The organism is Agromyces sp. NPDC056389 (assembly GCF_042262385.1).
Taxonomy (GTDB): domain Bacteria; phylum Actinomycetota; class Actinomycetes; order Actinomycetales; family Microbacteriaceae; genus Agromyces.
This window is the reverse complement of sequence record NZ_JBHJPN010000001.1, coordinates 1,415,845-1,469,725: the sequence shown is the minus strand read 5'-3', so window position 1 is coordinate 1,469,725 and position 53,881 is coordinate 1,415,845. Positions and strand designations below refer to the sequence as shown.

Below are 53,881 nucleotides of genomic sequence, written 5' to 3'. Positions count from 1 at the left end.
GCACGCCCTCACCGGCATCTCGGCGGTCTCCGACGCGAGCCGTGAGCGCGCGGCGACGATGCTGCCGTCGGTGCCGGTGCTGCCGATCCCCGAGATCATCGAGCGCAGCGAGCTCGTGCTGCTCGCCGTGCCCGAGGCCGAACTCGGCCCGCTCGTCGCCGGGCTCGCCGAGGCCGGCGCGTGGCAGCCGGGCCAGCTCGTGCTGCACACCGTCGCCCGGTTCGGCACCGGCGTCCTCGAGCCCGCACGCCGAGCGGGAGCCATCCCGCTCGCGGTGCATCCCGCGATGAGCTTCACCGGCACGAGCATCGACCTCGCCCGGCTGCCGGGCACGTGGTTCGCCGTCACGGCGCCGGCACCCGTGCTGCCGATCGGCCAGGCGCTCGTCGTCGAGATGGGCGGCGAGCCCGTCATCGTGGCGGAGCGCGATCGCGCCGCCTACGGCGAGGCGATCGACACGGCCGTCTCGTTCTCGAGCGCGATCGTCGACCAGGCCAGCGACATCCTCGACGGCATCGGGGTGGGCCGGCCCGGTGCGGTGCTCGCCCCGCTGGTGCGCAGCGCCGTCGAGAACGCGCTCGCGCGGCATGACCGCGGTGCGTACGTCGAGGGTGCCGATACGATCGACGAGGCCGATTCCGACTGGCCGCTGGGGGGTGGCGCGTGACCGGGTCCGCATCGGGCGTGCATGTCGTGCCCACCATCGCCGAACTGCGCGCGCGGCTCGCCGAGCGGCGCGCGGCCGGGGCATCCGTCGCCCTCGTGCCCACCATGGGCGCCCTGCACGCCGGTCACCTGGCACTCGTCGCGCACGCCCGCGAACTCGCCGACGTCGTCGTCGTGTCGATCTTCGTGAACCCGCTGCAGTTCGGCCCCGGCGAAGACCTCGACCGCTACCCGCGCACCCTCGACGCCGACGTCGAGGCGCTCGACGGCCTCGGAGTCGAGTTCGTCTTCGCCCCGACGGTCGCCGAGATGTACCCGCACGGCGCCATCGGCACGACGCTCGCGGCCGGTCGGGTCGGCTCCCTCTACGAGGGCGCCTCCCGTCCCGGACACTTCGACGGCATGCTGACCGTCGTCGGCAAGCTCCTCAACATCGTGCGCCCCGACGTCGCGGTCTTCGGCCAGAAGGACGCGCAGCAGGTCTTCCTCGTGCGCCGCATGGTCGACGACCTCGACGTGCCCACCTCGATCGAGGTCGTGCCGACCGTGCGCGAGGCCGACGGTCTCGCGCTCTCGAGCCGCAATCGATTCCTCGCCCCCGACCACCGCGCAGCGGCGCTCACGTTGAGCGAAGCACTCAGGGCAGCGGATGCCGCGGCGTCCGACGGCCTCGCCGAGGTGCTCGCCGAGGGTGCCGCCGCCTTCGGCGACCACGACGACGTGACCCTCGACTACCTCGTGGTCGTCGACCCCGAGACGTTCCTCCCGGTCGCCGACGAGGCGCGCGGCCCGGCCGTCGTGCTCGTCGCCGCCCGAGTCGGCGAGACCCGCCTCATCGACAACGCCGCCATCACGCTCGGCTGACTCGTCAGGTGCGCCCAAGTAGGCTGGTGCACGCACCCACGCAGTACAGACGGTACTGCCGCACGACGAGAGAGAACGATGGCCGAGAACCAGACGGATGCCACGCCCGAGCCCACTGCCGAGGAGATCTCCGAGCAGAAGGCCGTGCGGCTCGCCAAGCGTGAGCGGCTGAACGCGGCATCCGACGACCGTGCCTTCGGCGCCTACCCCGTGCGCCTGCCGATCACGGCGACCATCCCCGAGGTGCGCGACCGCTTCGTCGGGCTCGGCGTCGACGAGGCGAGCGGCGAGCAGGTCGGCGTCGCCGGTCGAGTCGTGCACTCGCGCAACACCGGCAAGCTCTGCTTCGCCACGCTGCAGGCGGGCGACGGCAGCCGCATCCAGGCCATGGTCTCGCTCGCCGAGGTCGGCGAGGAGTCGCTCGCGGAGTGGAAGGAGCTCGTCGACCTGGGCGACCACGTCTTCGTGGCCGGCGAGGTCATCACGAGCCGCCGCGGCGAGCTCTCGATCATGGTGAAGGAGTGGCGCATCGCCTCGAAGGCGATCCTGCCGCTGCCGAACCTGCACAACGAGCTCTCCGAGGAGATGCGCGTGCGCAGCCGCTACCTCGACCTGATCTCGCGCGAGCAGGCCCGCAAGAACGTGATCGACCGTGCGAAGGTCAACGCGAGCCTGCGGCGCACCTTCGACTCGCTCGGCTTCATCGAGGTCGAGACGCCGATGCTGCAGGTCATGCACGGCGGCGCCTCGGCTCGCCCGTTCGTCACGCAGTCGAACGCGTTCGACACCGAGCTCTACCTGCGCATCGCTCCCGAGCTCTACCTCAAGCGCGCCGTCGTCGGCGGCATCGAGCGCGTCTACGAGATCAACCGCAACTTCCGCAACGAGGGCGCCGACTCGACGCACTCGCCCGAGTTCGCGATGCTCGAGGCGTACGAGGCGTATGGCGACTACAACACCATCGCCGACCTCACGCAGCAGCTCATCCAAGACGCCGCGCTCGCCACGTCGGGCTCGCATGTCGTCACCTGGGCCGACGGCACCGACTTCGACCTCGGCGGCGACTGGGCCCGGATCTCGATGTACGACTCGCTCTCCGAGGCGATCGGCGAGACGATCACCTCGTCGACCCCGGTCGAGCGGCTGAAGCAGCTCGCCGACGACGCCGGCGTCGAGGTCGACCACCCGCTGCCCGGCAAGTACGTCGAAGAGCTGTGGGAGCACCATGTGAAGTCGGGCCTCGTGCGGCCCACGTTCGTCATGGACTTCCCGCTCGACACCTCGCCCCTCGTGCGCGAGCATCGCTCCATCCCCGGCGTCGTCGAGAAGTGGGACCTCTACATCCGCGGCTTCGAGCTCGCGACCGGCTACTCCGAGCTCGTCGACCCCGTCGTGCAGCGGGAGCGCTTCGTCGAGCAGGCGAAGCTCGCCGCCGGCGGCGACCCCGAGGCGATGCGCCTCGACGAGGAGTTCCTGCGGGCGCTCGAGTTCGGCATGCCGCCGTCGGGCGGCATGGGCATGGGCATCGATCGCCTGCTGATGGCCCTCACCGGCCTCGGCATCCGCGAGACGATCCTGTTCCCGCTGGTCAAGTAGGTCGACGAGAGAGCGGATACCGCGATGAACGACTACCTGCCGAAAGACGAGCTCGAACCCGAGAAGGACCCGAAGCGCCCGTCGAACACGCGGCTCGGCATCTGGCTCGTCGTCGGCGCGATCGGCCTCTACCTCGTGGTCTCGGGCATCTGGGGCCTCGTCACCGGCGGGTGACGAAGACCACTCCGCGGTAGCCCGCCTCGCCCCAGGCGACCATGCGGTCGAGATCGGACGCCGCGACGGGAAGGTCGTGGGTGTCGACCCACGTCTCTCCGTCGTCGGAGCTGATCCAGGGGTCCTGGATCAGGAAGACGCCGTCCTGGAACGCATGTGCCAGCACCCAGTGCGGGCCGGTCTCGCCGTGCATGGGCTGTTCGTCGATGAGGAGCAGCGCGAGTCGGCCGCTCGCGACCCGGCGCCCGATCTCGTCGATCGAAAGCCGCTCACCGCTCACCGTCACGCCCAGTTCGCCGGCCTGACGGCGCGAGTCTCCCTGCAGCTCGGCGCGGAAGGCGCGTTCGAACCCCTCGTAGCCCTCGATCAGCACCGGCCCCTCGGAGTCGAGGAACACCTCGACCCCGATCGAGTCGGGGAGGGTCTCGCGCATCACCACCGCGAGGCCGATCGGCTCGATCGCCGGGTAGTTGCTCGCCTGCCGCCAGAAGGCGAGCTCGAGGTCGTGGTCGGTGGCACGGTCGGCGACGAAGCCCTCGGCGCCGACCGCCTCGGCAGCGAGCAGGCCGGTCACCGCACCGCAGGTGAAGAGGGTGGTCTGCCCGTAGTACGACGGTTCGACATGGGGGAAGGCGCGGTGCCAGTGCACGAGGCCCCGTGTGCCGATCGTGCCGGGCGCCGATGGGTGGGGAGCGCGCAGATCGATGAATCCTCGCCTGCGCGCGGGCTCGGGTGCCTCGGCGTGCCCGGGCAGTTCCCACTTCAGTGCGGCGTCGCCGCGCGCCTCCGACGCAGCGATCAGCTCATCGAGCAGCGTGGCGGCAGCGGCGTCGTCGATCGCCCACAGGTCGACGATCTTCGTGGCCGCGGTGGAGGGCCGCCGTGTCGTGAGCGCCGCCGCGATCGGGCGCTCCCCGTCGCGCAGCACCCGGACGGTCGGGTCGTAGGGATGGCGCGGTCTCTCCCATGCTGCTGCGGCGTCGGCGCCGATCGCGTCGCGAAGGGCGCCCTCGAGCAGAGGCCCCCGCACTGCGGTGGAAGCGGTGTCGGTCATGGTCGTCCTCTCGGGCTGCGAAGCCGGGATCGGTGGGTGCGCCGGGTCATGCACGCGGGTTCTCGCGGTTCGCGGCGGCGACGAGGAGCTTCGTGTACTCCTCGGCGGGATTGCCGAGCACCTGTGCGCTCGGTCCGTGCTCGACGACCCGCCCCTGCCACAGCACCGTCACGGAGTCGGCGATCTGGCGCACCACGGCGAGGTCGTGGGAGATGAACAGGATGGCGAGCCCGAGCTCGTCGCGGAGCGTGCCGAGCAGTTCGAGGATCTGCGACTGCACCGAGACGTCGAGCGCGGAGACCGACTCGTCGCAGATCAGCAGCCTCGGGCGCGGGGCGAGCGCGCGTGCGATCGCGACCCGCTGCCGTTGGCCGCCTGAAAGCTCGGCAGGACGCTTCTGCGCGTGCTCCGCCGGGAGGCCGACGGTGGCGAGCAGGGCCGGCACCTCGTCGGCACCGCGGTGGGCGACGTGCAGCGCTTCGCGCAGGATCGACCCGACCGACATCATCGGGTTGAGCGACGAATACGGATCCTGGAAGACGATCTGCATCTGCTGCGGCGTGCGCGAGCGGCGCCCGGGCGCGAGGTCGGCGCCGTCGAAGGAGACGCGGCCGCCGTCCTCGCGCTCGAGGCCCGCGATGCAGCGGGCGAGCGTGGACTTGCCCGAGCCCGACTCCCCGACGATCCCGGCGATCTCGCCCGGGCGGATGGAGAGGTCGACCTCGTCGAGCACGACGCGCTCGCCGAATCGCTTCACGATCCCGAACGCGGCCACGAGCGGAGGTACGGGGGAGGAGCCGTCGTGGTCGACGCTGTCGGCGTCGATTCGCTGCACCGCCGCGAGCGCAGGGTCGGCCGCGATGAGGGCCCGGGTGTACGGATGATCCGGCGCGGACAGCACCCGGGCCGTGACACCACGCTCGACGACCTCGCCGTGCCGCATCACGAGCACCTCATCGGTGCGCCCGCGCACGAGGCCGAGGTCGTGGGAGATCAGCAGCAACGACATGCCGCGCGCTGCCTGCAGCGAGCGCAGCAGGTCGAGGATCTCGGCCTGGTTCGATGCGTCGAGCGCGGTCGTGGGCTCGTCGGCGATGAGCAGCTGCGGGTCGCTCGCGAGCGCCGCGGCGATCGCGACGCGCTGGCGCATCCCGCCAGAGAGCTCGTGCGGGAAGGCGCGGGCCACCCGGTCGGGCAGGTTCACCTCGGCGAGGCGGGCTGCGACCGCCGCGGCGAGTTCTCGCCGCTGCATGCGTCGCCCCGCCGCGGACTCGATGGTCCACTCGATCTGCGGACCGCAGCGGTGCACCGGCGAGAGGCTCGTGAACGGATCCTGCAACAGGAGCGACACGTCGCGGCCGCGGAGTGGGCGCCACGCGGCATCCGGTGCCGACAGCTCGTGCACGCGTTCGCCGAGCCGCAGCTCGCCCTCGGCGCGGAAGCCCGCCGGCAGCAGTCCGATGAGGCTCTTCGCCGTGAGCGTCTTGCCGGAGCCCGACTCGCCGATGACGGCGAGGGTCGAGCCCGGCTCGATCTCGAATGCGAGCGGGTGCACCATCGTTCCCGCCGGCCCGATCACCTGCAGCGCCCGGACTGCGATGCCGCTCATGAGGCGCCTCCCGCCCGGGTGAGACGTTGACCGAGCCAATCGCCCACGAGGTTCGCGGCGCATGCCACGGCGATGATCAGCGTCGCGGGCACGATCACCGCGGCGGGGTTGTCGAACATGATCGCCCTGCTGTCGGTGAGCTGGCGGCCCCAATCGGCGGTGCCGGGCGGCACCCCGACACCGAGGAACGACAGCGACGAGAAGGCCACCAGTGCGAAGGCGACGTTCAGCATGGCGTTCGTGATGACGAGCGACGAGACGTTCGGCAGGATGTGCCGGTACATGATGCGCCACCGCGACAGCGAGAGCATCTGCGCCGCTTCGATGTACGGACGGGCGGACTGCTCGAGCACGCCTGCGCGCACGATGCGGATGTCGGAGGGAGAGAAGAGCACGATGAGCAGCAGCACCGTCGTCCAGTAGCCGCCACCGAACACGCCCGACACGACGATCGCCGCGAGCAGCACCGGCAGCGCGAGCAGGAGGTCGGTCCATCGGCTGATGACGAAGTCGAGCCAGCCGCGTTCGAAGCCGGCGAGGGTGCCGAGCAGGATGCCGAGCAGCATCGAGCCGACGGCGACGCAGATCGGGCCGACGAGCGCGGAGGCGGCGCCCGCGACCGTGAGTGCGAGGATGTCGCGACCGAGTTCGTCGGTGCCGAGCGGGTGGCCGTCGCTGCCGGCGGGCATGAGGCTTCCGAGGATGTCCTGCTTCGTGGCGTCGGGGAAGAGGACGGGACCGGCGAGCACGGCGACGAGCGCCAGCGCGAGCACGCCGAGCGAGATGGCCACGGCGACCGGAACGCGGCGGCGGGATCGGAACTCCACGCCGACCGGGCCGAGCATGGTCGTCATGCCGGCACTCCCTTCGCGCGAACGCGGGGATCGAGCGCCAGGTAGGCCAGATCGGCGAGGAGGGCGATCACGGCGATGACGAGCGCGACCAGGAGCGTCAGCGCCTGCACCACGGCGAGGTCCTTGAAGAGCACGGAGTCCTGCAGGAGCGTGCCGAGACCCGGCAACGCGTAGGTGGTCTCGGCGAGCACGGTGCCGCCGACCAGGAAGGTGAGCACGAGGCTCGCCCCCGTCACGATCGGGATCGCCGCGTTGCGCAGGGCGATCGAGCGGGTCGTGCGCTCGGAGAGCCCGCGGGCGCGCGCCGAGACGACGTAGTCGGCGTCGAGTTCGCGCAGCATGGCGGTGCGGGTGAGCTTCAGGATGATCGCTCCGAGACCGAGGGCGAGGGTGATCGCGGGCAGCACCAGGTGGTACAGCATGTCGATGGGGCCACGTCCGCCGCCGTACACGGGGAAGATCGGCAGGTAGAACGCGAAGACGTAGAGCAGCAGGAGGCCGACGGCGAAGGTCGGCGCACTGAGTCCCACGATGCCCAGCGCACTGCCGGCCCGGTCGATCCAACCGCCCGCGTGCACCGCGCTCCGGATGCCGATCGGAATCGCCACGACGAGCGCGATCACGAACGCCAGCCCGCAGAGCGCGAGGGTGATGCCGAGCCGCGAGCCGATGGCGTCGGCGACCGGGGTCTGCAGGCGGATCGACTCGCCGAGGTCGCCCGTGAGCACGCCGCCGAGCCAGGTGAGGTACTGCAGCGGCAGTGGGTCGTCGAGGTGGTACTGCTCACGGATCGCTGCGACCGCTTCGGGTGATGCCGGGCGCGTGCCGAGCAGCGTCTTCACCAGGTCGCCGGGTGCGAGGTGCAGCATCGAGAAGACCACGATGGACAGGACGAAGAGGATCGCGAGGGTGCCGAGCACGCGCACCGCGAGCATCCGGCCGAGTGGCCGGAGTCGCGATGCGCGTGCCCCGCGGGTGTCGTTCGTCACGGCGCGGTGCGGTACAGCTGCGTCGGCCATGCGGAGATGAAGGCGAAGGAGCTGTAGTCGTCGAACCCGAGGTCCTTCGAGAACGCCGTCGCCGACTGTCCCCACCACAGCGGAACGTTCACGGCGTCGTCGGCCTGCAGCGTCTCGGCCTGCACGAGCAGGTCGATGCGCGCCGCCGGGTCGGACTCGGCGCCGGCCTGCGCCAGGAGGTCGTTGACCTCGGCGTTGTCGTACGCAGCGGGGTTGCCGGGGCCGAGCAGGTAGCTCGGCACCTCGGCCGGGTCGCCGAGCGTCGAGAAGTACCACATCATGCCGACGCCGTAACTCGACGACACGTCGAGGCTCGCGAGCCACTCCTCGATCGGCACCTCGCGCACGTTCAGCGTGACGCCGATCGTGGCGAGGTTCTCGGCGAGCGACTGCGCGGCGGTGCCGAGCTGGGGACCCGTCGAGGGGGTGAGGAGGTCGGTCTCGAAGCCGTCGGGGTGGCTCGAGGCCTTGAGGGCCTTCTCAGCGGCTTCGAGGTCGAAGTCGTACTGCGGGATGCCGGCGAGCACGTCGCGTGCCTCTTCGGCCGAGTAGGCGCTCCCGAGCGACTCGGGGGTCATGATGGCCGTCGCGGCTTCACCGTGGCCGCGGAGGAGCTTGTCGACCACGGCATCGCGGTCGACGGCGTGCGCGAAGGCCTCGCGCACCTTGGGGTCGTCGAAGGGCGCGAGTGTCGTGTTGAAGTAGAGGCCGACGTATGAGAGGTCGTTGACGTACTCGACCCGCATCGTGTCGAGCTTCTCCCACTGGCTCGACTGGGCGAGCGGCACGTTGAAGGCGACGTCGACATCGCCGGACTGGGCGGCGAGGAGACGGGTCGACTCATCGGGGATGAACTCGACGGAGATGTTCTTCACGGTGGGGGCCTCGCCCCACCAGGTGTCGACGCGTTCGAAGTTCACATGCGAATCCGGCACGAACTCGGTGACCCGGTACGGGCCGGAGCCGAGCAGCAGCGAGTCGGAGGTGCCGACCTCTCCGCCGTTGGCCTCCCAGAACGCCTTCGAGGTGATGAACGCTGCCCCGCCGGTCGACATGTTCGCAGCGAATGCGGCATCGGGCGTCGCGAGGGTGATCGTGACCTCCTGCTCACCGGTCTTCTCGATCGAGTCGACGTTGGTGAGGTAGTAGGCCAATCCCGGTGACGCGGTCTCATCGCGGGCCTGCTCGAGACTGAAGACGACGTCGTCGGCCGTCACCGGGGTGCCGTCCTGGAACGATGCGTCGTCGCGCAGCTCATAGGTGTAGGTGACGTCGTCGGTCTGCTCCCACGATTCGGCGAGCCCGGGCTGGATCCGGCCCTGGGCGTCGACCGAGACGAGGCCCTCCTGCGTGATCGAGGCGATGTAGTAGTTCAGGATGCCGGCCTCCTGGCCGACGTAGAGACTCGAGAGCGAACCGGGCAGCGCCACGGTGATGCTGTCGATCTCCTCCCCGGTGTCGGTGCCGCCGCCGGATTCGGGGCTGCCTGCGGCGCACGCGGCGAGCAGCAGCACACCGGCCGCGGCTGCGCTTGCACGCGCCGTTCTCGTGAGAGAGGAACTGACCATCTGCGAAGACTCCTGACTGGTTGGGGACGAAGGGAGCTGGCTCGAATAGGTGATGCGGAACGGCGCGGCCTGGAAGGGTGCCCGCTGCCCGCGCTGGTGCAGGCGGGTGCGCGTGCCCAGAATGCGGTCGACGGCGTCGGATGCCTCGCTGCGCGCGAGTTCTCGCAGCACGGCGTGGACCGCGGGGATGGCGGCCGCCTCCGGCAGGGTCGTCGCGTGCACTCGTCGGGTGAGGCGTGGACTGAGGGCGTGCACCTCGACCGTCGGGGGCAGGGTGACCGCTTCGAGCGCGCTCGCCGCGAGGAAGGTGATTCCGCTACCGCGCGCGACGAGCGAGACTGCGGCACCGGCGGTCGTGACCTCGTGCCGGATCGGCGACGCCGGGAGGGCGGCGATCGACGCGATCTCCGCAGTGCAGGTGGCCGCCCCGCCGATCCAGCCGTGCGCGGGCAGCGCGGAGAGTGCGACGATCGAACCAGGTGCCGACGACCCGTGCGGAACGAGCACGACGACGTCGTCGGCGAAGAGGAACCGGGAGCGGGTGCCGTCGCGTCGGTTTCGCACCGCGGTGCCGCCGGGTCCTTGGATTCGGTGCGTGATCGCGATCTCGGCCCCGCCCGTGCGAACGAGGTCGAGCGCGGCGTGCCGCTCGGCCTCGACCACGTGGATCTCGAGACCGGGCAGGTCGAGCTCGAGTCGAGCGAGGAGCGGCTCCACGACGGTGCGGAATCCCCCTGGATAGCTCGCGAGGCGAACGGAGCCCGCTCGGAGCCCGAGGAGCTCGGCGAGATCGGCCGCCGCCACCCCGACGCTCGCCTCGATCGCCGGCGCGTGTCGTGCGAGCAGCGCCCCCGCCTCGGTCAGCTGAGCCGACCGGGCGAGGCGTGTGACGACCAGGGTGCCGATGCGAGCTTCGAGCCGGTGCAGGTGCTGCGTGATGGCCGGCTGCGTGACGCCGAGCGCACGGGCGGCGGCGCTGATCGATCCGGTCTGCTCGATGGCCCGGAGGATCCGGAGGGAGTGGAGGTCGAGCGCGCGGGCGAGTGTCGAGGGGAGGACCGCTTCACGCCTTTCCATAACGAGATGTTATGGCGATACTCGTTTCGGCAGGATCACGAAGTGGTCACGGTTCGTCACCCGGACGACGGGGCCGACGTGCGAACCGTCGCACACGCCGCGCTCTGGGCAGGTTTCGAGGAATGCCGGGTAGTCTGGTGGTCCTATGGACGAATTCTGGGCGAACGCGATCTGGTCGCTCGCGCCGACCGTGCTCATCGGGCTCATCTTCTGGTTCGTGATGCGCGCCGTCATCCACGCCGACCGCAACGAGCGCAAGGCGTATGCCCGGGTCGAGGCGGAGGAACGAGCCAAGCTCGCCAAGCAGCGACCGGCAGCCTGACGGCATGACGTCGGAGCAGACGGCGCTCCTCTTCGCCGGCGTCGTCGTCGTGATCGACCTGGTCATCCGTGTCACTGCGATCATCGTGGTGCCCCGCAACCGCCGGCCCACCGCAGGCATGGCGTGGCTCCTCGCGATCTTCTTCCTCCCGTTCATCGGCGTGTTCTTCTTCCTGCTGATCGGAAACCCGAAGCTGCCGAAGCACCGGCGCGAGAAGCAGGCCGAGGTCGACCGCTACATCCGCGAATCGACGCACGGTGTCGAGCGGGTCAGCGACCCCGGCCATTGGCCCGGATGGTTCGAGGGCGTCGTGCGCCTGAACCGCAACCTCGGCTCGATGCCGCTCATCGGCTCGAACAGCGCGAGCCTCATCGGCGATTACCAGGGCTCACTCGATGCGATGACCGACGCGGTGCGCGATGCGAAGCGCTACGTGCACGTCGAGTTCTACATCCTCGCCCTCGACGCCACGACGGCGCCGTTCTTCGACGCGCTCGGTGAGGCGGTCGCACGCGGGGTCGACGTGCGCCTCATGCTCGACCACGTCGCGTCGCTCCGGGTGAAGGGCTACCGCAAGACCCTCAAGCGACTCACCGCAATGGGCGTGCGGTGGCAGCTCATGCTCCCCGTGCAGCCGCTCAAGGGCAAGTACCAGCGCCCCGACCTCCGCAACCACCGCAAGATCCTCGTCGTCGACGGCGAGGTCGGGTTCATGGGCTCGCAGAACATCATCGACCGCAGCTACAACAAGAGCAGCAACATCCGTCGCGGACTGAAGTGGAAGGAGCTCGTGGCGCGCGTCGAGGGGCCGATCGTGGCGGGCCTCGACGCCATCTTCGCCACCGACTGGTACCTCGAGACCGGCGAGGAGCCCGTGCGCGACCTCTCCGAGTCGCTCGACCAGCCCGGAGAGGCCCAGGACCTCGACTGCCAGGTCGTGCCGAGCGGCCCCGGGTATCCGAACGAGAACAACCTCAAGCTCTTCCTCGCGCTGCTCTACGCGGCTGAGGAGCGGATCATCCTCACGAGCCCGTACTTCGTGCCCGACGAGGCGATGCTGCGCGCCATCAGCGGCGCGACCCAGCGCGGCATCCACGTCGAGCTCTTCGTCTCGGAGATCGGCGACCAGGCGCTCGTCTACCACGCGCAGCGTTCGTACTACGAGGCGCTGCTCCGCGCCGGAGTGAAGATCTACATGTACAAGGCGCCGTACATCCTGCACTCCAAGCACTTCACGATCGACGACGACGTCGCAGTGATCGGCTCGAGCAACATGGACATCCGCTCGTTCGAGCTCAACATGGAGATCTCGCTGCTCGTGCGCGGGGCGTCGTTCGTGCGCGAGATGCGCGCCGTCGAAGACGGGTACCGTCGCGACAGCCGCGAACTGACCCTCGACGAATGGATGCGGCAACCGCTCCGCTCGACCGTGCTCGACAACCTCGCCCGGCTCTCCTCCGCGTTGCAGTAGCCGGCGGCACGCTAGGTGCGCGGCTTCAGGTGCACGGTCGGCAGCTCGGGTGCAGGCAGCGGAGCGCCGTCGTAGCCGGCCACGTCGCCGAACCGTCCGTCGGGGTTGTCGCGGCCGACCACGTCGGCCTGCCACTGCCGACGGAACTCCACGATCTCGTCGTGGTCGCGACCGATGAAGTTCCACCACATCACGAGTGCTTCGTCGAACGGCACGCCGCCGAGGAGGATAACGCGCACCGGGGCATCCGTCGCCCGAAGTCGCACACCCTCATGGCCGACCGGCAGGTAGCCGAGCTCGCTTCGCGCGAGCGTGGCGGTGCGGCCGGTCTCCGCGAGCGGCACGAGTCGCTCGGGGTCGTCGGCCTCGCCGTCGAGGGCTGCGATCGTCACCCCGACCGGGCCGAGGTCGACGAGCAGCCCGTGCTCGAACGAGGGGTCGAGCTCGATCCAGGCCTCGCCACCGGCCGGCAGCTCGATCTGGGCGCCGACGAGCGGTGAGAACAGCGAGACGGATGCCTCGGCCGCGACTCCGGGCAGCGTCCCGGCGAACACCCGCACGACCGCGTCGTCGACCGGCACCTCGTCGATCTCGGCGTGCTCGAAGAACGGCGCCACATGACGGGAGTCGTCGGGCAGCGCCACCCAGAGCTGCACTCCGTGCAAGCGGGTCGTCTGCGGAGTCGAGACCTCGGAGTGCGAGATCCCGCGACCGGCGGTCATCAGGTTCACCGCGCCGGGGCGCACCATCTCGTGGCTGCCGGTGCTGTCGCGGTGCTCGATCTCGCCCTCGAAGAGCCAGCTGACGGTCTGGAGGCCCGTGTGCGGGTGCGGCGGCACGACCATGCCGCCGGAGGTCGCGACGTCGTCGGGGCCGTAGTGGTCGGCGAAGCACCAGGCGCCGATCGTCGTGCGGCCGCGCTGGGGGAGCGTGCGGCGCACGTTCATCGCCCGCGGGCCGCCGAGGGGAACGTCTCGCGGCTGCAGCACGGCGATCGCGGGATCGGCCGCGGCCTCGGGCGGACAGAGCAGTTCAGCCGGGTTCCGCTCGAGGTTGCTCATGCCGAAAATTCTACGCGGGGCACCCGCGCGCGGCGTGGAGCCGACCGTTAGCATGACGGTATGGCTCCTTCGCTGCGTCTTCGTCGTGCTGGTCTCCTCGCCCTGGCGCTCTCGTCGGTGTTCCTGTTGTCGGCGTGCAACCCGCCGTCCGGGGCAGCCGAGAACTTCCCCGGCGTACCGACCGAGGCCGAGGCCGACACGGTCGACGTCGATTCGGGCACCGACCCGGCGGGCGACACCCACGAGATCCCCTCGTCCGAAGACGGCCCCGTGGCCGTGTGGTGGGCCGATGGCGGCCAGATCGCCCTCATCGTGTCGGGCAGCTCGACGTGCCCGGTGGTGGGCGAGCAGATCCGCGTGCTCGAGAAGGCCGGCGAGGGCAACCGCGTCGCGATCGACCTCGTCGAGCGGCCCGAAGACGAGATCTGCACGATGGACTTCGTACCGCACACCACGCTCTTCTGGACCCCGGTGACCGTCACGACGACCGAGCCGCTCGTCGTCGAGGTCGCCGACACCGAGATCACGATTCCCGTCAAGTGACGACCGTGACGTCGGCTGCGGGCCGCTGACGGGCATGTCGGCGTGACGCTTCTCGGCGGCATGGCCGAGGTGTTCCCGCTGATGCGAGGCGGTGGCGCCTTCTTGGTTGCGATCGGACTCGGCATCCTGATCGGGGCATTCGGCTCGCGCCGATGGCGCATCGTCTGGCTGATCGCGGGTGCCGCGACCGGCGTCGTGATCATGGCGGTCGGCGGGGCCACGAAGCTCATCTTCGCCGGGCTCCCGTCGCCGGCGATCTGGCAGTGGGTCGTTCTCGGCATCGCATTCCTCGTCGAGGGCTATCTCGTCAGCGTCGTCGTGCGCAGGTTCCCCGATCTCGACTCCCGCGAGTTCTGGATGTGGATGCTCGTCATCGTCGGAGCGCACTTCCTCATCCTCGGCTTCTCGCATGGCCCGATCTGCGCCCTGCTGGCGCTCGCCTGCGTGGCGAACGCCCTCGTCGGCCTGCGCATGCGATCGGTCGACTTCCGGGTCTTCTGGGCGATCGACGGTGTGCTGAAGATCGTGGCGGGGGCCGCGATGATCGCCGTCAGCTACGCCTGATCGACCGAGCGCCGGAGCACGAGCAGCTCTCCGATCTCGCAGTCGAGCACCTCGCAGACGGCCTGCAACGTCGAGAAGCGGATGGCGCGGGCCCGGTCGTTCTTCAGCACGCTGAGGTTCACGACGCTCACGCCGACGAGTTCGGCGAGGCGCGCCAGCGTCATGCCACGGGCGGCGAGCAGCTCGTCGAGCCGGCAGTGCACATCGGATGCCTCATCGGGCTCGGCCGGCGCCATCAGACGAGCCCCTCGGTGTCGCGGCGCAGCCGATCGCCGACGGTGAAGACGGTCGCGGCCATGGCCGCGATGAAGGCGAGGAAGAAGAGGGGCATCACGTCGACCGACATGACGACGTTGTCGAAGTCGCCGTCGCTGAGGCGGGCGAAGGCGCCGTTGGCGGCCATGTTGCCGAAGAACGGCACGGCGGCGAAGCCGATGGTGCCGGTGATGCCGGCCACGGCCACCAACGCGGTGTTGCGCCGGCTGAAGACCTGATTCCGCATGACCGACCAGCAGAGCAGCAGGAGGCAGGCGACGACGATCCCGATCGTCGCCGCGGCGATCACCTGCTGGATGATGAGCGACGCCCACGATGCGCCGGGGAGCGCGGGCACGGTCACGATCGCCCGGTCGAGCTCGACCGTCACCAGGGCGCCGTCGGGCCCGATCGGCGCTTCAGCGGTTGTTCCGGCGAACTCGGCGGCCACGGCGACGTCTCGGTTCGGCGCGACCTCGAGGATGCGCAGCACGGCTGCCGCGACACCCCACAGCGCGATGACCACGCCCGCGGCCATGAACAGCCAGAGGGCGACCGTGTCGGAGCGACTGATCGAGGGGGCGGTGGTTGATTGCATCGTGTTCCTAACGTTTATCGATACTAACGATAAACGTTATGTTAGGGCGATCGCACGGCCTCGTCAATGCTCGAACGTGATGCGCCCACGGCGAACAGGGCCCCACGGGGCATCCGCCTTGTTTACGCTCGTTGTATCGGCGCCCCTACCCAGCGGGGTCGTGAGGAGTAGAGATGTTCGAGAGATTCACCGACCGAGCCCGTCGTGTCGTCGTCCTGGCCCAAGAAGAGGCCAAGATGCTCAACCACAACTACATCGGCACCGAGCACATCCTGCTCGGCCTCATCCACGAGGGTGAGGGCGTCGCCGCCAAGGCGCTCGAGTCGCTCGGCATCTCGCTCGATGCGGTGCGCGAGCAGGTCCAGGACATCATCGGCCAGGGCCAGCAGCAGCCGACGGGGCACATCCCGTTCACGCCGCGCGCCAAGAAGGTGCTCGAGCTCTCGCTCCGCGAGGCGCTGCAGCTCGGCCACAACTACATCGGCACCGAGCACATCCTGCTCGGGCTCATCCGCGAGGGCGAGGGCGTCGCCGCCCAGGTCCTCGTGAAGCTGGGCGCCGACCTCAACCGCGTGCGCCAGCAGGTCATCCAGCTGCTCTCGGGCTACCAGGGCAAGGAGCAGGTGCAAGTCGGCGCGAACGAGCAGCAGACTCCGCAGGGCGGCTCGCAGATCCTCGACCAGTTCGGCCGCAACCTCACGCAGGCCGCTCGCGAGTCGAAGCTCGACCCCGTGATCGGGCGCGAGAAGGAGATCGAGCGGGTCATGCAGATCCTCTCGCGTCGCTCGAAGAACAACCCCGTGCTCATCGGCGAGCCCGGCGTCGGCAAGACCGCCGTCGTCGAGGGCCTCGCGCAGGCCATCGTCAAGGGCGAGGTGCCCGAGACGCTCAAAGACAAGCAGCTCTACTCGCTCGACCTCGGCTCGCTCATCGCCGGTTCCCGCTACCGCGGTGACTTCGAGGAGCGCCTGAAGAAGGTCACGAAGGAGATCCGCACGCGCGGCGACATCATCGTCTTCATCGACGAGATCCACACGCTCGTCGGGGCCGGTGCCGCCGAGGGTGCAATAGACGCCGCCTCGATCCTGAAGCCGCTGCTCGCCCGCGGTGAACTGCAGACCATCGGTGCGACGACGCTCGACGAGTACCGCAAGCACTTCGAGAAGGATGCCGCGCTCGAGCGCCGCTTCCAGCCGATCCAGGTCGCCGAGCCCTCGCTGCCCCACGCGATCAACATCCTCAAGGGGCTGCGCGACCGCTACGAGGCCCACCACAAGGTCTCGATCACCGACGGTGCCATCGTGGCAGCGGCGAACCTCGCCGACCGCTACATCTCCGACCGGTTCCTCCCCGACAAGGCGATCGACCTGATCGACGAGGCCGGAGCGCGCCTCCGCCTCTCGATCCTCTCGAGCCCGCCCGAGCTGCGCGAGTTCGACGAGAAGATCGCCGTCGTGCGCGCCGCCAAGGAGACCGCGATCGAGGAACAGGACTTCGAGAAGGCCGCCTCGCTCCGCGACGAGGAGAAGAACCTCCTCGGCGAGCGTCTGCGCCTCGAGAAGCAGTGGAAGTCGGGCGACGTCAAGACCACCGCGGTCGTCGACGAGGGCCTGATCGCCGAGGTGCTCGCGCAGGCCACCGGCATCCCCGTCTTCAAGCTCACCGAAGAGGAGTCCTCGCGACTCGTCTTCATGGAGAAGGCGCTGCACGAGCGCGTCATCGGCCAGGAGGAGGCCATCTCGGCCCTCGCCAAGACCATCCGCCGCACCCGTGCCGGTCTCAAGGACCCGAAGCGCCCGTCGGGCTCATTCATCTTCGCCGGCCCCACGGGCGTCGGAAAGACCGAGCTCGCCAAGGCCCTCGCCGAGTTCCTCTTCGACGACGAGGCGGCGATGATCTCGCTCGACATGTCGGAGTACGGCGAGAAGCACACGGTCTCGCGCCTCTTCGGCGCCCCTCCCGGATTCGTCGGGTTCGAAGAGGGCGGCCAGCTCACCGAGAAGGTGCGCCGCAAGCCGTTCAGCGTCGTGCTCTTCGACGAGATCGAGAAGGCGCACCCCGACATCTTCAACTCGCTCCTCCAGATCCTCGAAGAGGGCCGGTTGACCGATGGCCAGGGTCGTGTCGTCGACTTCAAGAACACGGTTATCATCATGACGACCAACCTCGGCACGAAGGACATCTCTGGCGGCCCCGTCGGCTTCCAGCTCGAGGGCGACTCGCGCACGGGCTACGACCTCATGAGCGGCAAGGTGAAGGAGGAGCTGAAGAAGCACTTCAAGCCCGAGTTCCTGAACCGCGTCGACGAGATCATCGTCTTCCCGCAGCTCTCCAAGCCTGAACTGCTGCAGATCGTCGACCTGTTCATCAAGCGGCTCAGCGAGCGCATGCTCGACCGCGACATGACGATCGAGCTGACGCAGTCCGCCAAGGAGCGGCTCATCGAGGTCGGCTTCGATCCGTCGCTCGGTGCCCGTCCGCTGCGCCGCGCGGTGCAGCACGAGGTCGAAGACCGCCTCTCCGAGAAGATCCTGCACGGCGAGCTCAACGCGGGCGACCACGTGCACGTCGACTTCAAGGACGGCGAGTTCCTCTTCACCACGACGCAGCGCGAGCTGCCCGTCGCGGTCGGCGTGAACACCGCCGCCGCGATCGGCACCGGTCCGGCGACGCCCGACCTGGCGGCCGCGTCGGGCGAGTAGCCGAGAACGACACGAAGGGGCGGATGCTGCGGCATCCGCCCCTTCGGCGTTCCCGCCGTCGCGCGGGAACGATGTCGTGCGGGAATACGATGTCAGGATGACCGAGTTCCACGTGCGCCGGGCGCGCACGAGCGATGTGCCGAAGATCATCGAGCTCGTGGAGCCACTCGTGCAGCGACGCATCCTGCTCGGCAAGGAGCGCGTCGACCTCTACGGTGCGGTGCAGGAGTTCCGCGTCGCCGAGACCGACGACGGCAGCCTGGTCGGCGCCGGCGCGCTGCACGTCATGTGGGAGGACCTCGGCGAGGTGCGCACCCTCGCCGTCGACGACGCGTGGCTCGGCCACGGAGTCGGCCATGCGCTGCTCGCTGCGCTCGAGGAGGAGGCCCGCGAGCTCGGTCTCTCGAGGCTCTTCTGCCTGACCTTCGAGACCGGGTTCTTCGGCCGCCACGGCTTCGTCGACATGGGGGCCGAGACCGTCGATCCCACGGTGTACGCCGAACTGGTGCGCTCGAACGACGAGGGCGTCGCCGAGTTCCTCGATCTCGCGCGGGTGAAGCAGAACACGCTCGGCAACACGCGCATGCTGAAGCTGCTCTGACGCTCGGTGCCGTCGTATGCACGTACTCGGCCGCTCGTGCGAGCTGAGACGCCGCTGAGACCTCGCTGAGACGAGAAACGGCACGCCGAGCGGGTGCCGCGGGCACGCGCATCCCGGCCGTACCCTGTGTGCATGTCGACGAACACACCGACCGGGCGGCAGTCACCGCAGGTGTACCGTCGTCGCCGCATCGTCGTGCTGATCGGCCTGCTCGCGGTGATCATCGCGATCGTGCTCGTCATCGTGCGCCCGGGGGCGAGCCAGGGCGAGGAGCCCGTCGCCTCGCCGAGCGCGGAGCCGTCGGCGGTGCCCGAGACGACCTCGATCCCGACGGAACCCACTGCGGCCGACGGCGACCCGTGCGCTCCAGAGAAGATCCTGGTCGAGGCGGTCACCGACAAGTCCTCGTACGAGCCGGGGGAGCAGCCGCAGCTCTCGGTCACGATCACGAACACCGGCAAGAACGTCTGCGTGCTGAATGCCGGGACGAACGCGCAGGTCTTCACCGTCACGAGCGGATCCGAGCAGTACTGGACGTCGACCGACTGCCAGGTCGACGCCATCGACGCCGAGGTCTCCCTGACGCCGGGCACTCCGGTCAGCTCGAGCGTGCCGATCATCTGGGACCGCACGTACTCGACGCCCGAGACCTGCAGCGGCGCGCGCGAAACGGTGCCGGCGGGCGGCGCGTCGTATCACCTCGCGGTGACGGTCGACGGCTTCGCGTCGGCAGAGCAGAGGCAGTTCCTGCTCTACTGAGCGGCGCGACTCGGGTGCCCGCCCTGCGTACCGTGCGGGTAACCCGCGAACGCCGGAGTCGACCCCGCCGGAGGGTCGAAGTGCACGAGTGCGTTGGCCGCCTCGAGTGACGGCGCCGATGACATGAGTCGCTGCTCGGCCGGGTCGAGCGCCCACTTGACGACGAGGTAGACGTCGCCGCGCTTCACATCGCGATAGCGACGGATGATCGCCTTCGGCAGGGCCGGGTCGTTGCGCACGCACAACCAGGTGTCACCGTCGAATCGGATCGGTTTCGGGAGGCTGCTGGGCACTGGGCTCCTTCTGAGAGGAGCGCGCCGGCCCGCGCGAGTTAATTCGATGGTACGAGCGCCCCGCGACAGGATCACAGGGCGAGATTGCTTCGATGGTACGAGCGCCCCGCGACAGGATCACAGGGCGAGATTGCTTCGATGGTACGAGTGCCCGGCGACATGGTCGCGGGGCAGGAATCGGTGAATGCGCCGGCGCCGTGGGGTCAACGAGAACGCCGTCGTCTTCGTCGACACCTCGGACCCTCACGGTCCGGCACAGACATCTTAGGTCGCTTTCCTCGGAAGTCCACATCCGATTCCGGCCATGCCCGGAAGCCGGCGATCGGATGCCTCGGAGTGCGCCGTCGGCGGACGGAGGCGGGCCCCGCGGCATCCGCTCGGTACCCTTGTGGAATGGCAGGAAAGGCACGACGGAAGCAGGCGGCTGAACCCGTGGAGTTCCGTTCGCAGGCGCTCGCAGAGGCACTCGAACGGCAAGACATCGCGGCGGTCGCACTGGCGCTGCGCCACGGCAACACGGTGGTGCCCCTCGTGAAGCCGGGGCCGCGCGACAAGCCGCTCGACGGCGGCGAGGTGTGGACCTACCGCGACCCGAAGACGGGCGATGTCGCACTGCTGCTCTTCAGCGATGCCGCGAACAAGCCCGAGAACCTGCCGCCCGCGGTGGGCCTGCAGAGTCCGGCGTGGTTGCGCACCTTCCTGAAGCGGCACGAGTCGACGATCACCACGGTGTTCCTCGACATCGCGGGGCCGCACCCGATGCAGGCGCCGCCCGCCGAGCTGCTGAAGGCCCTCGAGGCCTAGGCCTCGGCCGAGGCGCGTCGAGTGAGCCCCCGGTCAGCGCAGCTCGAAGACCCGGATGCAGACGAATCCGGGCTCGGGCCTCGCCATGCCGATGAACTGCCGCTCGGCGAGCCACCGGTGGGCCGCGGCATCCGTCTGGAAGACCGGTGCGGTCCGGTAGTAGAGCTCCTCCTCGGGGACCTGCTGCCCGGCCGCCATTCGCTGCTCGAGCTCGTCTGAGGCAACGTAGTAGCCGCGGTTCACGACGTCGATCACCGTGCCGTCATCGGCCTCGAGGAGGTACCGCGCATCGAGCTGCGTGACGTCGCCACGCGCGACCCACCAATCGCCGCCGCCGGGCAGCACGCGGCCGTTCAGTCGGGGGCCGGTGACGGTTCCGCCCGTGATCGGCGTGAAGCCCAGGGCTTCGGATGCACCGTGGCCGATCCGACGTTCGAGATCGACCTCGACCCGCAACTCGAAGACGAAGACGAGGCTCGGTTCGAGCAGCGTGCTCATCGGGTCGCTCCGCGGATGGCCGCTGGTGCGTTCGGCGTGGTGTTCATGGCGCTCCTTCGCGTTGCATGCCCAACGGTATCGGCACGTCGAACACTCGGCCGCCTGACCGCTTGACCCTGCACCGTGGTTCACGGTCGACACTGGCGGCATGACCGCAACCGCAACGCCCTCAGCCCTGCTCCCGTCCGACGGCTCCTTCCAGCGCGTTCGATGGGGGCGCGCCGGCGCCGTCTACGACCTCATCGTGACCGTCGGGTTCGCCACGCCCTTCACTGCGCCGCTCCTGCTCGCCCTGACCCGGTCGCTCCACGACGCCCTGGACCTGCCGGGTGCGCTGCTGCCCGAGCTCGACCCCACCGCGCTCATGTTCACGAGCATGTTCGGCACCGCGGTGACCATGTGGGCGTTCGCACGGATCCTCCGCCCTGAGTGGCGATTCATCGCGATCGACACGGCCGGGCGAGCGGTGTTCTCGCTTTGGATGATCTGGGCGCTGTTGAATGGGCAGAGCGCGACGATCGTCGTGTTCCTGATCGGGGAGGTGACATGGCTGATCCTGCAGCTCAGCGGACTGCTCCGACTGCGTCGCCGCTGACGACCGGCCCGCTCGCCGGTGCGTCGGGCGTCGCAGTGAGCACGCTCCGGTTCTACGAGCGGCAGGGGCTGCTCGCGCCCGAGGGGCGCTCCAGCGGTGGCTACCGGCAGTACTCGCCCGACGCGGTGCGGCGGGTGCGGTTCATCCGTCGCGCCCAGGAGCTCGGGTTCACCCTGCGTGAGGTGCGAGACGTGCTGGCGCTCTCGGACGAGCCCGAGCGCATCGTGCTGGACGACGTCGCGGAACAGGTCGCCGACAAACTCGCCGAACTCGATCAGCGCATCGCCGACCTGCGCGGCGTGCGGGCGGCGCTGGCCCTCCTCGTCGAGTCGGGTCCGGTGCATCCGACGTGCCCGGTGATCGACGCCATCGTCTGAGCGGATGCTTCGGCGAGCCGGTGGCGGCTCGGTGAGCCGGGTCGCTGCCTAGAAGGCGGCGTCGAGCTCGCGCTCCCGCGGGCCGGTCGAGGCCATCATGGCTCGCTGCACGGCCGCGTGCACGCTGCCCGCCTCGACGTCGAGGATCGTCGTGTAGCCGAGCCGCTTGGCCTCTGCGCCGCGCTGCTTGGCCGCGGTGACCGGCCGCACCTCGCCGGCGAGGCTGATCTCGCCGAACGCCGCGAGCTCGTGGGGCACCGCGCGGTCGCGCATGGCGGAGGCGATGGCCACGGCGATGGCCAGGTCGGCGCCGGGTTCTGCGAGTCGCACGCCGCCGACGGTCGAGACGTAGACGTCGTGTTCGCCGAGCGACTTGAGCCCAGCACGGCGCTCGAGCACGGCGATGATCATGGCGACGCGCGAGGGGTCGACCCCGTTGACGACGCGGCGCGGCTGCGGGGCCTTCGTGGAGACCACGAGCGCCTGCACCTCGACCGGGAGCGCCCGCCGCCCCTCGAGGGCGACGGTGACGCACGTGCCGCTCACGGCGCTGCGACCGCTCGAGAGGAAGAGGCCCGATGGGTCGGGCACCTCGGCGATGCCGTCACCCGTCATCTCGAAGCAGCCGACCTCGTCGGTGGGGCCGAACCGGTTCTTGAGGGCCCGTACGAAGCGAAGCGACGTCTGCCGGTCGCCCTCGAACTGGCACACGACGTCGACGAGGTGCTCGAGCAGGCGAGGGCCGGCGATCGAGCCGTCTTTCGTGACGTGGCCGACGAGCAGCACGGGCAGTTGCCGCTCTTTCGCGACGCGGATGAGCGTCGATGCGACCTCGCGCACCTGGCTCGGCTGCCCGGGCAGGCCGTCGGAGAGCGATGACGAGACCGTCTGCACCGAGTCGACGATGAGTAGAGCGGGGGAGACGGCGTCGACCTGGCCGAGGATCGTCGCGAGGTCGGTCTCTGCGGCGAGGTAGAGCTCGTCGTGCAGTGCTCCGGTGCGCCCGGCACGGAGTCGCACCTGGGCGACCGACTCCTCTGCCGTGACGTAGAGCACGCGGCGACCGGTGCCGGCGACGCGTGCCGCCACTTCGAGGAGGAGCGTCGACTTGCCCACGCCGGGCTCGCCGGAGAGCAGGATCGCCGCGCCGGCGACGATGCCGCCGCCGAGCACCCGGTCGAACTCGCCGATGCCGCTCGGGCGGTGCGCGGCGTCTTCGGTCTGCACGTCGACGATCGACTTCGCGGTGCGAGCCTCGCCGAGCTGCACGGCCTGCACGGCGCGCACGATGCCGGTGGCCTCGGCCACGTCGACGACGGTGCCCCACTGCTGGCACTCGCCGCATCGACCGGCCCACTTGAGGGTGCTCCAGCCGCATTCTGAGCAACGGAACGTGGAGGTGGAGCGGGCCATGCCCCGAGACTAGCCGCGGCCGCCGACAGTGGGCGCTCGGCGCGGCGACCGGGATCCACACGCTGGCCGCCCGCTGGCCGTCGGCGTAGCCTGAGCGGCGTGCGAGCGGATGTCGACGTGCTCGTGATCGGAGCCGGGCAGGCCGGGCTCGCGGTCAGCCACGGGCTCACGGGCTCGGGCGTCGACCACGTCGTGCTCGAGCGCGAGCGTGCCGGCGCCGCCTGGGCCGCGCGGTGGGACAGCTTCCGGCTCGTGACACCGAATCACGTCATCGGCCTGCCGGGCGGCGAGTATCGCGGGGAGGACCCCGACGGCTACCCTCGATCGCGAGGAGATCGGCGCGCACCTGCGCGACTACGCGCGCTCGTTCGGCGCACCGCTCGTGGAAGAGGCCGACGTCGCGTCGCTTCGCGGCGAGGGCGGCGCCTTCGTCGCCGAGACGTCGGCGGGCGGCATCCGTGCCCGTCGCGTCGTGGCGTGCACCGGCGCCTACCAGCGCGAGCATCGCCCGGCGTTCATCGACGAGATCGCGCGCGAGGTGCCCGTCGTCGGGGCCACCGAGTACCGCGCGCCCGCCTCGCTGCCGGGCGGAACGGTGCTCGTCATCGGTGGCGGTCAGTCGGGCTGCCAGATCGCACACGAGCTCGTGCAGTCCGGTCGCGAAGTCGTGCTGGCTGCGAGTCGGGCACCGGCGATGCCGCGTCGCGTCGACGGACGCGACATCATCGACTGGCTCAGCGACCTCGGCTTCTTCGAGCACACGCTCGCGGACATGCCGTCACCGACCGTGCGGCTGGCATCGAACCCGCTCATCTCCGGGGCGAACGGCGGGCACGAGGTCAACCTCCGGGCGCTCGCCGCGATCGGGGTCGGGCTGATCGGCCACGTCATCGGCGTCGACGGCGCACGTGTGCGAGCGGCCGACGACCTCGCCGAATCGGTCGCCGTCGGCGACGGTGCGTTCACCGAGGTCTGCGCGGGGATCGGGCGCCTGTGCGACTCTCGCGGCCTGCCGGTGCCCGAGCTGCCGGAGCCGCCTGCGACCGAACTCGCCGCCGCGCCGCCGCCGCTCCTCGACGATCTCGGGGTCGTCGTCAACGCCGTGGGGTTCCGACCCGACTACGGCTGGATCGCGATGCAGGGGATCGTCGACGACATGGGCTTTCCGCTGCAGGAGGACGGGGCGAGCACTCGCGTGCAGGGGCTGTTCTTCGTCGGCGTGCCGTGGATGCGGACGCGCCGGTCGCCGCTGCTGCTCGGCGTCGGCGAGGACGCCGAGCTCGTCGTCAGGCGGCTCGCCGCTCGGTGATGCCGCTGAGCGAGCTCATCGCCGCTCGGTGACGCGACCGCAGCACCGCCGAGAGCGCCGGACGGAAGGCCCCGGCCCACACCGCGTAGCCGTGATCGTTCGGGTGGAACATGTCGCGCGCGAAGTGCGTCAGGATGCCGCGGAGACCCTGGCGCCGAGTGGCGTCGTGCAGCGGCGCCACGACGAGGCCGTGCTCGCGGGCGGCGGCGCGCAGCATCCGGTTCGCCTCGGCGACCTTGCGCTCGTTCTGCGGAAAGTAGAAGCACGGCAGGTCGGCCACGACGGCATCCATCGGCAGCTCGGCGAAGATCGAGCGGATGTTGCGGTCGAATCGCACCGGATCCCAGTCGGCGATGTCGTTCGCGCCGATCGAGACCGTGACGACATCGGGCCGAAGAGCGCGGAGGTCGCGGAACCGCGGCAGCTGGTCGCGCACCGCGAGCGACGTCGTCGCGCCCGACACGCTGAGGTTCACGACGCGCACGCTCCGGCCCGTCGTCTCGCGCAGTTCGTCGGCGATCTGGCCGACGTAGCTGCGGTCGGGCCGGGAGGCGCCGATGCCCTGGGCCGCGCTGTCGCCGATCGCGACGTAGAGCAGCTCGCCCTCGGCCTTCGCGTGGTCGCGCCACCACTTCGAGTGGATGGGCAGCGTCTCGTTCAGGGTCGACCGGTTCTCGCGCACCCGTTCACGGAACGGCCGCACGCCGAAGCTGCCGAGCACGGTCGACGCCGCGAGCCGGGCGCCGGCGGTGAGGCTCTGACGCGGGGCGTCGGCACGGGAGATGGGGGAGACGGTCACGAGCAGAACGTATTCCTGCACGCTTCGCGTGAGCTGCATGTCGGCTGAGCGTCGGCTGAGGCACCCGCTCGTTTTTGTTCTTGCGACTTCGTCGTCTACGATTGCTCTCGGTACCGTGTCCGAGCGGCCGAAGGTGCAACTCTCGAAAAGTTGTGTGGGTGAAAGCCCACCGTGGGTTCAAATCCCACCGGTACCGCCACGAGAAACGCCCCGTGATCCGAGCAATAGCAAGGGTCCGGGGCGTTTCTGCTTTAAGCCGGCACTGGCTCTGGCCACATTCTGGACGCTGACCGCTCGTGCGTCACAGGCGGGAACATCGATGCCGCCGCATTGGCATCGATGGCGCCGTGGGCTTCCGGTCTGTACCGCAGCGATGGAACCCTTTGGGCCTTGCACACATCCCTTGGTCTGCACGGCTCGCCTCAACCTCTACACCGGGAACGGAGTGGGGGCAGTGGGCGAACGCGAACGGCGGATTCGTCGGCTCCGGCTTCCAATGCTTCCAGACGCTGACAGGGCCGGGCGACTTCAATGGTGACGGAAACGTCGACATGATCGGCGCGACTCCCACGGGTCTCATATACCTCTATCGCGGAAATGGTGCCGGCGGCTGGATTCCCGGGTCCTCATCGGATCGAGCTGGTAGCCGAATAGACGGCCCAACGCCTGAGAAGGCCCCTCTCGCCTTCGGGCGGGAGGGGCCTTCGTTCGTATCAGCTTGATTCGGCCTGCCGCAAGAGTGAACCCCCTGATGCGCTGGCGGTTGGGGCGAGGTGAGAATCGGTTCACGTTTTACCCCCAAAGGAGGGCAGTGTGCAGGACGAAGCATCGAAACCTCATCTATCCAGACGGACGCTCCTAGGAGCTGTCGGCGCAGGGGCTCTCGGGCTTGCTGTGTCGCAGATCGCTGACATCTCATATGCATGGGGCGGCTACTCCAACGGATACATCCCGCTAAGTGCGATGACCAACGTGAACTACCCAGGAGTCAGCTACTGGTCATGGTCTTCCAATCCAGCCGACGGCGCAGTCGGTGGGGTGTACATGGAACCCGCGGCCGGTGCGGCGCTCGTCGCAATGCTCACGGCTTACCACAACGAGGTCGGCGGCTACCTCAACGTCAACGAGGGATACCGCAGCTTCGCCGGCCAGCAGTACTGGTCGAAGCATTCAGAAGGAACCGCTGCGCCTGGGTATTCCAACCATGGGTGGGGTCAAGCGTTCGACTTTGATCCCGGACTGCTCACTCGATCGCAGCACAGTTGGGTCATGGCCAACCGGGCCCGGTTTGGGTACGACTATCTCGGCTCCGGCGTCTTCCAAGAATTCGACTGGATGCACTTCAACTACACGGGGGCCCCCACAGGGCCTTCCACCGAACACCCGCAACCGAAAGAGGAAATCGACATGCTCATCATCCAGTTCCGCACCGGCCTGCAGGTCGACGGAAAGTCGCTCGACTACTCGGTCTGGGCCATCTCGGGCAAGGGCCTCCGGATGCTCACCTCGACCGCGTGGAACGCCGGCGGCGCGGAGCTCGCCGCTGCATACGGCGGGCTGAGGGTGATGGGCGACAACGCGTTCTCGCGGGTGCTCGACGCGAACAACATCCCGTGGACGAAGGTCGAACAAGCCTTCCGCAGTCTCGCCTTCGTCGCCGCGTAGACAACTCGCCCGCGCCACGCCGCCTTCGGACGCCCCGCTGAAGCCTTCAGCGGGGCGTCCTTGCATTCCCGGTGCCTGAATCTGTGCCGGCTTGAACATGGACTGCAACGCCGCGGTGATCCATTCGAGAGCCCGGAGTTTAGACCTCATCCGGAGGGGTTCCTCCGGCTCCCGTCGCTTGGCGTCATGAGGCGGCGCAGTGGTCGCCCGGCAGCCAGAATGTCTGCGAGCCATCCCTTGGTTCCACGCACCGCGACGACCCCTACTCGTCGCGGTGCGGGCACCCTCCCTGGTGTGTATGTCCGGTTTGGTGTCAACGGGTCTGCGTGCGACGTCGAATTGGACGAAGGTCGGCGTTGAGCAGCCTCATGGATGCGGCGTTTCCCCTTCTTGCCCGCTTCATCTGGGAATACGAGGAAATGACGCGGGGGTCATCAGGGTCGTGAGCGAAGCTCGCTATTTACTCCGGCGCGGGGACGTGCCACAGTCGAAGTGGTGCTCCCGACGCGAGAGCATCACGATCGGGGATCCATCATGCGAGGAACCAAGACGTCGTTCGCCGTGCTCGTCGTCGCGAGTGCACTGCTCCTCTCCGGCTGCGGCGCGGGCGGGGGCAGGTCCTCGTCGGGCGCCGCCGGAGCGTGCGAGACCCTGCAGGACGCGCTGCGGGATGTCTCGAACGGAGCGCAGAACGCCCTCAACGGGGTCGGCAGCCCCGACGAGATCCAGGCCGACCTCGAGGACTATGCGTCGCGTGCCGCTGAACTTGCTGAGAAGGCGGACAGTCCCGAGGTGGCCGACGCGCTCGCCGCGGTGGACGAGAAGCTGAGCGAGGCCGCTTCGTTCGCGGCGACGATTCCCACCGATGCCGACGGGGAGATCGCGCCCGACCCCGACGCGCTCGCCGAGCAGCAGGCCGCGATCCAGGAAGCGGCCGACAAGGTGAAGGCGGTCTGCGTCGAGCCCAACGATTCCGGCGGCGGGTACTGAGCGTCGCTCGCGTCGATCGTCACGCCTCGGGCGTCGGCGGCGCGCCCGACGCCTCGACCTCGCGCTCCTCGCGTGAGTGCACGAGCTTCAGCCCGATCACGCATGCGATGATGCCGGCGAGGAAGAGCACCTTCAGCACGCTCGCCGACTCGCCGCCGAAGGTGATCGCATAGGTCACGGTGAGCGCCGCCCCGAGCCCCGTCCAGACGGCGTAGGCCGTGCCGATCGGGATGCCGCGCATCGCGAAGGCGAGCCCGGCCATGCTGCCGACGAGGGCGACGAAGAACACGATGGTCGGAACGAGCTTCGAGAATCCGTCGGAGTAGCCGAGGGCGGTCGCCCAGACGGCTTCGAGCACGGCGCTCACGATGAGGATCGGCCAGTACATGTCAGGCCTCCCCGACGAGCTTCAGACCGATGACGCATCCGATGATGCCGAGCAGCAGCAGCACCTTCACGACGCTCGCTCGCTCGCCGCCGAAGATCATCGCGTAGGCGACGGTGAGCACGGCTCCGATGCCGACCCAGACGGCGTAGGCGGTGCCGACGGGGATGGTCGTCATCGCGAACGCGAGGCCCGCCATGCTGAGCACGAGTGCGACGACGAAGAGCGCCGTCGGCCAGGGACGGCGGAAGTTCTTCGACGCACCGAGTGCCGTCGCCCACACGGCTTCGAGCACGCCCGACGCGATGAGGATCACCCAGTCCATCTGCGCGCCCCCGTCCGTTCGGTCAGCAGGTTCAATTCGCCCCGCCGCCGAGGTCGCCGAAGAGGAACCCCGACTCGCGCTCGCGCGCTCGGCGTTCGATCTCCATCGGGTCGAGCTCGACGTCGGCGTCGTCGCCGGCGGCCGACCCCGACTCCGACGCCGGCGCGTCGGCGATCACCGGCACGGCCGTCGCCTCCTGCTTCAGGCGCTGCTTCGCGGTGCGCTCGACGAGCACGGGCACGAAGTCGCGCACGGGGTTGCCCTCGAGTTCGAGGTGGGCGGCTTCGACGACCGCGGCGACGTGGTCGCGGGGCAGATCGGGGAACCGGCCGACGAGTCGGTCGATCACTTCACCGACGGCGCGTGCTTCCTCCGTGTGGTCCATGTCGCAAGTCTCACTTCCGCAGCGCGGTGCAGCAAGACCCAGTTGCGGACCCGATGGCGCCGAGTCACCACCCGCTGCGGGTCGGCGTGTGGCCGTCGCGCGCGTCATCGGGCATCGGCATCTCGGCGCGAAGCCCGAGCAGGCGGATCGGACGGTCGGGTTCGATGCGGGCGACGAGGTCGAGCGCACGTGCGAGCACCGTCGCGCGGTCGCGCGTCGACGGGATCTTCTTCGTGAATACCTTGGTGATGAACGGCGCGTACCGGACCTTGAGCGTCAGGCCGATCACCGGCCGGCCCTCGGCGGCGACGTCGTCGAGCACGTGTGCGACGAGCTCGCGCACGGCATCCTCGACCTGGTCGGGCTCCGTGAGGTCCTGCTGGTAGGTCGTCTCCCGGCTGTGGCCGCGCGCGACCCACGGCGTGTCGTCGACGACATCGGAGCCGGCGCCGCGGCCGAGCTCTGCGTACCAGGGACCCATGCGCGGGCCGAACTCGGCGGCCAGCGCATCGAGATCGGCCGCGGCGAGTTCGGCGACCGTCGTGATGCCGAGCCCGGCCAGCCGCCGGGAGATCTTCGTGCCGACGCCCCAGAGATCGATGGTCGGCCGACCGCCCATCACGTCGAGCCAGTTGCCCGCAGTGAGCCGGTACATCCCGCGCGGCTTGCCGAACCCCGTCGCGACCTTGGCGCGCACGAGCGTGTCGCCGATGCCGACACTGCAGTGCAGGCGGGTGCGGTCGAGCACCGCGCGCTGGATCCGCCGGGCGTACGCCTCGGGGTCTGCCGTCTCCACGCCGACGAATGCCTCGTCCCAGCCGAGCACCTGCACGATCGCGCCCGGCTGCACGCGCAGGGTCGCCATCACGGCGGCGGATGCCTCGGCATACGCCTCGGCGTCGACCGGCAGGATCACGGCATCGGGCGCCTTGCGGGCGGCGATCCGCAGCGGCATCCCGGAGCCGACGCCGAACTCGCGCGCCTCGTACGAGGCGGTCGAGACGACCGCGCGCTCGCTCGGATCACCGCGACCGCCGACGATGACCGGCCGGCCTGCGAGCTCGGGGCGGCGCAGCACCTCGACGGCCGCGACGAACTGGTCGAGGTCGACGTGCAGCACCCATGACGTGCGGGTCACCCCACCAGTCTGCACCGCATGGCACGGTGTTAGCGTGGTTGACCGGCCCGCGGCATCCGAGCCCGGCAGGAACGAAAGCGAGCTCGCGTGCAGCAACCGGTCGAACTCGGCGACGGCCTCGTGTTCCGAGAACTCGCTCCCGGCGACGGTCCAGCGCTCGCCGCGGCCTATTCGCGCAATCGCGAGCACCTGGCGCCGTGGGAGCCGGCCCGCAGCGAGGAGTTCTTCGACGTCGAGACGCACCGCCGAGATGTCGAGGCCACGATCCTCCGCTTCGAGGCAGGCCTCACGGTGCCCTTCGTCATCGTCGACGGCGACGAGATCGTGGGTCGCATGAACCTCTCCGACATCGTCCGCGGGGCGTTCCAGAACGCCCATCTCGGTTACTGGATCGACGCACGGTACAACGGGCGCGGACTCGCGACGATGGCGGTCGGCCTCGCCGTGCACGCCGCGAAGGGAATCGGCCTGCACCGGGTGCAGGCCGGCACGCTCGTGCACAATGCAGCGTCGCAGGCGGTGCTGGCCCACAACGGCTTCGAACGATTCGGCCTCGCCCGCCGATACCTGCGCATCGCGGGGGAGTGGCAGGACCACGTGCTCTTCGAGCGGTTGCTCGACGAGTAGCCGAGCACGGGTGTTAGCGTTGATGCACACGGCGCGCGAGCACCTCGCGAGACGCCGTGAGCCGAGACGGTCGAGACGCAGGGAGGAGCCGTCGACATGATCGAACTCCTCGTCGCGCTCTTCCGCGTCGCGCAGGCCTCGCTCGAGATCGCGCTCGCCTCGAACGCGCAGATGTCGGTCGTGCTCGTCGGCGTCGTCGGCGCTGCCGCCGTCGCCGTGGTGGTCGTCGCCTGGCAGTCGCTGCCCGCGATGGTCGCAGCGGACGCGAGCGGTGCCGCCACCCGGTTCCGGCAGACTGCCGACCCGTGGCGCCTCCTCGCCCAGAGCGACCCCGACGCCCCCGGGCGTGCGCGCCCCCGGGCGCCGACACGCGGCCTCGCGGCCGCGTAGCGACACTCGACCGATCAGCACGGCACCCATCCGGGCCCGTGCACCGCCCGCTCGGGCGCGCCTTCGGAGACTCCTCGCGGCCAGACGGATCCAGCCATCCCTCTCGACCGCAAGGAACATCTCTTGGACCTCTACGCCTTTCCGCCCATCGCGGGCCTCCTCGACGGCGCGCATGCCGTGCTCATGGCCCTCGCCGCCCTGCTCGAACCCGTCATCGGCATCGCGAGCGCCGCGGCGGCCGTCGTGCTCGTGACGCTGCTCGTGCGCGCAGCGCTGATTCCCGTCGGCTTCTCGCAGGCCAAGGCCGAGCAGACCCGCTCTCGCCTCGCCCCGAAGCTCGCCGCGCTGCAGAAGCAGCACAAGAACAATCCCGAACGCCTGCAGCGCGAGACGATGAAGCTCTACGGCGACGAGGGCACGACGCCCTTCGCCGGCTGCCTGCCGATGCTCGTGCAGGCCCCGATCGTCGGCGTGATCTACGCGCTCTTCATCCTGCCGACGATCGCCGGGCACCCGAACGCCCTGCTCGAGCAGACGTTCTTCGGCGTGCCGCTCGGGTCGAGCCTCGCCGGCCAGATCGCCGCCGGCACGCTGACCCCGAGCGCGCTCGCGGTCTTCGGCGTCGTGATCGCGGGCATCGCCGTGGTCGGCGAGCTCACACGCCGCGTCTTCCAGCCGAAGCCGCCCGCCGGCGGGGCCGTCGCCACGAGCCGAGCGGATGCCTCGGCGCCGGGCGATGCCGCCGCGGCATCCGCTGCACTGCTCGCCGGACCGGGCATGGCCCGCGCGCTCGGCGCCCTGCAGTTCATCACCGCCGTGATCGCGATCTTCGTGCCGCTCGCCGCAGCGCTCTACCTGTTCGTCACGGTCGCGTGGACGCTCGTGCAGCGCATGCTGCTGCGCCGGCGATACCCGTTGCAGGCGCCGCTGACCGCATAGCGCCCGGGTGTGCGGTCAGCGCGTCGCGAACGGACCGGGCAGCTCGCCCGACCCGCGCTCGATGAGCGAGGTGCTCAAGCGGATGTGCTGGTGGGGTCCATCGTCGAGGCCCTCGATGCGGCGCAGCAGCAGTTCCGCGGCGGTGCGGCCCATCGCGGCCGGGTCCTGGGCGATGACCGTCGCTCCGGGCGTCAGCAGGTCGCCGAGCTCGAAGTCGTCGAATCCGAGGAACGCCATGTCGGCGGAGAGCCCGCGGGCGCGGAGCGTGCGGAGGGCTCGCACGCTCCAGCGGTTGTTGCCGGTCATCACGGCGGTCGGCGGCTCGGCCGCGTCGAGGACGCGGTCGACCTCGTGCTGCGACGACTCGGGGTGCGGATTCGTCATGATCGTCAGCGCGGGATCGACGTCGAGCCCGGCAGCGGCGAAGGCGTCGAGGAACCCGTCACGGCGTTCGGCCGCGGTGAACAGCGCCTCGTCGTCGCCGAAGTAGGCGATGCGGTGATGACCGTGGGCGATGAGGTGCGCGGCGCCCTGCATCGCGCCCCCGCGGTTGTCGACGAGCACGGTGTCGGCGGGGAGGCCCGGGGCCGGGCGGTCGACGAACACCATGGTGCACCCGGTCTCGATCTCGGAGCGGAGGAGGCCGACATCGGTGCCGCTCGCCGGCACGACGATGAGGCCGTCGACGCCGCGCGAGGTGAACGACTCGATCAGCCGGCGCGACCGCTCGGCGCTCTCGGCGGACGACGCCGCGAGCAGCGTGTACCCGCGGGCGAGGGCGACGTCTTCGACCGCGCGGATGAGCACCGAGTAGAACGGGTCGCCGATGTCCTCGATGACCAGGCCGATCGTCGCCGTCGTGCCCTGGCGCAACTGGCGGGCGAACTCGTTGCGGCGGAATCCGAGCTCGTCGATCGCCGCGTTCACGACCTGCAGCGTCTCGGCGCTCACGTAGTCGACGCCGTTGACGACGCGCGACACCGTCTTGACGCTGACGCCCGCCGCCAGGGCGACGTCGTGCATCGTCGGGCGGGCGCGATGCGCTGTGCGGGTGGTCATGGCTCACACGATAGCGGGCGAATCAGAGCTTGAGATGCCGCTATGTCAGCGTTGTCTGAAATCTCGCCCACTTCGCGGTACTGCTGGGCCACGTTCGGGCCTGATTCGCTGCAATTCCAGACATCTCGCGTCGGTCTTCGATATGTCATCGTTGACATACGGGACGGAGCCCAGTAGCGTCGCGTTCGGCATCGGTCGTCGCCGATGCAGAGCTGTGTCGCTCTCGCCGTTCACCGTCGAAAGGCCCGCATGTCCGTGCACCCCTCTCACCGTCCCTCCGGCACTGCGCGACGCAGCCGTCCGGTCGCCGCGCTCGCCGGGGTCGCGCTCGTCGCCGGCAGCCTGCTGCCGCTCGGCATCGCCTCGGCCGCGAACGCCGCCGAGGCGACCGACTTCACGACGTCGTTCGAGTCCGCCGAGACGGTGAAGCCCTATGCCGACCTCGTGGAGGAGCGAGACGGCACCGCCGTCCAGCAGAACGTGGAAGGGCCATCGGGCGGCAGCGTGCTCCCATCGGTCACGACCGTGACCGCAAGCGGCGAAAACGCCCCCGGAGAAGCGGCCATCCGCGCCGCCGACGGCGACTCGGGCACCAAGTGGCTGGTCTTCTCGTCGACGGCATGGCTCCGCTACGACCTCTCGCAGTCGGTGCAGCTCGCGTCGTACACCATCACCTCGGGCGACGACGCCCCCGAGCGCGACCCGAAGAACTGGATCGTGCAGGGGTCGAACGACGGCACGACGTGGACGACGATCGACTCGCGCTCGAACCAGGACTGGACGGCGGCCGAGCGGGGCACGAAGAAGACCTTCGAGCTGGCCGGCGCGGCCTCCTACTCGCGCTACCGGCTCGAGATCCAGGCGAACCACTCGGGTGGCATCATCCAGCTCGCGGACTTCGACCTGCTGAAGGCGGTCGACCCCGAGGCCGGTGACGCGCCGATGACCTCGCTCGTCGGTTCGGGCCCCTCCCGCGGCTACAACATGAAGGCCAGGGTCGGGTTCACGGGAACCCACTCGCTCCGATTCGGCGGCGAGCACTCCGCCGACGGCGAGGCCTTCGCCACCAACCGCCTGTTCGACGTCGACATCCCGGTCGGCGCCGACACGCGCCTGTCGTACCTGCTCTTCCCCGAGCTCACGGCCAACGACCTGCAGTACCCGTCGACGTATTCGGCCGTCGACCTCCGATTCACCGACGGCAGCTTCCTCTCCGACCTGGCACCGCGCGACGTCTACGACGTCGCCGCGACGGCCGAGGGTCAAGGCGCAGGCAAGATCCTCTACCCGAACCAGTGGAACCACGTCGAGATCGACCTCGGCCCCGTGGCCGCGGGCAAGACGATCGAGGGCATCCTCGTCTCCTACGACAACCCCGGCGGCAGCGACGCGACGGCGTTCCAGGGCTGGCTCGACGACATCTCCGTGGTGGCCCAGCCCGCGCGGATCGACGACTCCAGCCTCACGAACTTCGTCGACACCAGACGCGGCACGAACTCGTCGAGCGCATTCTCGCGCGGCTCGAACGAGGCCATCACCTCCGTGCCGAACGGCTTCAACTTCCTCGTCCCGGTGACCAACGCCCTCGCGACCTCTCGCGAGTACTCCTACCAGCAGGACAACGACGCGCAGAACCGCACGCGCTTCGAAGGCCTCGGCATCTCGCACCAGCCGAGCCCGTGGATGGGCGACCGCAACCAGTTCTCGGCCATGCCGGTCGCGGGGTCCGGCGCTCCGAGCGGCAATCCGCACACGCGTGCCCTGACGTTCAGCCACGACAACGAGACCGCGCAGCCCGACTACTACGGCGTGACGACCGACAGCGGGGTGCGGGCCGAGATGACCCCGACGAACCGCGGCATGGTCATGCGCTTCACCTTCCGCGACTCGGATGCCGCGGGCAGCGTCGTGCTCGATTCGCCCACGGGCGACGGCGACTTCACGATCGACGCGGCGACGGGCCAGGTCTCCGGCTGGATCGACAAGGGATCGGGATTCCTCGCCGGCCAGAGCCGGATGTTCGTGTCGGGCCGCTTCGATGAGACCCCCGCCGCGACGGGCACCGCAGCGGGCGGACGCTCGCTCACCGAGTACGCGCGCTTCGCGCTCGGCGACGACAAGACCGTCACCCTGCGTCTCGCGACGTCGCTCATCAGCCTCGATCAGGCCGGGAAGAACTTCGGCCAGGAGGTCGGCGACCGTTCATTCGACGCCGTCCGCGCCGAGGCGCGAGACCTCTGGAACGACCGCCTCGACGTCATCGAGGTCGAGGGCGCGTCCGAGACCGAGCTCCGCTCCCTCTACAGCAACCTCTATCGCCTGAACGTGTACCCCAACGCCCAGTTCGAGAACACGGGCACGCTCGAGGCGCCCGTCTACAAGTACGCGAGCGCCGTCTCCGCCGAGACCGGAACCGACACCCCCACGACGACGGCCGCGAAGATCGTCGCGGGCAAGATGTACGTCAACAACGGCTTCTGGGACACCTACCGCACGACGTGGCCCGCCTACTCGCTCCTCTACCCCGACGTGGCCGCCGAGCTCATCGACGGATTCACGGAGCAGTACCGCGAGGGCGGCTGGATCGCGCGCTGGTCATCGCCCGGGTACGCCAACATCATGACCGGGACCAGTTCGGATGTCTCGTTCGCCGACGCGTTCCTCCGAGACGTCGACCTCACCGACGCGCTCGCGACGTACGACGCCGCCGTGAAGAACGCGTCGACGCCGTCGAGCAACGACAACGTCGGACGCAAGAGCCTGCGCACCTCGACCTTCCTCGGCTACACTCCGGCCACGCAGGGCGAGAGCGTCTCGTGGGCCACCGAGGGATACATCAACGACTACGGCATCGGCAACATGGCCGCCGCGCTCGCAGAGGCGCCCGAAACCCCCGAAGCCCGCCGCGCCACCCTGCGCGAAGAGGCCGAGTACTACCTCGACCGGGCCACGAACTACGTCAACATGTTCGACCCCGCAATCGGCTTCTTCCAAGCCCGCAACGCCGACGGCTCGTTCGCGACGCCGGCCGACCAGTACAACCCGAAGGCGTGGTGGGGCCCATACACGGAGACGAACGGCTGGAACTTCGCGTTCCACGCACCGCAGGACCCGAACGGTCTCGCGAACCTCTACGGCGGCACCGACGGCCTCGAGCAGAAGCTCGACGACTTCTTCGCGACGCCCGAGACCTCGCTGGGCTCGATCCACGAGGAGGCCGAGGCGCGCGACGGCCGGTACGGTCAGTGGGGCGTCAGCAACCAGGTGAGCCACCACATCCCGTTCATGTACAACGCGGCGGGCGCCCCGGCGAAGGCGCAGCAGATCGTGCGCGAGGCGCTGCAGCGTTCCTACGCGGGTTCCTCGATCGGCCAGGGGTACGCGGGCGACGAGGACAACGGCGAGATGAGCGCCTGGTACATCCTGAACTCGCTCGGGCTCTACCCGCTCCAGGTCGGGTCGACCGACCTCGTGATCGGCTCGCCCCTCTTCGACAAGGCGACCGTGCACCTCGACGGCGGCGCCGACCTCGTGATCAACGCGCAGAACAACAGCTCCGAGAACGTCTACGTGCAGTCGCTCACGATCGACGGCGAGCCATGGACGAGCACCTCGATCGACTCGAACGTGCTCACCGACGGCGCGACCCTCGACTTCGTGATGGGGGCGGAGCCCTCCACCTGGGGCACGAACGCGGACGACGCACCGCCGTCGCTCACGACCGGTACCGAGATCGCACAGCCGCTCGTCGACACGACCGACCCGGTGATCGCGGCCGCCTCGAGCTCGGGCGGGGAGAACCTCGCCGCGCTCGTCGACAACACCTCGTCGTCCGTCGTCACCTTCGCCACGCCGACACCGCAGCTGACCTTCTCGTATGCAGGAGCCAAGCAGCGGCCGACCTTCTACACCCTCACCACGGGAGCCGCAGCGGGCGACCCGTCGGCATGGACGCTCGAGGGCAGTGACGACGGCACGACGTGGACCACCGTCGACACTCGATCCGATGTCGTGTTCGCGAACCGAGGCCAGACGACGCCCTTCAAGGTGGCGAACCCCGGGTCGTACCGGCAGTTCCGGCTCTCCGTCACGGAGGGCGCTCCGACGATCTCGCTGAGCGAGCTCGAGCTCCTCACCGACGGCACGGGCGCCGAGGCATCCGACCTCACGTTCAGCCCGGCCGCAGACCTGGCCGCCGACTCGGGCGTCGAGCGCGACTTCGCGCTCGGCATCCTGTCGGGAGGATCGGCGGAAGCGTACGCGGCGACGATCGACTGGGGCGATGGCAGCGAGCCCGGCCCCGCAGCGATCGGCGCACCGAAGGTCGGGAACTTCCCGGTCTCGGCGGAGCACTCCTTCGCGGAGCCCGGCGTCTACCGCGGTGCGGTGACCGTCACCGACGGCGCCGCGACCTCGACGGCGCCCGTGGTCTTCACGGTCGCCTACATCGAACCGCTGAGCCTCCGAGCCGCTTTCGACAGCACCTGCATCGCCGATGACGGCGTCGGCGGAGACTGCGACGCCAAGGGCATCTCGTTCCCCCGCGCCGGCCTGAAGGCCGGCGGGCTCGAGGCCGGCGTCGAGCACGGCGTGCCCGGCACCGAGCTGCGCTTCACGCTGCCGGTGATCCCGACGGGCCAGCCCGACAACGCCACCGGCCGCGGCCAGACGATCGCGCTCGACCTCGGCGCCGACGCCACGCAGCTCTCGTTCATCGGCGCCGCGACCGAGCGGAACCAGGACACGAGCGTCACCGTGAACTTCACCGACGGCAGCACCGCGACCACGCCGCTGCAGTTCTCGGACTGGACGAAGGGCGGGAACGCGAACGCCACCCCGCTGTACGGCAACATCGAGGTCGTGAAGTCGAGCTACCGGCTCGTGGGCGCGTCGCCGAGCAACACAGCGTCGTTCTTCTTCTCGACGGTGCCGTACACGATCCCCGAGGGCAAGTCGATCGAGAGCATCACGATGCCCGTGCAGCCGGGCGAACCCGGCGTCGAGGGCCGCGTGCACGTGTTCGCGATCGCGAGCGACGGCGCCACCCCGCCCAGCCTCGACTTCGAGGCGACGGCCGGAGCGGATGTGACGGGCATCGCGGGCGAGGAGCTCGCGGTCGACCTCGCCTCGATCGTCCCGGCCGATGCCGCCGCCCCCGCTCCGATCGTGCGCGTTCAGTGGGGTGACGCCTCGACGACCGAGGACGCGACCCTCGCCGACGGCGACGCCGACCAGGTGCTGGCATCCGGCAGCCACGTCTACGAGGCGGCGGGCACGTTCACCGTGTCGGTCACCGTCGCGACCGGCGCACGCACCGAGCACCTCGAGCTCACGGCGACCGTCGTCGAGCCCGAGCCCGTCTACGAGACGCGCCTGTCGGCGACGCCCGAAGACGGCGTCCTCGCGGGCGAGGACGTCGCGGTGGAGGGTGACGGGTTCGCCCCCGGCGAGTCCGTGACGATCGCGCTGCAGACGCCGACGGCCGTCGAGCGCACCGTCGACGCCGATGGCGACGGGCGGGTGTCAGAGACGCTCACCGTGCCGGAGGGCACCGAACCGGGCCTGTACGCGATCGTCGCGACGGGAGCGGAGTCGGCGATGCCGGCGACCGACACGGTGCAGGTGCTGCCGCCCGTCATCGAACCGGTCTACACCCCGGTGCTCCACTCGAACGCGACGACCGGCCGGCCCGGCGACATGGTCACCCTCACGGGCGAGGGCTTCGCACCGGGCGAGACGGTGACGGTCGAGATCCACTCCGACCCGATCACGGTCGGCACCGTCGAGGTCGATCGACTCGGCGCGCTCCAGTTCGAGTTCGCGGTCCCCGACGGCCTGCCCGTCGGCGAGCACCGCATCGTGGTCACCGGTGAGACCTCGGCCGTGCCGGCGGAGTTCGCCTTCGAGGTGCTGCCGCCCTCGGTTCCCGGCGACGGCAGCTCGGGCGTGGGCGGACCGACCGATCCCTCGGTCATCGCAAGCCTCTCGAACACGGGCGTGAACGGCGGCGCGATGGCGATCGCGGCCCTCATCGCGGTGCTCTCAGCCGCGGCGGGCGTCGTGCTCGTGCTGCGCCGACGCCGCCGGTCGCAGGCGTAGCGCCCGTCATGCGGGGTCGTGATCTCGTCGAGATCTCGACCCCGCACGCCGTTGCGAGGGCGATATCGCATCGGCGCCACGCGGGGCAAGGGGCTTGCACCGGCCGATCCGCGGTGGTTTCGTTGAGCTATCGAACGAAGGAGCACACCATGAGTTTCCTCGCGTTTCTGATCCTCGGCCTCATCGCCGGGGCGATCGCCAAGCTGATCCTGCCGGGCAACCAGGGCGGCGGATGGTTCGTCACCCTGCTGCTCGGTGTCGTCGGGGCCCTCCTCGGCGGATGGATCGGCAGTGCCATCTTCGGCATCGGCATGGACCAGTTCTGGGACCTCGGCACGTGGCTCCTCGCCATCGCCGGATCGATCATCGTGCTGCTCATCTGGGGGCTCATCACCCGGGGCCGCAGCAAGAGCACGGCCGCATAGCTCGTCGCGCACGATCGACCGCCGCGTGCCGGCGGAGTGCGACGCCGTCGCACTCCGCCGGCACGCGGCTCGGTCGTGCGTCAGCCGCGGGGGCCGGAGTCCGCGAGTTCGGCGAAGCGCCGGAGCATCCGCTGCGGTTCGGTGACGGATGCCGCGGCCAGCCGCTCGCCGACCTCGCGCAGTTCGCTCGCGGGGAAGTAGCCGTGGTGGCGGTACACCTGTGCGCGGGCGATGAAGTCGCTCGTCGAGACCTCGGGATGGAACTGGGTCGCGTAGACGCGGGTACCCACGCGGTAGATCTGCACGGGGCACCCTGCGGATGACGCGAGCAGCACGGCGTCGGCCGGCAGCCGGTCGGTGGCCTCCTTGTGCCCGACGAGCGCGTCGAACCGTTCGGGCAGCGCCCCGACCAGGGGGTCGATCATGCCATCTGCGGTGAGGCGGATCTCGACCGCCTGGGCATCCTCGCCGTACCTCGTGCCGACCTCGCCCCCGAGCAGGCGGGTGAGCACGCCGATGCCGTAGCACGTGAAGAGGAGCGGGAAGTCGGTCGCGAGCGCCTGCTCGGCGAGACGGGTGAGATCGGCCTCGACCCGGCGCTGCACCTCGTGCTTGCCCGACTCGGGAGTCGTCACGTTGAACGGGCTGCCGCCGACGACGATGCCGGCGTACTCGTCGAGCGAGAGGTCGCCGAGCGCATCGACGTCGAGTCGCACGTGCTCGAGCCGGTCGGCGTCGACGTCCATTGCGCGTCGCACGGACTCGTACTCGGGGCCGACGGCCTCGACCTCGGGGCGTGCAGAGAGGAAGAGGAAGGGCTTGCCGCTCATCGACCTCTCCTGCGGCTGCGCTGCTTCGCTCCCGCTCCCGTGCGCGGGGCGGGGCGACCGCCCTTCGCGCCGCCCTTCTTGCCCTTGCCCTTGCCGTCGCCCGATTTCGCCGCGGCGGCCCGGCGCTCGGCAGCGGCGAGCTTCGCCGCCTTCGCGGGCTTCATCGGGGGCGGGTCGTCGGCGGAACCGCGCGAGCTCTTGGCCCCACGACCGCGCACGACGGCGACGAACTGCTGGATGTCGGCGTCGTCGCGCTCGCGCGGCCACAGGAGTGAGATCTGCGTGGGAGCGGCATCCGTCACCGGGATCGCCACGACGTCCTTGCGTCGGTGCAGTCGCGCGACCGAGTGCGGCAGGATCGCGTGCCCGGTGCCGGCGGCGACGAGTTCGATCGTCATGGCGGGGTCGACCTGCACGGGGGCGAGGGTCTCGCCCTCGAGGTCGGCGAGCGTCAGCGACTCGGCCTCGGCGAGCGGATGCTCCTTCGGCAGCACGACGACCGCGAGCTCCTCCCAGAGTGCGACGGCGTGCATGCCCTCGGTGCCCACGGGCAGGCGCACGAAGGCGATGTCGGCGTCGCCCGCGACGAGCGCCTCGGTCTGTTCGGACTCGTCGACGACGATCGCCTCGAGGGGCAGGTCGGGGCGCAGATCGTTCCACACCCGAAGCCATTTCGACGGGCTCACCCCGGCGACGTAGCGGAGTCGCAGTGTCACCTCGGCCCCCGTTCCCCTGCAGCCGTGTTCAGCCTGCTCCCAGCGTAGACGATGGCCGATGGGGCTCCCGGTGGGAGGAAGGGCCGAGACGGGATACGGTGAGGGAGTGAGCCAGTCGAAGAACTCCCAGACCATGAAGGCGGAGACCGCAGCCAAGAAGCTCGGCATCCTCCTCGAGGCCGCACCCGAGGAGTTCCGCGAGGGGCTCATCACGCGCGACGAGCTCGCGAAGCTCATGGCGGAGCCGCCCGAGTGGCTCGAGGTGCTGCGCCGCGAGGGCCCGCACCCGCGCACCGTCGTGGCGGCGAAGCTCGGCGTCTCGAACTCGGGTCTCGCCCGCGGTGGCGTGACCGAGCCGCTCACCTCTGCCGAGATCAAGGCGCTGCTCGAAGCGCCCCCGGCCTGGCTCGTCACCGAGCGCGCGACGCAGGCGGCCGTGCGTGCCGAGAAGATCCGCGTCTCCGAGCGCGACAAGGAGCGCGCCGCTCGTCGCAGCGGCGGCTCGGGAGTCTGATCCGAACCGCTCCGCGTCAGGCGTAGCGCGCGGCGAGGAACGCTGCGGCGTCGGCGAGTTCGAGCTCGGACACCGAGTGGCCGAGGCCCTCGTAGATGCGTTCGTCGAGCGATGAGTGCGCGGGCAGCCAGGCCTGCGTCCGGGCGACGGATGCTTCGGGGATCACCTGGTCGACCGTGCCGCGACCCCAGAAGACCGGCGGCAGGAGCTGCGACATCCGCTCGTCGCCCGCGCGGTCGCCCGGAAGCGCGAACCCGGCGAGGCTCACGGCGAACGTGAAGCGCTCGGGGGCTCGCCGCAAGAGCTCGAGCGCCATCGCGCCGCCTTGCGAGAAGCCGAGGAGGCCCACCGATTCGGCATCGGGCGCGACCCGGTCGAGCCACTCGATGATCGCGGTGACCGCGGCATCCGCTCCCTCGATCGAGAACTCGACGCCCTCGTTCATGAGCGGGAACCAGGCGTGCCCGTACCCGGTGAAGGTCGGGGCGCGCAGCGAGGCGACCGCCGGCGAGAGCGGCAGATAGGGCGCGAGGCCGAACAGATCGCCCTCGTTCGAGTTGTATCCGTGCAGGAGCAGGAGGAGCGGGCGGCCCTCCCGGTCGGCCGCGGAGGCCGACCACAGCACCGCCTCGTCATCGATCTGCACGCTCGTCATGGGGTCAACGCTAGCGGTGTGGGGCAGAATCGAGGCATGAGCGTACGCACCCCCGACCCGGACTGGAACCCCGACGACGAACCCGTCGTCAGGCCGCCGGCGAATCCGGGGTGGCTGACCGACCTCGAGCTCGCCGAAGTGCGGGGCAGGCTGCCGCTGCTCTACGTCGAGGCGGTGCCCGTGCGCGTCGACGGGCTCGGGCAGGTGACCGAGGTCGGCGTGCTGCTGCGGGCGAACGCCGTGGGCGAGATGACCCGCACGCTCGTGTCGGGCCGCGTCATGTACGGCGAGACGATTCGCGACGCGTTGTTCCGCCACCTCGAGAAGGACCTCGGGCCGATGGCGTTCCCGCTGCTGCCCGCGAGTTCGGTGCCGTTCAGCGTCGCCGAGTACTTCCCGATGCCCGGCATCACGCCGTTCAGCGACGAACGGCAGCACGCCGTGTCGCTCGCGTTCGTCGTACCGGTCACCGGCACCTGCGAGCCGCGGCAGGACGCGCTCGAGGTGACCTGGATGACTCCGGCCGAGGCGATCAGCCCCAGCATCGCCGCCGAGATGGAGGGCGGACGTGGCACGCTCGTCAAGCAGGCGCTCGCTTCGGTCGGCGCCCTGCGCTGAGGCGCTGCCGGGAGAGGCGCTGCCGGTCGCGCTGCTCCCGGTCGAGACGTGCTCCGCCGCGGCCGGGCCTCAGCGGACCAGACGCACCTCGTGGATCTCCTCGCCGAGGAACGGCACGTCCTGTGCCGCGCCGTCGGGCGTGAAGCCGTTGCGGGCGTAGAACCGGTGGGCACGCGGGTTGTCCTCGGCGACCCAGAGGTAGCCGGGCCGGTCGCCGCATGCGGCGTCGAAGAGCTTCTGGCCGATGCCGGTGCCGTGGTAGGCGTCGAGCAGGTAGATGAAGTAGAGCTCGCGCTCACGCGGCGGATTCTCGTCGCGAGCGGGGCCGGAGCCGACGAAGCCGACGATCTCGCCGTCGACGAGGGCGGCGAACTGGTTGTACTCCTCGCCGCGAGCGGCCATGTGGGTCCAGAGCTCGGCCATGCGGCGGGGCGAGAGGTGCTCGAACGCGGCTGCGCTGATCAGGTGGTCGTAGGTCTCGTGCCAGCAGGTCGCGTGAACGCGGCCCAGGGCCTCCACATCGGAGTCCCGGATGGGGCGGACGACGACTTCGGCAACGACTTCGGTGCTCATGCCCTGAGGATAAGCCAGCACGCGCACCGCGCGAAATCGAGCCACGGATGCCCCGGTGCTAGCGTGGCAGCATGACTCCGCAGGAGCTCGAGAACTTCGTTCATCTGCGCCGCGCTCGCGACCTGATCGATCGCGAGTACGCCAGGCCGCTCGACGTGCCGACCATGGCCGCGCGGGCGCTCATGTCGCCGGCGCACTTCTCACGCCGATTCCGCGCCGCCTACGGCGAGACGCCCTACAGCTACCTGATGACGCGCCGCATCGAACGCGCGATGGCGCTGCTGCGAGCGGGCGCCAGCGTCACCGACGCGTGCATGGCCGTCGGCTGTACCTCGCTCGGTTCGTTCAGTTCCCGGTTCACGGAGATCGTCGGTGAGACGCCGACGTCGTACCGCAGCCGCGAGCACGACGCCGTCAACGCCATGCCCGCGTGCGTCGCGAAGACCTATACCCGCCCGGTGCGGAACGCTTCGAGCAGGAACGGAGAAGCGAGCAGCGACGCCGCGGCGTAGCGTCGCTGACATGACCATCGCACTCCAGTACACCAACGTCACCGTCAACGATGTCGACGAAGCGCTCGGCTTCTACCGCGACGCGCTCGGCCTCGAGGTGCAGAACGACGTGGGATCCGGCAGTCAACGCTGGGTCACGCTCGGCAGCGCCGCGCAGCCGGGCCTCGGCATCGTGCTCTCCGACCCGCACGCCGGCCGTTCGCAGGCCGACGGCGATGCGATGCAGGAACTCCTGACGAAGGGCGTCCTGCCGATGCTCGTGTTCCGCTCCGACGACGTCGACGCACTCTTCGAGACCGTGAGCGCTTCGGGCGCCGAGGTACTCCAGGAGCCGATCGACCAGGCGTGGGGGCCGCGCGACTGCGCCTTCCGCGACCCCTCGGGCAACACGGTGCGCATCTCGCAGGTCGCAGCCTCCTGACTGCCCCGAGTGCCGTTCGGCGGAACCCGGCGGGGCCATCCGGACATTCCCCTCTGAGCGAGACGGTCACGCCTGACCGGCCGCAGAGGGGGAGCACCGAATGGGAGACGGCCATGCATCGCGAGATCCCGGTCTCCGCGTGCGCGACGTGAAGTGCGCGGTGGCCGGACGAAGCCCGGTTAGGCTGGCCCGACCATGGTTGACGACGCCCGATCCGACGCGGTGCTGTGGCTCGAGGCCACCTCAGGCACAGAGGCGTCGTTCGGCGTCGTCTACGACCGCTATCGCGCTCGCATCTTCCGCAAGGCGTATTCGCGCGTTCGGGATCGCACCGATGCCGAGGACATCGTCGCCGTGGTCTTCCTCGAGGCCTGGCGCCGCCGTGGCGACGTGCGTTTCGTCGACGGCTCGCTCCTGCCCTGGCTGCTCGTCGTGACCACGAACGTCTCGCTCAACAGCGAGCGCTCCGGGCGGCGCTACCGGCGCCTGCTCGCGAAGCTGCCGGCCGCCGAGCATGCGGTCGACCCGAGCGCCGAGGTCGGCGATCGTCTCGACAGCGAGCGGATGTCGCAGCAGATCACCGCCGCACTGCAGCGACTCGGCGCGAGCGACCGTCGCATCGTCGATCTCTGCCTCGTCGACCAACTGCCCATGGCCGCCGTGGCGAGCGTGCTCGACCTGCCGGTCGGCACGGTGAAGTCGCGGCTCTCGAGGGCGCGCGCGAAACTCCAGGCCGAGCTCGGTGCGCTCCGTGAGCCCGGCGAGTCACCGGCGCCGGCGACGGCCGCGACCACCGGACTCGACACGGAGGTGACGCGATGACCCGGCCCGAGATGCACCCCGAGCGGGACGCCGCGATCCGCGCGATGCTCGTGGAGCACGCGCGCACCGAGCCCGTCGCGCAGGCGAAGCGTCGCCGACACCGAGTGCTCGGGTGGAGCGGGCTCGGCGTGCTCGCGCTCGGCGTCGCGGCGACCGCGGGTGCGGTGCTGCTGCAGCCGACGGCCGTGTCGAACACGGAGACGGTGCTCTGCATGACGGGGGCCGAGCGGGGTGCCGACGGGGGCTACCCCGGCTCGTCGGCGACGATCGCCTCGCCGAGCGGCGCGGGTCGCGTCGCCGACGCGGTCGGACTCTGCACGCTCATGTGGGAGCAGGGCGTGCTCGACGAGTCATTCGACCCGACGTCGGCGAGCAACCCGCCGGGCCGTGTGCCCGACGAGCTGCAGGCCTGCGTCATGGCCGACGGGAGCGCGGCCGTGGTGCCGTCGTCGAACGCGTCGATCTGCGCAGCACTCGGACTCGCCCCCCTCGCCGACTAGTCGAGCGTCGCCGACTCGCCCGCTCGCCGAGCGTCGCCGACTAGCCGAAGGTGCCGGTCGGGCGGAACACGATCGACTTGACCTGATCGTTGAGACCGCCGATGCCGCCGCACCACGGCGTGCAGTTCAGGCGCGACCCGCCGTACCCGGTCGCGCCGTAGAGGGTCACCCAGCACCCGTGCGAGCCGCCGGCCGAACTGACGTTGTTGCTCCAGCCCGAGGGCATGCTCGAGAAGCCGAACACGACGCCGTAGCATCCGCTCGATCCCCAGAACGTGAGGCTGGAACCGCCGCCGTTGCTGTTGGAGTAGACGGTCCCGAGCGAGGTCGAGGCTGCGGCGACGGCGCGCCCTGACGCATCGGCGGTGCCGATCGCGTCGAGGTACCGTTCAACGCCCTCGGGCTCGGTGAAGCACACGGGGGTGGGCGGCGCGGTTCGCTTGCCGACGGCCTGCACCTCCACGGCGCAGTGCTCGGCGGCGGTCGCCTTCGAGCCGGTGTCGAGCGTCTCGGCCGCGGCAGCGGGCGAGACCGCTCCGAGACCTGCGAACAGTGCGGCCGCGAGCGCGGCGCTGATGACGGTGATGCGAGGCATCGGGTCTCCTCTTCATGGGCGCCCGGGCGGCGGCCTGCACGGATATGTCCGCCATCGGCCGTCGAGTTCCCTCGAATCCGATGGAACCGGCTCCTGCGAGGCGGACATACCCGTATGAGCGAAGGGGGCTGAGGATGCAACGGATGACGATGCTGACGACCACGATGATCGCCGGAGCCATGGCAACGACGATCGTCATCGCGCTCACGGTCGGCGGCGACATCGGGAGGGCGATGTTGTCGAGCATCTGAGGTTCGCGCCGCCATGTCGCCGGTGCCGGCCCGTCGGGGGACTCTGGCCGGCATCGCCGGGATGGCGGCGCGAACGCGAACGGCCCCGACGAGCGAGAGCTCGTCGGGGCCGTTCAGCGTCTGGGGGTCAGCCCTGTGCGCGACGGTTGCCGCGCGAGTTGCCCGAGGGCGAGACGAGGCTCCCGACGCGCAGCGGGGCCTTGCCGCCCGAGCGCGCGTTCGTCGAGCGCTGAGCACCCGTCGTCTGGGCGCCGCGGCCCTGGCCGCCGCCCTGCTTGGGCGCGTTCGCGCGCGCCTCGGCCGGGCGACCCGAGCGGTCGCGACGGGGTGCGCCGGCGACATCCGCCTGGCCGGCGTTGCCGCCCCGGCCGCGACCGCGGCCCTGACCGGAGCCCGTGCGTGCCTCGCCGCTCCGCTCGCCGCCGCGCTCGTCGCGAGCGGCGCGCTTGCGCTGTGCGTTGGCACCCTGCGAACGACCGCCACCGCCCTGCGGCTGGGCCGCGGCGCGGGGAGCAGGCTTCACGTACGGTGCGACATCGCCGACGAGGGCGGTGACGGCCGGCGAGGTCGCGGTGACCTGCTGCGGCGTGACGGTGATCGCGGCCTTGCGGAGCAGGGTCTTCAGGTCCTGCTTCTGCGCGGGCAGGCTGATCGTGACGACGTCGCCCTCGCTGCCGGCGCGCGCGGTGCGGCCGGAGCGGTGCAGGTACGCCTTGTGCTCCATGGGCGGGTCGACGTGGATCACGAGCTCGATGGCGTCGACGTGCACGCCGCGCGCCGCGACATCCGTGGCGACCATGACGTTGGCCGAGCCGTCGGAGAACGCGGCGAGGTTGCGGTCGCGCTGCGGCTGCGACAGGTTGCCGTGCAGGTCGACCGCGGGGATGCCCTGCTCGGTGAGCTTCTTCGCGAGCTTCTTGGCGTGGTGCTTGGTGCGCATGAAGAGGATGCGGCGGCCGGTGCCCGACGCGAGGGCCTTCACGAGGTCGTTCTTCGCATCGACGTCGGAGACCTCGAACACGTGGTGGGTCATCGCGGCGACGTGCGAGGTGGCCTCGTCGACCGAGTGCAGCACCTCGTTGTGGAGGAAGCGCTTGACGAGCTTGTCCACGCCGTTGTCGAGCGTCGCCGAGAACAGCAGGCGCTGGCCGCCGGAGGGGGTCTTGTCCATGATGCGCGTGACGACGGGGAGGAACCCGAGGTCGGCCATGTGGTCGGCCTCGTCGAGCACGGTGATCTCGATCGCGTCGAGCGAGACGAAGCCCTGCTTCATGAGGTCTTCGAGGCGGCCGGGGCAGGCGACGACGATGTCGACGCCGGCGCGCAGCGCGTCGACCTGGCGCTTCTGGTTGATGCCGCCGAAGATCGTCGTGGTCTTCAGGTCGTAGGCGGCGGCGAGCGGTGCGAGCACCGCGTCGATCTGCGTGGCGAGCTCGCGCGTCGGGGCGAGCACGAGGGCGAGGGGGCGGCCCGGGCGGCGACGGCCGCCGGCGAGCGTGGTGCCGAGGCGCGCCACCATGGGCAGCGCGAAGGCGATGGTCTTGCCCGAGCCGGTCTTGCCGCGGCCGAGCACGTCGCGTCCGGCGAGCGTGTCGGGCAGCGTGTCGACCTGGATCGGGAACGCGGTGGTCTTCCCGTCGGCGGCGAGGGCCGCGACGAGGGGGGCGGGCACGCCGAGCGTGCTGAAGGTGATGTCGGTCACTGGTGCCTTTCAGGGCAGAGCACACCGCAGGATCGAGGTTTCCATGAACGGAAGGTGAGACCCGGCGGTGGGTATTGGCGAAGGCGCCGGTCGGCGCATCCGTTCGCCGTATGAGAGTCACGGACCCCTGAGCGATTTCATTACAGAGCGCACAGTGTCCGGAAAGCGTTTCTACGACGCAGGCGGCGCAGGTCTGCGCACACCGAGGGACAGTCTAGCGGATGACCCGCTGTGCGCCGCCTGTGCATGCCGGAACCCGCCCCTCGGAGGGCTCGGAGACGGCGCATTCCCGGGGCGATCGCGTCAGCGCGGCATCCGCTCGCCGACCGGCACCTCGTGGCGCAGCGTGTTACCCGGCTGGGCCAGCGGGCACGACCACGACGGGTCGTAGGCGCACGACGGGTTGTAGGCGAAGTTGAAGTCGAGGATGAGTGAATCGGGCTCCGCGCCGGGGCCGAGATCGGCCCCCTTGACGGTGTCGAGCAGGTAGCGGCCGCCGCCGTACGTGCCGCCTGGCGCACCGGCGAGCGAGTCCTTCACGGGCACGAAGAGCCCGCCGCCGTAGCTCGTGAGGCGCCACACGTCGAGCGAGCCGAGGGAGGGCACGCGCACCTCGCCGACGAGCGAGAACGGGATCGCCCCGTCGGTCGCGCTGTCGACGACGAGCCGCATCGGCTCGGCGGGCCGGCGCACCTCGAGCTCGAACCGCCAGTCGGGGTCGTACCTCGCGACGGTGAGCCCGGTGAAGCGGGCGCGGTCGTCGGGCAGCAGCGGCGATTGCGGATGCCCCGCGAAGAGCTCGTCGCGTGCCGACTTCCAGAGCTCGTGACCGGCCGCAGGAGAGTGCACGCTGAGCTGGCGCACGCCCGAGTAGAGGCCGAAGACGCGTCGGCGCCAATCGGCCAGCTGGAGGGCGGCGATCGAGTCGGTCATGCTGCGGCCTCCGCTCCGCCGGTGCTTCCGGCCGTCTCCGTCGCCGCGGCATCGGCGGTGCCGGGCGGATCGAAACTCCACGTCGGCGCAAGCTGTCGCAGTCGCATGCCGCGCCACTGCCAGAAGGCCCATGTCGGATACCAGGCGAGTGCGTCGAGCGCGCCGGCCTTCGCGCGCAGCTGGTCGCGGTAGAGGGTGCGTCCGTCGGGCAGCGCCGAGACGGCCATGCGATGGTCCCACTCGTCGAAGGCGGCGAACACGCCCGTGTCGGCGCCGCCGCCGTCTCGGAGCATTCGCACCCCGTCGGGCAGGCCCGCGGGGCTCGTCAGATCGACGCGCTCCTCACCTGCCGGGAACCGGCGGAACGCGAGCACGCGCAGCCGGTGCTCGCCGTCGGGCCACGTCGTCGGCAGGCCGCCCGGCTCGAGCGACTCGAAGTCGAGCCAGGGGGCGACGACCTCGCGCAGCACAGCAGGGCTCCGGAGCGCCCGCCACGCGGCATCCGGAGTGCAATCGAGCGTGAGTTTCAGGAGCACCCGCATGAGCCGACGGTAGTGCGGTCGGATGCCGCTGCCAAGCGCCGCGCCGGATTCGGAGCCGGTACTCGGCGTGGGCGAACCCCGAACGCCTAGACTCCGGCACATGCCCGACGGTCTCTGGTGGTTGCCCTCCCTCCTCGTCTTCGCCGCTGCAGCGGTGGCGCTCGTCGGCGGGGTCGTGGCGCTGCGGAGGGGAGGCGCCCGTCGCGAACGCACCGCGCTCGCCGCAGGGGCCGAGGCCGAGGTGCGCGCCAAGGGGCTCATCGTGCGCGCCGACAACGCCGTGCGCGACGCCGAACGCGAGCTCGCCTTCGCCGAGGCGCAGTTCGGCGTCGACGAGTCGCGCGCGTTGCGCAGGGCGATCGACTCGGCGCGCGCATGGATGCGCGAGGCGTTCATCCTGCAGCAGCGGCTCGACGACGCCGAGGTCGACACCGCTGCGGAGCGCCGCAACTGGACGGCGCGCATCGAAGGGCTCTGCACCTCGGCGATCGGCGCGCTCGACGACGCCGAATCCGCTCTCGCCGGCCGCCGCCGCATCGAACGGGGCGCCCATGCCGAGCTGCCGGCGCTCCGCGCACAGGCCGACCGGCTCGCCCGACGACGCGTCGAGGCGGAGTCGACCCTCGGCCGACTCGCCACCCGCTTCGCGGAGTCGGCGCTCGCCACGGGGCGAGGCGCTGAGACCCGGGTCGTCGCGGCGCTCGCCGCCGCAAGGGTCTCGCTCGACGAGGCCGAGGCGAAGCTCGCTCGCGCCGAGCCGGCGGCCGAGCTGCTCGGTGCGGCCGGCGACGGTCTGGCGCGAGCGGGCCGCGACCTCGACGAGATCGACGCGCTCGAGCTGGCGCTCGCGAAGGCGCAGTCGGACGCCTCGGAGGAGGCGGCCGCACTCGACGGCGAACTCGTGGCCGCGAGACGGGAACGCGACGCCCAGGAGGATGCCGACGCAGCCGAGGCACTCGGCACGGCGATCGGCACCGGATCGGGCGCGATGGCCGATCGCGCCGCGCTCGCCGGGGACCCGTTCCGCGACCGGGATCGGTTGCGCGCGTGCCGCGACCGGCTCGAAGTGGCCCGTGCAGCGGCACGCAACGCCCAGGGCAGGCTCGACGGCGCCCGGGGCGCGCTCGGCGGCGCCATCGCGATCGCCGAGAGCCAGCTGCGGGTGGCGCGGGCGGCGATCGAGCGCGGCGGTCATCCCGTCGGCGCCGATGCCCGTACCCGGCTCGCCGAGGCCGAGCGCCAGCTCGTGATCGCGCACCAGGAGCCCGACCCCGTCGCCGCACTCGACGCGGCACGGCGAGCGACCTCGCGCGCGAGCGATGCCGAGGCGCTCGCCCTCTATCGCGGGCTCTGAGGCGGCTCGACGCGCGGGCACGCGTCGAGCCCGGCGCTCCACGGCGACCGTTCGGGGCCCCTGGCGACGCGATGTCACACGGCGCAGCGCGACGCGCGCACCGGGTAGCCTGTGCGGGTGAACGAGCAGAGCCCCGATCCCGCCGCGCAATCCAAGTACCAGGTGCGGTTCGACTGGGGCCGCGGCGGCGCGGAGCGCATCACCGAGGGCGTGCACCTCGTCGTGTGGGTCGACGTGCTGCCCGGTACCGGGTCGTTGCCGCACGCGACGGTCGTCGGCCTGGCGCCGCAGCGGGCCGCGGTGCTCGAGGCGGGCCTCGTCGACGCGTCGGCGACCGCGCGGTGGATCCTCGCCGAGCAGGAGCGCCTGGGCGAGCGGGCCTACATCGCGATCGTCGCGGCGGGCGACGCCGAGACGGGCTACGCCGCCGACGACCTGCTCGGAGCCGGTGCCGTGATCGACGCACTCGCCGCGCTCGGCATCGACGACACCTCGCCCGAGGCGGCGGTCGCTGCCGCTGCGTTCGGCGGCCTTCGCCGCGCGGTGCGTCACCTGACGTCGGCGTCGGCCTCGGGTCGTGGTGCGGTGGCGGTCGGCATGAGCGCCGGTGAACTGCATGATGCGGCTGCGCTCGATGCGAACGACACGGCGCGGGTGCTGAGGGCCGGCGCCGAGGCATCCGTCGACTGAGGCCGAGCGGTCTCGCGGCTCGCCGTGCCGGGGCTCGGCTCAGGCGGCCGCGCGCTCCGCCTTGCGGGCGCGGTGCGCGCGCACCTTCGCACGGTTGCCGCAGCGCTGCATCGAGCACCAGCGGCGGCTGGCGGCGCGCGAGGTGTCGAGATAGACGACCTCGCAGTCGGCACTGGAGCAGCAGCGAACGCGTTCGGTGTTGCCCGGCGAGAAGAGGTCGACGGCGTCGCGAGCGATGGTCGAGAGCGCCTGCGCCACCGTCTGCACCGAGCGCCCCGCCTGGCGGGTACCGCCTGCGAGCGACGGGGGAACGTCGGGCGTCGCCGCGTAGAGGTTCACGAGGTCGATGTCGGCAGGGCGCGCCGGCTGGGCGTCGCTCACCGCGACCGCCATGCGGCTGATCGCGTCGCGCAGGGCGATCGCGTCGAAGAGATCGCGTGAGCGCGCGGCACCGACCGCGACGGGGAAGCGCTCGTGAAGCCAACGCGTGAGGTCGTCGGGCGCATGCAGCTGCTCGTCGGTGCGCAGCCCCCCGATCTGGCCGGTGTAGGCGAAATCGAGGGCGAACGAACCCGAATCGAACCACCAGCGAACGCCCTCGGCGGTGGTGATCCACTGCCCGACGGGAATCGAGACGGTTGAGACGGGCACGCCACCAATCTAGCCGGTGACGGAGGTGCCGTCCGACGGTGCGACAGGGTGCGACGTGTGCATGCGCGCGCCGGCATATCCTCAGCCGGTCGCGGCGCTCGCTGCCCTGCGGCGCACCGCGGCGGTGATCTCACGGCGTCGCCACACGATGAGGTTGGCCCGGTCGAAACCCCGTCGGCACAGGCCGCAGCTCAACTGCCGTTGCGGCTCGCGGTACCGGAAGTGCTCGTGGCCGGCGGGGCAGCGTCCGATCCACGGTGCGAGCTCGTGTGCGACCTCGCCGTCGTGGGTGCGCTGGCCGACGTAGCCGAGGCCCGCTGCGACCGACGCCCACTTCGGCCCGTGCCCGGCGCGGGGGCCTGCGAGTGCGTGGGCGACCTCGTGCAGCAGGATCTGGTGGATCTCGTCGTCGTCGTAGCGCGCCGCGAGGTAGCGCGACACCGAGATGCGCTTCTCGGTGTAGTTGCAGAGGCCGGCGCGCTTCTTCGCGTTGTCGAACGCGAACGTCCACGTCGCGGCGTCGAGGTGCAGCACGATGAGGGCTTCGGCCCATCGTCGCACCCGCTCGAGATCCGCCATGGAACCGAGAATAGACCCGACGGGTGTCACCGGCGAAGAGGCGGCGACCCCCGATCGGGTGCAGGAATTCGCGGCGCCTGCGTCAGCCGCCGGCGGCGAGCGGCACCCGATAGAGCCGGTCGTCGCCGTCGCGGGGGGAGCCGCGGCCGTCGGTGTTGTTCGTGATGAGCCAGAGCGAACCGTCGGGGGCCGCGGCGACATCGCGGATGCGGCCGAGCTCGTCGGCGAACCACGGCATCGCGGCGAGGGCGCCGCCGGAGGTCGCCGGGGCGATCGTCCAGAGCCGTTCGCCGCGCAGCGCCGCGAGGAAGAGGGTGTCGCCGATCACCGCGAGTCCGCTCGGGCTCGCCTCCGACGTCGACCACTGCGTCACGGGGTCGACGAATCGCGGATCGCCCGCGACGCCCTCGACGATCGGCCAGCCGTAGTTTGCGCCGCGCGAGATGCGGTTCAGCTCGTCCCACGAGTTCTGCCCGAACTCGGCGGCCCAGAGCTCTCCGTTCGCATCCCACGCGATGCCCTGCGGATTGCGGTGCCCGAGCGACCACACC

58 protein-coding genes, 1 tRNA gene and 1 pseudogene (2 of these 60 running past the window's edge) are annotated in these 53,881 nt (G+C 70.4%); 32 read left to right on the top strand and 28 right to left on the bottom strand.

The window, feature by feature from the left end; translation table 11 throughout:
* The 4 genes from ACFCVM_RS06910 to ACFCVM_RS06895 form a co-directional block, all read left to right on the top strand.
* Positions 1–667: the 3' portion of a Rossmann-like and DUF2520 domain-containing protein gene (locus tag ACFCVM_RS06910; RefSeq protein ID WP_375835320.1), read on the top strand. It extends 92 nt beyond the left edge of the window; the window shows 667 of its 759 coding nt (coding positions 93–759); the start codon falls outside the window, past its left edge; it ends in the stop codon at positions 665–667.
* Positions 664–1,530, top strand: coding sequence for a pantoate--beta-alanine ligase (gene panC / locus ACFCVM_RS06905; RefSeq protein WP_375835318.1), 867 nt, complete (start codon positions 664–666; stop codon positions 1,528–1,530). Before ACFCVM_RS06910 ends, panC begins: the two co-directional genes overlap by 4 nt.
* A 78-nt stretch (positions 1,531–1,608) precedes the next feature.
* Entirely contained in the window at positions 1,609–3,126 is a 1,518-nt protein-coding gene (lysS, locus tag ACFCVM_RS06900; protein ID WP_375835316.1) for a lysine--tRNA ligase, read from the top strand.
* Between the two features lie 24 nt (positions 3,127–3,150).
* Positions 3,151–3,300 carry a hypothetical protein gene (locus tag ACFCVM_RS06895; protein WP_375835314.1) on the top strand — a complete coding sequence of 50 codons (150 nt, stop codon included), beginning with the start codon at positions 3,151–3,153 and terminating at the stop codon, positions 3,298–3,300.
* On the opposite strand, the gene ACFCVM_RS06890 is transcribed toward ACFCVM_RS06895, so the two are convergent.
* Genes ACFCVM_RS06890 through ACFCVM_RS06870 form a run of 5 tightly spaced genes read right to left on the bottom strand, consistent with a single transcriptional unit; the run spans position 3,287 to position 10,481 of the window.
* Positions 3,287–4,354: a peptidase C39 family protein gene (locus ACFCVM_RS06890; protein ID WP_375835313.1), complete on the bottom strand. Its 1,068-nt coding sequence runs from the start codon at positions 4,352–4,354 to the stop codon at positions 3,287–3,289. The two genes, ACFCVM_RS06895 and ACFCVM_RS06890, sit on opposite strands and share 14 nt — an antisense overlap.
* A gap of 46 nt (positions 4,355–4,400) precedes the next feature.
* Positions 4,401–5,963 (bottom strand): dipeptide ABC transporter ATP-binding protein, encoded by a 1,563-nt coding sequence (locus tag ACFCVM_RS06885; protein WP_375835311.1) that lies wholly within the window; start codon positions 5,961–5,963, stop codon positions 4,401–4,403.
* A complete protein-coding gene (locus ACFCVM_RS06880) occupies positions 5,960–6,817 on the bottom strand; it encodes an ABC transporter permease (protein WP_375835309.1) in 858 nt (285 codons plus the stop codon). The genes ACFCVM_RS06885 and ACFCVM_RS06880 overlap by 4 nt, the downstream gene beginning before the upstream one ends.
* Entirely contained in the window at positions 6,814–7,836 is a 1,023-nt protein-coding gene (locus ACFCVM_RS06875) for an ABC transporter permease (protein ID WP_375835307.1), read from the bottom strand. Before ACFCVM_RS06875 ends, ACFCVM_RS06880 begins: the two co-directional genes overlap by 4 nt.
* Positions 7,803–10,481 carry an ABC transporter substrate-binding protein gene (locus ACFCVM_RS06870; RefSeq protein ID WP_375835306.1) on the bottom strand — a complete coding sequence of 893 codons (2,679 nt, stop codon included), beginning with the start codon at positions 10,479–10,481 and terminating at the stop codon, positions 7,803–7,805. Before ACFCVM_RS06870 ends, ACFCVM_RS06875 begins: the two co-directional genes overlap by 34 nt.
* Positions 10,482–10,626: 145 nt before the next feature.
* Between ACFCVM_RS06870 and ACFCVM_RS06865 the strand changes: the two genes are divergently transcribed.
* Together ACFCVM_RS06865 and cls are read left to right on the top strand one after the other, a co-directional pair.
* Positions 10,627–10,803 carry a hypothetical protein gene (locus ACFCVM_RS06865; RefSeq protein ID WP_375835304.1) on the top strand — a complete coding sequence of 59 codons (177 nt, stop codon included), beginning with the start codon at positions 10,627–10,629 and terminating at the stop codon, positions 10,801–10,803.
* 4 nt (positions 10,804–10,807) lie between these two features.
* A complete protein-coding gene (gene cls / locus ACFCVM_RS06860) occupies positions 10,808–12,274 on the top strand; it encodes a cardiolipin synthase (protein ID WP_375835303.1) in 1,467 nt (488 codons plus the stop codon).
* 11 nt (positions 12,275–12,285) lie between these two features.
* Here the strand turns inward: cls and ACFCVM_RS06855 are convergent, their stop codons facing one another.
* On the bottom strand, positions 12,286–13,335 hold the full coding sequence (locus ACFCVM_RS06855) for a pirin family protein (protein ID WP_375835302.1): 1,050 nt from the start codon (positions 13,333–13,335) through the stop codon (positions 12,286–12,288).
* Positions 13,336–13,395: 60 nt separating this feature from the next.
* On the opposite strand from ACFCVM_RS06855, the gene ACFCVM_RS06850 reads away from it, so the two are divergent.
* Together ACFCVM_RS06850 and ACFCVM_RS06845 are read left to right on the top strand one after the other, a co-directional pair.
* Positions 13,396–13,878, top strand: a complete 483-nt coding sequence (locus tag ACFCVM_RS06850; RefSeq protein WP_375835300.1) for a hypothetical protein — start codon at positions 13,396–13,398, stop codon at positions 13,876–13,878.
* Between the two features lie 42 nt (positions 13,879–13,920).
* Positions 13,921–14,442, top strand: coding sequence for a DUF6609 family protein (locus ACFCVM_RS06845; RefSeq protein ID WP_375835298.1), 522 nt, complete (start codon positions 13,921–13,923; stop codon positions 14,440–14,442).
* Here the strand turns inward: ACFCVM_RS06845 and ACFCVM_RS06840 are convergent.
* Both ACFCVM_RS06840 and ACFCVM_RS06835 read right to left on the bottom strand, forming a co-directional pair.
* Positions 14,433–14,678, bottom strand: coding sequence for a helix-turn-helix domain-containing protein (locus tag ACFCVM_RS06840; protein ID WP_375835297.1), 246 nt, complete (start codon positions 14,676–14,678; stop codon positions 14,433–14,435). The two genes, ACFCVM_RS06845 and ACFCVM_RS06840, sit on opposite strands and share 10 nt — an antisense overlap.
* Entirely contained in the window at positions 14,678–15,295 is a 618-nt protein-coding gene (locus ACFCVM_RS06835; protein WP_375835295.1) for a hypothetical protein, read from the bottom strand. Before ACFCVM_RS06835 ends, ACFCVM_RS06840 begins: the two co-directional genes overlap by 1 nt.
* Positions 15,296–15,468: 173 nt before the next feature.
* Here ACFCVM_RS06835 and ACFCVM_RS06830 point away from each other — a divergent pair, with 173 nt between their 5' ends.
* The 3 genes from ACFCVM_RS06830 to ACFCVM_RS06820 all read left to right on the top strand — a co-directional run bounded on the left by ACFCVM_RS06830 (position 15,469) and on the right by ACFCVM_RS06820 (position 19,357).
* A complete protein-coding gene (locus tag ACFCVM_RS06830) occupies positions 15,469–17,997 on the top strand; it encodes an ATP-dependent Clp protease ATP-binding subunit (RefSeq protein ID WP_375835293.1) in 2,529 nt (842 codons plus the stop codon).
* A 97-nt stretch (positions 17,998–18,094) separates the two neighbouring features.
* Positions 18,095–18,598: an amino-acid N-acetyltransferase gene (locus tag ACFCVM_RS06825; protein ID WP_375835292.1), complete on the top strand. Its 504-nt coding sequence runs from the start codon at positions 18,095–18,097 to the stop codon at positions 18,596–18,598.
* Positions 18,599–18,730: 132 nt separating this feature from the next.
* The gene (locus tag ACFCVM_RS06820; protein WP_375835290.1) at positions 18,731–19,357 is read left to right on the top strand and encodes a hypothetical protein; all 627 of its coding nucleotides are present in this window, start codon (positions 18,731–18,733) and stop codon (positions 19,355–19,357) included.
* On the opposite strand, the gene ACFCVM_RS06815 is transcribed toward ACFCVM_RS06820, so the two are convergent.
* On the bottom strand, positions 19,351–19,650 hold the full coding sequence (locus ACFCVM_RS06815) for a hypothetical protein (protein ID WP_375835288.1): 300 nt from the start codon (positions 19,648–19,650) through the stop codon (positions 19,351–19,353). The two genes, ACFCVM_RS06820 and ACFCVM_RS06815, sit on opposite strands and share 7 nt — an antisense overlap.
* Before the next feature lie 393 nt (positions 19,651–20,043).
* On the opposite strand from ACFCVM_RS06815, the gene ACFCVM_RS06810 reads away from it, so the two are divergent.
* Complete coding sequence (locus ACFCVM_RS06810) at positions 20,044–20,454, top strand: dehydrogenase (RefSeq protein ID WP_204458582.1); 411 nt, start codon at positions 20,044–20,046, stop codon at positions 20,452–20,454.
* A 33-nt stretch (positions 20,455–20,487) separates the two neighbouring features.
* On the opposite strand, the gene ACFCVM_RS06805 is transcribed toward ACFCVM_RS06810, so the two are convergent.
* A complete protein-coding gene (locus ACFCVM_RS06805) occupies positions 20,488–20,952 on the bottom strand; it encodes a DUF3237 domain-containing protein (protein ID WP_375835286.1) in 465 nt (154 codons plus the stop codon).
* 148 nt (positions 20,953–21,100) lie between these two features.
* Between ACFCVM_RS06805 and ACFCVM_RS06800 the strand changes: the two genes are divergently transcribed.
* On the top strand, positions 21,101–21,547 hold the full coding sequence (locus tag ACFCVM_RS06800) for a hypothetical protein (RefSeq protein WP_375835285.1): 447 nt from the start codon (positions 21,101–21,103) through the stop codon (positions 21,545–21,547).
* The gene (locus ACFCVM_RS06795; protein WP_375835283.1) at positions 21,499–21,924 is read left to right on the top strand and encodes a heavy metal-responsive transcriptional regulator; all 426 of its coding nucleotides are present in this window, start codon (positions 21,499–21,501) and stop codon (positions 21,922–21,924) included. Before ACFCVM_RS06800 ends, ACFCVM_RS06795 begins: the two co-directional genes overlap by 49 nt.
* Before the next feature lie 48 nt (positions 21,925–21,972).
* On the opposite strand, the gene radA is transcribed toward ACFCVM_RS06795, so the two are convergent.
* Positions 21,973–23,337: a DNA repair protein RadA gene (radA, locus tag ACFCVM_RS06790; RefSeq protein ID WP_375835282.1), complete on the bottom strand. Its 1,365-nt coding sequence runs from the start codon at positions 23,335–23,337 to the stop codon at positions 21,973–21,975.
* A gap of 99 nt (positions 23,338–23,436) precedes the next feature.
* Here radA and ACFCVM_RS06785 point away from each other — a divergent pair.
* Positions 23,437–23,535 (top strand): annotated as a pseudogene (locus tag ACFCVM_RS06785) (FAD-dependent monooxygenase); the annotation flags it as partial.
* A 64-nt stretch (positions 23,536–23,599) separates the two neighbouring features.
* Positions 23,600–24,646 carry an NAD(P)-binding domain-containing protein gene (locus ACFCVM_RS06780; RefSeq protein ID WP_375836674.1) on the top strand — a complete coding sequence of 349 codons (1,047 nt, stop codon included), beginning with the start codon at positions 23,600–23,602 and terminating at the stop codon, positions 24,644–24,646.
* Here the strand turns inward: ACFCVM_RS06780 and ACFCVM_RS06775 are convergent.
* A complete protein-coding gene (locus ACFCVM_RS06775; protein WP_375835281.1) occupies positions 24,624–25,445 on the bottom strand; it encodes an SGNH/GDSL hydrolase family protein in 822 nt (273 codons plus the stop codon). The genes ACFCVM_RS06780 and ACFCVM_RS06775 overlap by 23 nt on opposite strands.
* 109 nt (positions 25,446–25,554) lie before the next feature.
* Here ACFCVM_RS06775 and ACFCVM_RS06770 point away from each other — a divergent pair.
* The 3 genes from ACFCVM_RS06770 to ACFCVM_RS06760 all read left to right on the top strand — a co-directional run bounded on the left by ACFCVM_RS06770 (position 25,555) and on the right by ACFCVM_RS06760 (position 28,100).
* Positions 25,555–25,644 (top strand) — tRNA-Ser (locus ACFCVM_RS06770).
* 764 nt (positions 25,645–26,408) lie between these two features.
* Entirely contained in the window at positions 26,409–27,110 is a 702-nt protein-coding gene (locus ACFCVM_RS06765; protein ID WP_375835280.1) for a hypothetical protein, read from the top strand.
* A gap of 534 nt (positions 27,111–27,644) precedes the next feature.
* Complete coding sequence (locus ACFCVM_RS06760) at positions 27,645–28,100, top strand: hypothetical protein (protein WP_375835278.1); 456 nt, start codon at positions 27,645–27,647, stop codon at positions 28,098–28,100.
* Positions 28,101–28,119: 19 nt separating this feature from the next.
* Here the strand turns inward: ACFCVM_RS06760 and ACFCVM_RS06755 are convergent, their stop codons facing one another.
* The 4 genes from ACFCVM_RS06755 to ACFCVM_RS06740 all read right to left on the bottom strand — a co-directional run bounded on the left by ACFCVM_RS06755 (position 28,120) and on the right by ACFCVM_RS06740 (position 30,315).
* A complete protein-coding gene (locus tag ACFCVM_RS06755) occupies positions 28,120–28,488 on the bottom strand; it encodes a DMT family transporter (RefSeq protein WP_375835277.1) in 369 nt (122 codons plus the stop codon).
* Between the two features lies 1 nt (position 28,489).
* Positions 28,490–28,810, bottom strand: a complete 321-nt coding sequence (locus ACFCVM_RS06750; protein ID WP_375835276.1) for a DMT family transporter — start codon at positions 28,808–28,810, stop codon at positions 28,490–28,492.
* A 31-nt stretch (positions 28,811–28,841) separates the two neighbouring features.
* The gene (locus tag ACFCVM_RS06745; protein WP_375835274.1) at positions 28,842–29,195 is read right to left on the bottom strand and encodes a three-helix bundle dimerization domain-containing protein; all 354 of its coding nucleotides are present in this window, start codon (positions 29,193–29,195) and stop codon (positions 28,842–28,844) included.
* A gap of 64 nt (positions 29,196–29,259) precedes the next feature.
* Entirely contained in the window at positions 29,260–30,315 is a 1,056-nt protein-coding gene (locus ACFCVM_RS06740) for a DNA polymerase IV (RefSeq protein ID WP_375836673.1), read from the bottom strand.
* A 105-nt stretch (positions 30,316–30,420) separates the two neighbouring features.
* On the opposite strand from ACFCVM_RS06740, the gene ACFCVM_RS06735 reads away from it, so the two are divergent.
* The 3 genes from ACFCVM_RS06735 (at position 30,421) to ACFCVM_RS06725 (ending at position 32,289) form a co-directional block, all read left to right on the top strand.
* The gene (locus ACFCVM_RS06735; protein ID WP_375835273.1) at positions 30,421–30,960 is read left to right on the top strand and encodes a GNAT family N-acetyltransferase; all 540 of its coding nucleotides are present in this window, start codon (positions 30,421–30,423) and stop codon (positions 30,958–30,960) included.
* Between the two features lie 96 nt (positions 30,961–31,056).
* Positions 31,057–31,350 (top strand): DUF6412 domain-containing protein, encoded by a 294-nt coding sequence (locus ACFCVM_RS06730; protein WP_375835271.1) that lies wholly within the window; start codon positions 31,057–31,059, stop codon positions 31,348–31,350.
* Positions 31,351–31,473: 123 nt separating this feature from the next.
* Positions 31,474–32,289, top strand: a complete 816-nt coding sequence (locus ACFCVM_RS06725) for a YidC/Oxa1 family membrane protein insertase (protein ID WP_375835269.1) — start codon at positions 31,474–31,476, stop codon at positions 32,287–32,289.
* 15 nt (positions 32,290–32,304) lie between these two features.
* Here ACFCVM_RS06725 and ACFCVM_RS06720 read toward each other — a convergent pair whose 3' ends face one another.
* Positions 32,305–33,348 carry a LacI family DNA-binding transcriptional regulator gene (locus ACFCVM_RS06720; RefSeq protein ID WP_375835268.1) on the bottom strand — a complete coding sequence of 348 codons (1,044 nt, stop codon included), beginning with the start codon at positions 33,346–33,348 and terminating at the stop codon, positions 32,305–32,307.
* Between the two features lie 249 nt (positions 33,349–33,597).
* Here ACFCVM_RS06720 and ACFCVM_RS06715 point away from each other — a divergent pair, with 249 nt between their 5' ends.
* On the top strand, positions 33,598–39,447 hold the full coding sequence (locus tag ACFCVM_RS06715; RefSeq protein WP_375835266.1) for a GH92 family glycosyl hydrolase: 5,850 nt from the start codon (positions 33,598–33,600) through the stop codon (positions 39,445–39,447).
* A gap of 149 nt (positions 39,448–39,596) precedes the next feature.
* Positions 39,597–39,872, top strand: coding sequence for a GlsB/YeaQ/YmgE family stress response membrane protein (locus ACFCVM_RS06710; RefSeq protein WP_056011036.1), 276 nt, complete (start codon positions 39,597–39,599; stop codon positions 39,870–39,872).
* 80 nt (positions 39,873–39,952) lie between these two features.
* Here the strand turns inward: ACFCVM_RS06710 and ACFCVM_RS06705 are convergent, their stop codons facing one another.
* Both ACFCVM_RS06705 and ACFCVM_RS06700 read right to left on the bottom strand, forming a co-directional pair.
* Positions 39,953–40,702 (bottom strand): glutamine amidotransferase, encoded by a 750-nt coding sequence (locus ACFCVM_RS06705; protein ID WP_375835264.1) that lies wholly within the window; start codon positions 40,700–40,702, stop codon positions 39,953–39,955.
* A complete protein-coding gene (locus ACFCVM_RS06700; protein WP_375835263.1) occupies positions 40,699–41,418 on the bottom strand; it encodes a LysR family substrate-binding domain-containing protein in 720 nt (239 codons plus the stop codon). Before ACFCVM_RS06700 ends, ACFCVM_RS06705 begins: the two co-directional genes overlap by 4 nt.
* Before the next feature lie 133 nt (positions 41,419–41,551).
* Between ACFCVM_RS06700 and ACFCVM_RS06695 the strand changes: the two genes are divergently transcribed.
* Positions 41,552–41,932 carry a DUF5997 family protein gene (locus ACFCVM_RS06695; protein WP_375836672.1) on the top strand — a complete coding sequence of 127 codons (381 nt, stop codon included), beginning with the start codon at positions 41,552–41,554 and terminating at the stop codon, positions 41,930–41,932.
* A gap of 16 nt (positions 41,933–41,948) precedes the next feature.
* Here ACFCVM_RS06695 and ACFCVM_RS06690 read toward each other — a convergent pair whose 3' ends face one another.
* A complete protein-coding gene (locus tag ACFCVM_RS06690) occupies positions 41,949–42,587 on the bottom strand; it encodes an alpha/beta hydrolase (RefSeq protein WP_375835262.1) in 639 nt (212 codons plus the stop codon).
* 36 nt (positions 42,588–42,623) lie between these two features.
* On the opposite strand from ACFCVM_RS06690, the gene ACFCVM_RS06685 reads away from it, so the two are divergent.
* Positions 42,624–43,205 carry an NUDIX hydrolase family protein gene (locus ACFCVM_RS06685; RefSeq protein ID WP_375835260.1) on the top strand — a complete coding sequence of 194 codons (582 nt, stop codon included), beginning with the start codon at positions 42,624–42,626 and terminating at the stop codon, positions 43,203–43,205.
* A 69-nt stretch (positions 43,206–43,274) separates the two neighbouring features.
* On the opposite strand, the gene ACFCVM_RS06680 is transcribed toward ACFCVM_RS06685, so the two are convergent.
* Positions 43,275–43,778: a GNAT family N-acetyltransferase gene (locus tag ACFCVM_RS06680; protein ID WP_074260047.1), complete on the bottom strand. Its 504-nt coding sequence runs from the start codon at positions 43,776–43,778 to the stop codon at positions 43,275–43,277.
* A gap of 71 nt (positions 43,779–43,849) precedes the next feature.
* On the opposite strand from ACFCVM_RS06680, the gene ACFCVM_RS06675 reads away from it, so the two are divergent.
* From ACFCVM_RS06675 to ACFCVM_RS06660, 4 genes are all read left to right on the top strand, one after another.
* Positions 43,850–44,290 (top strand): helix-turn-helix transcriptional regulator, encoded by a 441-nt coding sequence (locus tag ACFCVM_RS06675; protein ID WP_375835259.1) that lies wholly within the window; start codon positions 43,850–43,852, stop codon positions 44,288–44,290.
* Between the two features lie 10 nt (positions 44,291–44,300).
* Complete coding sequence (locus ACFCVM_RS06670) at positions 44,301–44,711, top strand: VOC family protein (protein ID WP_375835257.1); 411 nt, start codon at positions 44,301–44,303, stop codon at positions 44,709–44,711.
* A 195-nt stretch (positions 44,712–44,906) separates the two neighbouring features.
* Complete coding sequence (locus tag ACFCVM_RS06665) at positions 44,907–45,533, top strand: RNA polymerase sigma factor (protein ID WP_375835255.1); 627 nt, start codon at positions 44,907–44,909, stop codon at positions 45,531–45,533.
* Positions 45,530–46,033, top strand: a complete 504-nt coding sequence (locus tag ACFCVM_RS06660) for a hypothetical protein (protein WP_375835254.1) — start codon at positions 45,530–45,532, stop codon at positions 46,031–46,033. Before ACFCVM_RS06665 ends, ACFCVM_RS06660 begins: the two co-directional genes overlap by 4 nt.
* Before the next feature lie 40 nt (positions 46,034–46,073).
* Here the strand turns inward: ACFCVM_RS06660 and ACFCVM_RS06655 are convergent, their stop codons facing one another.
* The 4 genes from ACFCVM_RS06655 to ACFCVM_RS06640 form a co-directional block, all read right to left on the bottom strand.
* Positions 46,074–46,628 carry a hypothetical protein gene (locus ACFCVM_RS06655; protein ID WP_375835253.1) on the bottom strand — a complete coding sequence of 185 codons (555 nt, stop codon included), beginning with the start codon at positions 46,626–46,628 and terminating at the stop codon, positions 46,074–46,076.
* Between the two features lie 378 nt (positions 46,629–47,006).
* Positions 47,007–48,581 carry a DEAD/DEAH box helicase gene (locus ACFCVM_RS06650; RefSeq protein ID WP_375835252.1) on the bottom strand — a complete coding sequence of 525 codons (1,575 nt, stop codon included), beginning with the start codon at positions 48,579–48,581 and terminating at the stop codon, positions 47,007–47,009.
* 303 nt (positions 48,582–48,884) lie between these two features.
* Positions 48,885–49,514, bottom strand: a complete 630-nt coding sequence (locus tag ACFCVM_RS06645) for a DUF1684 domain-containing protein (protein ID WP_375835250.1) — start codon at positions 49,512–49,514, stop codon at positions 48,885–48,887.
* Positions 49,511–50,056, bottom strand: coding sequence for a hypothetical protein (locus ACFCVM_RS06640; protein WP_375835249.1), 546 nt, complete (start codon positions 50,054–50,056; stop codon positions 49,511–49,513). Before ACFCVM_RS06640 ends, ACFCVM_RS06645 begins: the two co-directional genes overlap by 4 nt.
* Positions 50,057–50,156: 100 nt before the next feature.
* On the opposite strand from ACFCVM_RS06640, the gene ACFCVM_RS06635 reads away from it, so the two are divergent.
* Positions 50,157–51,410, top strand: a complete 1,254-nt coding sequence (locus ACFCVM_RS06635; protein ID WP_375835247.1) for a hypothetical protein — start codon at positions 50,157–50,159, stop codon at positions 51,408–51,410.
* Between the two features lie 117 nt (positions 51,411–51,527).
* Positions 51,528–52,100 carry a hypothetical protein gene (locus ACFCVM_RS06630; protein WP_375835246.1) on the top strand — a complete coding sequence of 191 codons (573 nt, stop codon included), beginning with the start codon at positions 51,528–51,530 and terminating at the stop codon, positions 52,098–52,100.
* Positions 52,101–52,139: 39 nt separating this feature from the next.
* Here the strand turns inward: ACFCVM_RS06630 and ACFCVM_RS06625 are convergent, their stop codons facing one another.
* The 3 genes from ACFCVM_RS06625 to ACFCVM_RS06615 all read right to left on the bottom strand — a co-directional run.
* Positions 52,140–52,751, bottom strand: coding sequence for a CGNR zinc finger domain-containing protein (locus ACFCVM_RS06625; RefSeq protein WP_375835245.1), 612 nt, complete (start codon positions 52,749–52,751; stop codon positions 52,140–52,142).
* 81 nt (positions 52,752–52,832) lie between these two features.
* Positions 52,833–53,330: a SprT-like domain-containing protein gene (locus ACFCVM_RS06620; RefSeq protein WP_375835243.1), complete on the bottom strand. Its 498-nt coding sequence runs from the start codon at positions 53,328–53,330 to the stop codon at positions 52,833–52,835.
* Between the two features lie 82 nt (positions 53,331–53,412).
* Positions 53,413–53,881, bottom strand: partial view of a PQQ-dependent sugar dehydrogenase gene (locus tag ACFCVM_RS06615; protein WP_375835241.1) — the 3' end only. It continues 770 nt past the right edge of the window; the window shows 469 of its 1,239 coding nt (coding positions 771–1,239); its start codon lies off the right edge, out of view; its stop codon occupies positions 53,413–53,415.

Excerpts from the sequence above, each read along its gene's own strand:
- lysS (WP_375835316.1), top strand. The coding sequence starts at position 1,609 with ATGGCCGAGAACCAGACGGATGCCACGCCCGAGCCCACTGCCGAGGAG.
- ACFCVM_RS06895 (WP_375835314.1), top strand. The coding sequence starts at position 3,151 with ATGAACGACTACCTGCCGAAAGACGAGCTCGAACCCGAGAAGGACCCG.
- ACFCVM_RS06890 (WP_375835313.1), bottom strand. The coding sequence starts at position 4,354 with ATGACCGACACCGCTTCCACCGCAGTGCGGGGGCCTCTGCTCGAGGGC.
- ACFCVM_RS06885 (WP_375835311.1), bottom strand. The coding sequence starts at position 5,963 with ATGAGCGGCATCGCAGTCCGGGCGCTGCAGGTGATCGGGCCGGCGGGA.
- ACFCVM_RS06880 (WP_375835309.1), bottom strand. The coding sequence starts at position 6,817 with ATGACGACCATGCTCGGCCCGGTCGGCGTGGAGTTCCGATCCCGCCGC.
- ACFCVM_RS06875 (WP_375835307.1), bottom strand. The coding sequence starts at position 7,836 with ATGGCCGACGCAGCTGTACCGCACCGCGCCGTGACGAACGACACCCGC.
- ACFCVM_RS06870 (WP_375835306.1), bottom strand. The coding sequence starts at position 10,481 with ATGGAAAGGCGTGAAGCGGTCCTCCCCTCGACACTCGCCCGCGCGCTC.
- ACFCVM_RS06865 (WP_375835304.1), top strand. The coding sequence starts at position 10,627 with ATGGACGAATTCTGGGCGAACGCGATCTGGTCGCTCGCGCCGACCGTG.
- cls (WP_375835303.1), top strand. The coding sequence starts at position 10,808 with ATGACGTCGGAGCAGACGGCGCTCCTCTTCGCCGGCGTCGTCGTCGTG.
- ACFCVM_RS06855 (WP_375835302.1), bottom strand. The coding sequence starts at position 13,335 with ATGAGCAACCTCGAGCGGAACCCGGCTGAACTGCTCTGTCCGCCCGAG.
- ACFCVM_RS06850 (WP_375835300.1), top strand. The coding sequence starts at position 13,396 with ATGGCTCCTTCGCTGCGTCTTCGTCGTGCTGGTCTCCTCGCCCTGGCG.
- ACFCVM_RS06840 (WP_375835297.1), bottom strand. The coding sequence starts at position 14,678 with ATGGCGCCGGCCGAGCCCGATGAGGCATCCGATGTGCACTGCCGGCTC.
- ACFCVM_RS06835 (WP_375835295.1), bottom strand. The coding sequence starts at position 15,295 with ATGCAATCAACCACCGCCCCCTCGATCAGTCGCTCCGACACGGTCGCC.
- ACFCVM_RS06830 (WP_375835293.1), top strand. The coding sequence starts at position 15,469 with ATGTTCGAGAGATTCACCGACCGAGCCCGTCGTGTCGTCGTCCTGGCC.
- ACFCVM_RS06825 (WP_375835292.1), top strand. The coding sequence starts at position 18,095 with ATGACCGAGTTCCACGTGCGCCGGGCGCGCACGAGCGATGTGCCGAAG.
- ACFCVM_RS06820 (WP_375835290.1), top strand. The coding sequence starts at position 18,731 with ATGTCGACGAACACACCGACCGGGCGGCAGTCACCGCAGGTGTACCGT.
- ACFCVM_RS06810 (WP_204458582.1), top strand. The coding sequence starts at position 20,044 with ATGGCAGGAAAGGCACGACGGAAGCAGGCGGCTGAACCCGTGGAGTTC.
- ACFCVM_RS06805 (WP_375835286.1), bottom strand. The coding sequence starts at position 20,952 with ATGAGCACGCTGCTCGAACCGAGCCTCGTCTTCGTCTTCGAGTTGCGG.
- ACFCVM_RS06800 (WP_375835285.1), top strand. The coding sequence starts at position 21,101 with ATGACCGCAACCGCAACGCCCTCAGCCCTGCTCCCGTCCGACGGCTCC.
- ACFCVM_RS06795 (WP_375835283.1), top strand. The coding sequence starts at position 21,499 with ATGGCTGATCCTGCAGCTCAGCGGACTGCTCCGACTGCGTCGCCGCTG.
- radA (WP_375835282.1), bottom strand. The coding sequence starts at position 23,337 with ATGGCCCGCTCCACCTCCACGTTCCGTTGCTCAGAATGCGGCTGGAGC.
- ACFCVM_RS06765 (WP_375835280.1), top strand. The coding sequence starts at position 26,409 with ATGACCAACGTGAACTACCCAGGAGTCAGCTACTGGTCATGGTCTTCC.
- ACFCVM_RS06760 (WP_375835278.1), top strand. The coding sequence starts at position 27,645 with ATGCGAGGAACCAAGACGTCGTTCGCCGTGCTCGTCGTCGCGAGTGCA.
- ACFCVM_RS06755 (WP_375835277.1), bottom strand. The coding sequence starts at position 28,488 with ATGTACTGGCCGATCCTCATCGTGAGCGCCGTGCTCGAAGCCGTCTGG.
- ACFCVM_RS06750 (WP_375835276.1), bottom strand. The coding sequence starts at position 28,810 with ATGGACTGGGTGATCCTCATCGCGTCGGGCGTGCTCGAAGCCGTGTGG.
- ACFCVM_RS06745 (WP_375835274.1), bottom strand. The coding sequence starts at position 29,195 with ATGGACCACACGGAGGAAGCACGCGCCGTCGGTGAAGTGATCGACCGA.
- ACFCVM_RS06730 (WP_375835271.1), top strand. The coding sequence starts at position 31,057 with ATGATCGAACTCCTCGTCGCGCTCTTCCGCGTCGCGCAGGCCTCGCTC.
- ACFCVM_RS06720 (WP_375835268.1), bottom strand. The coding sequence starts at position 33,348 with ATGACCACCCGCACAGCGCATCGCGCCCGCCCGACGATGCACGACGTC.
- ACFCVM_RS06715 (WP_375835266.1), top strand. The coding sequence starts at position 33,598 with ATGTCCGTGCACCCCTCTCACCGTCCCTCCGGCACTGCGCGACGCAGC.
- ACFCVM_RS06710 (WP_056011036.1), top strand. The coding sequence starts at position 39,597 with ATGAGTTTCCTCGCGTTTCTGATCCTCGGCCTCATCGCCGGGGCGATC.
- ACFCVM_RS06705 (WP_375835264.1), bottom strand. The coding sequence starts at position 40,702 with ATGAGCGGCAAGCCCTTCCTCTTCCTCTCTGCACGCCCCGAGGTCGAG.
- ACFCVM_RS06695 (WP_375836672.1), top strand. The coding sequence starts at position 41,552 with ATGAAGGCGGAGACCGCAGCCAAGAAGCTCGGCATCCTCCTCGAGGCC.
- ACFCVM_RS06690 (WP_375835262.1), bottom strand. The coding sequence starts at position 42,587 with ATGACGAGCGTGCAGATCGATGACGAGGCGGTGCTGTGGTCGGCCTCC.
- ACFCVM_RS06685 (WP_375835260.1), top strand. The coding sequence starts at position 42,624 with ATGAGCGTACGCACCCCCGACCCGGACTGGAACCCCGACGACGAACCC.
- ACFCVM_RS06680 (WP_074260047.1), bottom strand. The coding sequence starts at position 43,778 with ATGAGCACCGAAGTCGTTGCCGAAGTCGTCGTCCGCCCCATCCGGGAC.
- ACFCVM_RS06675 (WP_375835259.1), top strand. The coding sequence starts at position 43,850 with ATGACTCCGCAGGAGCTCGAGAACTTCGTTCATCTGCGCCGCGCTCGC.
- ACFCVM_RS06670 (WP_375835257.1), top strand. The coding sequence starts at position 44,301 with ATGACCATCGCACTCCAGTACACCAACGTCACCGTCAACGATGTCGAC.
- ACFCVM_RS06665 (WP_375835255.1), top strand. The coding sequence starts at position 44,907 with ATGGTTGACGACGCCCGATCCGACGCGGTGCTGTGGCTCGAGGCCACC.
- ACFCVM_RS06660 (WP_375835254.1), top strand. The coding sequence starts at position 45,530 with ATGACCCGGCCCGAGATGCACCCCGAGCGGGACGCCGCGATCCGCGCG.
- ACFCVM_RS06655 (WP_375835253.1), bottom strand. The coding sequence starts at position 46,628 with ATGCCTCGCATCACCGTCATCAGCGCCGCGCTCGCGGCCGCACTGTTC.
- ACFCVM_RS06645 (WP_375835250.1), bottom strand. The coding sequence starts at position 49,514 with ATGACCGACTCGATCGCCGCCCTCCAGCTGGCCGATTGGCGCCGACGC.
- ACFCVM_RS06640 (WP_375835249.1), bottom strand. The coding sequence starts at position 50,056 with ATGCGGGTGCTCCTGAAACTCACGCTCGATTGCACTCCGGATGCCGCG.
- ACFCVM_RS06635 (WP_375835247.1), top strand. The coding sequence starts at position 50,157 with ATGCCCGACGGTCTCTGGTGGTTGCCCTCCCTCCTCGTCTTCGCCGCT.
- ACFCVM_RS06620 (WP_375835243.1), bottom strand. The coding sequence starts at position 53,330 with ATGGCGGATCTCGAGCGGGTGCGACGATGGGCCGAAGCCCTCATCGTG.